At 44.7% G+C, this 57,247-nt stretch carries 62 protein-coding genes and 1 riboswitch (2 of these 63 only partly in view); of the genes, 11 read left to right on the top strand and 51 right to left on the bottom strand.

From position 1 onward, the window contains the following. The 13 genes from QWY16_RS08605 to QWY16_RS08545 all read right to left on the bottom strand — a co-directional run. Positions 1–708: the 5' portion of a polyprenyl synthetase family protein gene (locus QWY16_RS08605; protein ID WP_300992732.1), read on the bottom strand. It extends 171 nt beyond the left edge of the window; the window shows 708 of its 879 coding nt (coding positions 1–708); the start codon lies at positions 706–708; its stop codon lies off the left edge, out of view. After that, positions 705–941 (bottom strand): exodeoxyribonuclease VII small subunit, encoded by a 237-nt coding sequence (gene xseB, locus QWY16_RS08600; protein WP_300992730.1) that lies wholly within the window; start codon positions 939–941, stop codon positions 705–707. The genes QWY16_RS08605 and xseB overlap by 4 nt, the downstream gene beginning before the upstream one ends. A gap of 21 nt (positions 942–962) precedes the next feature. Further along, positions 963–2,300 (bottom strand): exodeoxyribonuclease VII large subunit, encoded by a 1,338-nt coding sequence (gene xseA / locus QWY16_RS08595; protein WP_300992728.1) that lies wholly within the window; start codon positions 2,298–2,300, stop codon positions 963–965. A 70-nt stretch (positions 2,301–2,370) separates the two neighbouring features. Beyond that, complete coding sequence (gene folD / locus QWY16_RS08590; RefSeq protein ID WP_300992726.1) at positions 2,371–3,246, bottom strand: bifunctional methylenetetrahydrofolate dehydrogenase/methenyltetrahydrofolate cyclohydrolase FolD; 876 nt, start codon at positions 3,244–3,246, stop codon at positions 2,371–2,373. Between the two features lie 15 nt (positions 3,247–3,261). After that, positions 3,262–3,651, bottom strand: coding sequence for a transcription antitermination factor NusB (nusB, locus tag QWY16_RS08585; protein ID WP_300992724.1), 390 nt, complete (start codon positions 3,649–3,651; stop codon positions 3,262–3,264). 199 nt (positions 3,652–3,850) lie between these two features. Continuing rightward, positions 3,851–4,249, bottom strand: a complete 399-nt coding sequence (locus tag QWY16_RS08580) for an Asp23/Gls24 family envelope stress response protein (RefSeq protein WP_300992721.1) — start codon at positions 4,247–4,249, stop codon at positions 3,851–3,853. 15 nt (positions 4,250–4,264) lie between these two features. Continuing rightward, the gene (accC, locus tag QWY16_RS08575; protein WP_300992718.1) at positions 4,265–5,614 is read right to left on the bottom strand and encodes an acetyl-CoA carboxylase biotin carboxylase subunit; all 1,350 of its coding nucleotides are present in this window, start codon (positions 5,612–5,614) and stop codon (positions 4,265–4,267) included. A 13-nt stretch (positions 5,615–5,627) separates the two neighbouring features. Then, positions 5,628–6,122, bottom strand: a complete 495-nt coding sequence (gene accB / locus QWY16_RS08570) for an acetyl-CoA carboxylase biotin carboxyl carrier protein (RefSeq protein WP_300992716.1) — start codon at positions 6,120–6,122, stop codon at positions 5,628–5,630. Between the two features lie 245 nt (positions 6,123–6,367). Continuing rightward, a complete protein-coding gene (gene efp / locus QWY16_RS08565) occupies positions 6,368–6,928 on the bottom strand; it encodes an elongation factor P (protein ID WP_300992714.1) in 561 nt (186 codons plus the stop codon). Between the two features lie 17 nt (positions 6,929–6,945). Next, positions 6,946–8,013 (bottom strand): M24 family metallopeptidase, encoded by a 1,068-nt coding sequence (locus QWY16_RS08560; RefSeq protein WP_300992712.1) that lies wholly within the window; start codon positions 8,011–8,013, stop codon positions 6,946–6,948. Next, positions 8,010–8,450: a type II 3-dehydroquinate dehydratase gene (gene aroQ / locus QWY16_RS08555; protein WP_300992710.1), complete on the bottom strand. Its 441-nt coding sequence runs from the start codon at positions 8,448–8,450 to the stop codon at positions 8,010–8,012. Before aroQ ends, QWY16_RS08560 begins: the two co-directional genes overlap by 4 nt. Before the next feature lie 407 nt (positions 8,451–8,857). After that, a complete protein-coding gene (locus tag QWY16_RS08550; protein WP_300992708.1) occupies positions 8,858–11,419 on the bottom strand; it encodes a vitamin B12-dependent ribonucleotide reductase in 2,562 nt (853 codons plus the stop codon). 188 nt (positions 11,420–11,607) lie between these two features. Beyond that, positions 11,608–12,387 (bottom strand): lipoate--protein ligase family protein, encoded by a 780-nt coding sequence (locus QWY16_RS08545; RefSeq protein WP_300993354.1) that lies wholly within the window; start codon positions 12,385–12,387, stop codon positions 11,608–11,610. A 159-nt stretch (positions 12,388–12,546) separates the two neighbouring features. Between QWY16_RS08545 and QWY16_RS08540 the strand changes: the two genes are divergently transcribed. Further along, positions 12,547–12,930, top strand: a complete 384-nt coding sequence (locus QWY16_RS08540) for a rhodanese-like domain-containing protein (RefSeq protein ID WP_300992707.1) — start codon at positions 12,547–12,549, stop codon at positions 12,928–12,930. 80 nt (positions 12,931–13,010) lie between these two features. Then, entirely contained in the window at positions 13,011–14,282 is a 1,272-nt protein-coding gene (locus tag QWY16_RS08535) for an AAA family ATPase (protein WP_300992705.1), read from the top strand. A gap of 68 nt (positions 14,283–14,350) precedes the next feature. Here QWY16_RS08535 and gcvPB read toward each other — a convergent pair whose 3' ends face one another. From gcvPB to comGA, 10 genes are all read right to left on the bottom strand, one after another. After that, complete coding sequence (gcvPB, locus tag QWY16_RS08530) at positions 14,351–15,814, bottom strand: aminomethyl-transferring glycine dehydrogenase subunit GcvPB (RefSeq protein WP_300992704.1); 1,464 nt, start codon at positions 15,812–15,814, stop codon at positions 14,351–14,353. Continuing rightward, entirely contained in the window at positions 15,807–17,174 is a 1,368-nt protein-coding gene (gcvPA, locus tag QWY16_RS08525; RefSeq protein ID WP_300992702.1) for an aminomethyl-transferring glycine dehydrogenase subunit GcvPA, read from the bottom strand. The genes gcvPB and gcvPA overlap by 8 nt, the downstream gene beginning before the upstream one ends. Positions 17,175–17,201: 27 nt before the next feature. After that, on the bottom strand, positions 17,202–18,314 hold the full coding sequence (gene gcvT / locus QWY16_RS08520; protein WP_300992699.1) for a glycine cleavage system aminomethyltransferase GcvT: 1,113 nt from the start codon (positions 18,312–18,314) through the stop codon (positions 17,202–17,204). A 144-nt stretch (positions 18,315–18,458) separates the two neighbouring features. Next, a riboswitch (glycine riboswitch) is annotated at positions 18,459–18,551 on the bottom strand. A 138-nt stretch (positions 18,552–18,689) separates the two neighbouring features. Next, entirely contained in the window at positions 18,690–19,205 is a 516-nt protein-coding gene (locus QWY16_RS08515) for a shikimate kinase (RefSeq protein ID WP_300992696.1), read from the bottom strand. Between the two features lie 206 nt (positions 19,206–19,411). Next, positions 19,412–19,849 carry a competence type IV pilus minor pilin ComGF gene (comGF, locus tag QWY16_RS08510; RefSeq protein ID WP_300992695.1) on the bottom strand — a complete coding sequence of 146 codons (438 nt, stop codon included), beginning with the start codon at positions 19,847–19,849 and terminating at the stop codon, positions 19,412–19,414. Continuing rightward, on the bottom strand, positions 19,837–20,085 hold the full coding sequence (locus tag QWY16_RS08505; RefSeq protein WP_300992692.1) for a hypothetical protein: 249 nt from the start codon (positions 20,083–20,085) through the stop codon (positions 19,837–19,839). The genes comGF and QWY16_RS08505 overlap by 13 nt, the downstream gene beginning before the upstream one ends. A gap of 40 nt (positions 20,086–20,125) precedes the next feature. Next, on the bottom strand, positions 20,126–20,566 hold the full coding sequence (gene comGD, locus QWY16_RS08500; protein ID WP_300993351.1) for a competence type IV pilus minor pilin ComGD: 441 nt from the start codon (positions 20,564–20,566) through the stop codon (positions 20,126–20,128). Then, a complete protein-coding gene (gene comGC, locus QWY16_RS08495; RefSeq protein WP_300992690.1) occupies positions 20,551–20,865 on the bottom strand; it encodes a competence type IV pilus major pilin ComGC in 315 nt (104 codons plus the stop codon). The genes comGD and comGC overlap by 16 nt, the downstream gene beginning before the upstream one ends. A gap of 11 nt (positions 20,866–20,876) precedes the next feature. Next, positions 20,877–21,920 carry a competence type IV pilus assembly protein ComGB gene (gene comGB, locus QWY16_RS08490; RefSeq protein WP_300992688.1) on the bottom strand — a complete coding sequence of 348 codons (1,044 nt, stop codon included), beginning with the start codon at positions 21,918–21,920 and terminating at the stop codon, positions 20,877–20,879. Beyond that, positions 21,874–22,917: a competence type IV pilus ATPase ComGA gene (gene comGA, locus QWY16_RS08485; protein ID WP_300992686.1), complete on the bottom strand. Its 1,044-nt coding sequence runs from the start codon at positions 22,915–22,917 to the stop codon at positions 21,874–21,876. Before comGA ends, comGB begins: the two co-directional genes overlap by 47 nt. Before the next feature lie 303 nt (positions 22,918–23,220). Here comGA and QWY16_RS08480 point away from each other — a divergent pair, with 303 nt between their 5' ends. Further along, positions 23,221–23,463, top strand: coding sequence for a DUF2626 domain-containing protein (locus tag QWY16_RS08480; protein ID WP_300992684.1), 243 nt, complete (start codon positions 23,221–23,223; stop codon positions 23,461–23,463). Positions 23,464–23,518: 55 nt separating this feature from the next. On the opposite strand, the gene QWY16_RS08475 is transcribed toward QWY16_RS08480, so the two are convergent. Then, positions 23,519–24,157: an MBL fold metallo-hydrolase gene (locus tag QWY16_RS08475; protein WP_300992682.1), complete on the bottom strand. Its 639-nt coding sequence runs from the start codon at positions 24,155–24,157 to the stop codon at positions 23,519–23,521. A gap of 140 nt (positions 24,158–24,297) precedes the next feature. On the opposite strand from QWY16_RS08475, the gene QWY16_RS08470 reads away from it, so the two are divergent. Beyond that, complete coding sequence (locus tag QWY16_RS08470) at positions 24,298–24,477, top strand: DUF2759 domain-containing protein (RefSeq protein ID WP_300992679.1); 180 nt, start codon at positions 24,298–24,300, stop codon at positions 24,475–24,477. 227 nt (positions 24,478–24,704) lie between these two features. On the opposite strand, the gene QWY16_RS08465 is transcribed toward QWY16_RS08470, so the two are convergent. From QWY16_RS08465 to QWY16_RS08405, 13 genes are all read right to left on the bottom strand, one after another. Continuing rightward, positions 24,705–26,657 carry an LTA synthase family protein gene (locus QWY16_RS08465; RefSeq protein ID WP_300992676.1) on the bottom strand — a complete coding sequence of 651 codons (1,953 nt, stop codon included), beginning with the start codon at positions 26,655–26,657 and terminating at the stop codon, positions 24,705–24,707. Between the two features lie 163 nt (positions 26,658–26,820). Continuing rightward, positions 26,821–27,006 (bottom strand): YqgQ family protein, encoded by a 186-nt coding sequence (locus QWY16_RS08460; protein WP_300992673.1) that lies wholly within the window; start codon positions 27,004–27,006, stop codon positions 26,821–26,823. Further along, positions 27,003–27,578 carry a 5-formyltetrahydrofolate cyclo-ligase gene (locus QWY16_RS08455; RefSeq protein WP_300992671.1) on the bottom strand — a complete coding sequence of 192 codons (576 nt, stop codon included), beginning with the start codon at positions 27,576–27,578 and terminating at the stop codon, positions 27,003–27,005. Before QWY16_RS08455 ends, QWY16_RS08460 begins: the two co-directional genes overlap by 4 nt. Positions 27,579–28,045: 467 nt before the next feature. Further along, entirely contained in the window at positions 28,046–28,195 is a 150-nt protein-coding gene (rpmG, locus tag QWY16_RS08450; RefSeq protein WP_036809376.1) for a 50S ribosomal protein L33, read from the bottom strand. Positions 28,196–28,358: 163 nt separating this feature from the next. Beyond that, the gene (gene phoU / locus QWY16_RS08445; RefSeq protein ID WP_300992669.1) at positions 28,359–29,018 is read right to left on the bottom strand and encodes a phosphate signaling complex protein PhoU; all 660 of its coding nucleotides are present in this window, start codon (positions 29,016–29,018) and stop codon (positions 28,359–28,361) included. A 17-nt stretch (positions 29,019–29,035) separates the two neighbouring features. Then, complete coding sequence (gene pstB / locus QWY16_RS08440) at positions 29,036–29,851, bottom strand: phosphate ABC transporter ATP-binding protein PstB (protein ID WP_300992667.1); 816 nt, start codon at positions 29,849–29,851, stop codon at positions 29,036–29,038. Positions 29,852–29,878: 27 nt separating this feature from the next. Next, a complete protein-coding gene (gene pstA / locus QWY16_RS08435; RefSeq protein WP_300992664.1) occupies positions 29,879–30,757 on the bottom strand; it encodes a phosphate ABC transporter permease PstA in 879 nt (292 codons plus the stop codon). Between the two features lies 1 nt (position 30,758). Then, complete coding sequence (pstC, locus tag QWY16_RS08430; protein ID WP_300992661.1) at positions 30,759–31,685, bottom strand: phosphate ABC transporter permease subunit PstC; 927 nt, start codon at positions 31,683–31,685, stop codon at positions 30,759–30,761. 67 nt (positions 31,686–31,752) lie between these two features. Then, positions 31,753–32,700 (bottom strand): PstS family phosphate ABC transporter substrate-binding protein, encoded by a 948-nt coding sequence (locus tag QWY16_RS08425; RefSeq protein WP_300992659.1) that lies wholly within the window; start codon positions 32,698–32,700, stop codon positions 31,753–31,755. Positions 32,701–32,996: 296 nt separating this feature from the next. Continuing rightward, complete coding sequence (locus QWY16_RS08420) at positions 32,997–35,180, bottom strand: peptidoglycan D,D-transpeptidase FtsI family protein (RefSeq protein WP_300992657.1); 2,184 nt, start codon at positions 35,178–35,180, stop codon at positions 32,997–32,999. Between the two features lie 111 nt (positions 35,181–35,291). Continuing rightward, positions 35,292–35,900, bottom strand: coding sequence for a superoxide dismutase (locus QWY16_RS08415; protein ID WP_300992655.1), 609 nt, complete (start codon positions 35,898–35,900; stop codon positions 35,292–35,294). A 110-nt stretch (positions 35,901–36,010) separates the two neighbouring features. Then, on the bottom strand, positions 36,011–36,490 hold the full coding sequence (locus QWY16_RS08410; RefSeq protein ID WP_300992653.1) for a DUF456 domain-containing protein: 480 nt from the start codon (positions 36,488–36,490) through the stop codon (positions 36,011–36,013). Between the two features lie 145 nt (positions 36,491–36,635). Further along, complete coding sequence (locus QWY16_RS08405; protein ID WP_300992651.1) at positions 36,636–38,267, bottom strand: Na/Pi cotransporter family protein; 1,632 nt, start codon at positions 38,265–38,267, stop codon at positions 36,636–36,638. Positions 38,268–38,436: 169 nt separating this feature from the next. Here QWY16_RS08405 and QWY16_RS08400 point away from each other — a divergent pair, with 169 nt between their 5' ends. The 3 genes from QWY16_RS08400 to QWY16_RS08390 all read left to right on the top strand — a co-directional run bounded on the left by QWY16_RS08400 (position 38,437) and on the right by QWY16_RS08390 (position 40,820). Further along, on the top strand, positions 38,437–38,955 hold the full coding sequence (locus QWY16_RS08400; RefSeq protein WP_300992648.1) for a DUF1189 family protein: 519 nt from the start codon (positions 38,437–38,439) through the stop codon (positions 38,953–38,955). 134 nt (positions 38,956–39,089) lie between these two features. Continuing rightward, complete coding sequence (gene ispG / locus QWY16_RS08395; RefSeq protein ID WP_300992646.1) at positions 39,090–40,217, top strand: flavodoxin-dependent (E)-4-hydroxy-3-methylbut-2-enyl-diphosphate synthase; 1,128 nt, start codon at positions 39,090–39,092, stop codon at positions 40,215–40,217. Positions 40,218–40,229: 12 nt separating this feature from the next. Beyond that, positions 40,230–40,820 (top strand): hypothetical protein, encoded by a 591-nt coding sequence (locus QWY16_RS08390; protein ID WP_300992644.1) that lies wholly within the window; start codon positions 40,230–40,232, stop codon positions 40,818–40,820. A 550-nt stretch (positions 40,821–41,370) separates the two neighbouring features. On the opposite strand, the gene QWY16_RS08385 is transcribed toward QWY16_RS08390, so the two are convergent. From QWY16_RS08385 to QWY16_RS08360, 6 genes are all read right to left on the bottom strand, one after another. Continuing rightward, positions 41,371–41,517 carry a hypothetical protein gene (locus QWY16_RS08385; protein WP_300992642.1) on the bottom strand — a complete coding sequence of 49 codons (147 nt, stop codon included), beginning with the start codon at positions 41,515–41,517 and terminating at the stop codon, positions 41,371–41,373. Between the two features lie 53 nt (positions 41,518–41,570). Further along, positions 41,571–41,981, bottom strand: coding sequence for a Fur family transcriptional regulator (locus tag QWY16_RS08380; protein WP_300992640.1), 411 nt, complete (start codon positions 41,979–41,981; stop codon positions 41,571–41,573). Continuing rightward, positions 41,978–42,832 carry a metal ABC transporter permease gene (locus tag QWY16_RS08375; RefSeq protein ID WP_300992638.1) on the bottom strand — a complete coding sequence of 285 codons (855 nt, stop codon included), beginning with the start codon at positions 42,830–42,832 and terminating at the stop codon, positions 41,978–41,980. Before QWY16_RS08375 ends, QWY16_RS08380 begins: the two co-directional genes overlap by 4 nt. Beyond that, the gene (locus QWY16_RS08370) at positions 42,825–43,598 is read right to left on the bottom strand and encodes a metal ABC transporter ATP-binding protein (RefSeq protein WP_300992636.1); all 774 of its coding nucleotides are present in this window, start codon (positions 43,596–43,598) and stop codon (positions 42,825–42,827) included. The genes QWY16_RS08375 and QWY16_RS08370 overlap by 8 nt, the downstream gene beginning before the upstream one ends. Before the next feature lie 240 nt (positions 43,599–43,838). Then, complete coding sequence (locus QWY16_RS08365; RefSeq protein WP_300992634.1) at positions 43,839–44,732, bottom strand: deoxyribonuclease IV; 894 nt, start codon at positions 44,730–44,732, stop codon at positions 43,839–43,841. 12 nt (positions 44,733–44,744) lie between these two features. After that, positions 44,745–46,040 carry a DEAD/DEAH box helicase gene (locus QWY16_RS08360; protein ID WP_300992632.1) on the bottom strand — a complete coding sequence of 432 codons (1,296 nt, stop codon included), beginning with the start codon at positions 46,038–46,040 and terminating at the stop codon, positions 44,745–44,747. Positions 46,041–46,164: 124 nt separating this feature from the next. Here QWY16_RS08360 and QWY16_RS08355 point away from each other — a divergent pair, with 124 nt between their 5' ends. Both QWY16_RS08355 and QWY16_RS08350 read left to right on the top strand, forming a co-directional pair. Then, entirely contained in the window at positions 46,165–47,145 is a 981-nt protein-coding gene (locus tag QWY16_RS08355) for a 4-hydroxy-3-methylbut-2-enyl diphosphate reductase (protein ID WP_300992629.1), read from the top strand. A 151-nt stretch (positions 47,146–47,296) separates the two neighbouring features. Next, entirely contained in the window at positions 47,297–47,827 is a 531-nt protein-coding gene (locus QWY16_RS08350; protein WP_300992626.1) for a DNA topology modulation protein, read from the top strand. 22 nt (positions 47,828–47,849) lie between these two features. Here the strand turns inward: QWY16_RS08350 and QWY16_RS08345 are convergent, their stop codons facing one another. Both QWY16_RS08345 and QWY16_RS08340 read right to left on the bottom strand, forming a co-directional pair. Beyond that, entirely contained in the window at positions 47,850–48,959 is a 1,110-nt protein-coding gene (locus tag QWY16_RS08345) for a Nif3-like dinuclear metal center hexameric protein (protein ID WP_300992624.1), read from the bottom strand. Next, positions 48,946–49,659, bottom strand: a complete 714-nt coding sequence (locus QWY16_RS08340; protein WP_300992623.1) for a tRNA (adenine(22)-N(1))-methyltransferase — start codon at positions 49,657–49,659, stop codon at positions 48,946–48,948. Before QWY16_RS08340 ends, QWY16_RS08345 begins: the two co-directional genes overlap by 14 nt. Before the next feature lie 34 nt (positions 49,660–49,693). Between QWY16_RS08340 and QWY16_RS08335 the strand changes: the two genes are divergently transcribed. Then, positions 49,694–49,840, top strand: coding sequence for a hypothetical protein (locus QWY16_RS08335; protein ID WP_300992621.1), 147 nt, complete (start codon positions 49,694–49,696; stop codon positions 49,838–49,840). Positions 49,841–49,881: 41 nt separating this feature from the next. Here QWY16_RS08335 and cccA read toward each other — a convergent pair whose 3' ends face one another. The 6 genes from cccA to ccpN form a co-directional block, all read right to left on the bottom strand. Further along, positions 49,882–50,271, bottom strand: coding sequence for a cytochrome c550 (gene cccA / locus QWY16_RS08330; RefSeq protein ID WP_300992619.1), 390 nt, complete (start codon positions 50,269–50,271; stop codon positions 49,882–49,884). Positions 50,272–50,399: 128 nt separating this feature from the next. Further along, the gene (locus QWY16_RS08325; protein WP_300992618.1) at positions 50,400–51,539 is read right to left on the bottom strand and encodes an acyl-CoA dehydrogenase; all 1,140 of its coding nucleotides are present in this window, start codon (positions 51,537–51,539) and stop codon (positions 50,400–50,402) included. Between the two features lie 138 nt (positions 51,540–51,677). Continuing rightward, entirely contained in the window at positions 51,678–52,832 is a 1,155-nt protein-coding gene (gene rpoD, locus QWY16_RS08320) for an RNA polymerase sigma factor RpoD (protein WP_300992616.1), read from the bottom strand. Positions 52,833–52,863: 31 nt separating this feature from the next. Further along, on the bottom strand, positions 52,864–54,666 hold the full coding sequence (gene dnaG / locus QWY16_RS08315; protein ID WP_300992613.1) for a DNA primase: 1,803 nt from the start codon (positions 54,664–54,666) through the stop codon (positions 52,864–52,866). 199 nt (positions 54,667–54,865) lie between these two features. After that, complete coding sequence (locus QWY16_RS08310) at positions 54,866–55,669, bottom strand: pyruvate, water dikinase regulatory protein (protein ID WP_300992610.1); 804 nt, start codon at positions 55,667–55,669, stop codon at positions 54,866–54,868. 11 nt (positions 55,670–55,680) lie between these two features. Beyond that, positions 55,681–56,319 (bottom strand): transcriptional regulator CcpN, encoded by a 639-nt coding sequence (gene ccpN / locus QWY16_RS08305; RefSeq protein ID WP_300992609.1) that lies wholly within the window; start codon positions 56,317–56,319, stop codon positions 55,681–55,683. 310 nt (positions 56,320–56,629) lie between these two features. On the opposite strand from ccpN, the gene QWY16_RS08300 reads away from it, so the two are divergent. Next, on the top strand, positions 56,630–57,247 hold the 5' end (the start) of the coding sequence (locus tag QWY16_RS08300) for a glycine--tRNA ligase (protein WP_300992607.1). The gene runs 759 nt beyond the window's last position; only the first 618 of its 1,377 coding nucleotides appear in the window; it begins with the start codon at positions 56,630–56,632; its stop codon lies off the right edge, out of view.

The following is a 57,247-nucleotide window of genomic DNA, read 5'->3' as shown; positions in this document are numbered from 1 at the left end:
GCCTGCTGTTTTCCCCAGCTCTTGGGAGGTTCCCGTGACATCGAGAATATCGTCTTGAATCTGAAACGCGAGGCCAAGATGTTCCCCAAATTTGCTGAGTGCCAGCATTTCTTCAGGCGTCGCTTTTCCTAAAATTGCTCCTGCCAAAATGCTGTAAGTCAATAAGGCGCCCGTTTTCAAACGGTGGACTTGTTCCAGTTCTTCCAGTGACAATCTCTTCTCTTCACCTTCAATGTCCAGTACTTGGCCGCCGACCATGCCTTCCGCGCCTGAGGCCACACTCATCAAGTCAATAAGACGGACTTTGTCATCGCTTGATACATGCTGCAGCCTTGCCACGATGCCGAAGCTATAAGTCAATAGCGCATCTCCTGCCAGAATGGCCACTGCTTCGCCGAAAACTTTATGGTTTGTTGGCATGCCGCGCCGCAAATCGTCATTGTCCATGCTCGGCAAATCGTCATGGATCAGTGAATACGTATGGATCATTTCAATCGCCGCAGCCACTTTTAATGCTTCCGGATGGTCGCCGTCCAGTTCATGAAGAACGGCCAGCATTAAAACAGGGCGGATTCTTTTTCCGCCTGCTTGAAGGGAATAATCCATCGATTCTTTTAATGAAACTGGAATAGCCAGGGACTGGATCAAATCGGATAACTCTTTTTGGATTAATGGTTCATAATGTGCTTGGAATTGGGTTAAGTTCATTTCGCTGTACCATCCGTTTCTATGTCCACTGACACTTCTTTTCCATCTTTCATCATCGTTACCAATTGTTTTTCCGCATTTTGCAGTTTGTCATGGCAGACTTTCGAAAGTTCCATTCCTTTTTGATATAAAGTCAGCGCTTCTTCGAGCGGCACATCGCCTTGCTCTAATTGACGCACGATCTCTTCCAGTTGTTCCATCGCTTGATTGAACATGATCTCTTTTTCAGCCATTTCAATTGTCTCCTTTGTTTGTTAAAATGCGTTCCGTTCCGTTACGGTTGCTGACAAACTCCCGTCTTTCATCGCAATCGTCAGCTTTTCGCCTTCTTCAATTTGTGCCACACTTTTTACAACTTGGCTGCCTTTATACGCAATTGTATAGCCGCGGTCCATGATTTTCAACGGGCTTAAGGCATCGAGTGTCCGCATCGCCGAGGATAACTGCTGGGACCGGTTTTTCAAGGACTGGCTAATCAGGCCATCAAGGCGCTTTTGCAGATGCTCAAGGTCAACTGAAGATTGTTTGATTGAATTAATCGGACTCCGGCTGGCCAGCTGCTTTTCGATATTGGCATGCCGTTCTCTGGAGCGCCTGTAATTCTGAATCACTTCGCGCTGCAAAGAATCCGTTGCCCGTTCGACCCGTTCGATAAACGGCCGGTAAAGCCGATCAGGATAAGCAAACGGCATAGAAGAGGTCACCCGGTTTAAAGCCGTCTTATCTTTAGTAATCGTATTTGAAGCCATGCGGTACATGGCTGTTTGGTAACTCAGCAAACGTTCCAGCAATTCCGCCTTGCTCGGTACAGCGAGTTCCGCTGCCGCCGTCGGTGTTGCTGCCCGCAAATCCGCTACAAAATCAGCGATGGTCGTATCGGTTTCATGGCCGACGGCAGAAATGACCGGAATACGCGACTGGAAAATCGCCCGTGCGACCGCTTCTTCGTTGAAAGCCCATAAATCTTCGATAGAGCCGCCTCCGCGTCCGACAATCATGACATCATAATCAGACTTGTTGGCGGCTTGGATTGACTGAACAATTGATTGGACTGCCTGCGCCCCTTGCACAAGCGTCGGGTAAATAACGATTTTCGCCAGAGGATAACGGCGATGGAGTGTAATGCAAATATCGCGTACAGCCGCTCCTGTTGGCGCTGTCACCACCGCGATTTTACGCGGAAAACGCGGAAAGGGCTTTTTATGGACAGCATTAAACAGGCCTTCTGCCGCCAGCTTTTCTTTCAGCTGTTCAAAAGCCAGGTAATAGTCGCCGATGCCGTCAGCCTGCATCGACTGCGCATACAGCTGGTATTGGCCGGATGCTTCGTAAACGGTGACGTCACCGCGGATCAGCACGGTCATTCCGCTTTCCGGTTTGAATTTCACAGTCCGCGCATTAGCCGAGAACATCACCGCTGGTAATCGGGCCGAATTGTCTTTCAGTGTGAAATAAATATGCCCGCTCGTATGGATTTTGACATTCGATAATTCCCCTTTGACGTAGACGTCCCGTAAATGTGGATCAGCATCGAATTTCTTTTTTATGTATTTGGTTAACGCTTTAACGGATAAATACGGGTCGGTAGCCAAAATTTCAACCCCAATCTTGAAAATTAAAAAGCTGTCTTTCTTTCGAAAAACAGCCTCTTTTCTACTTATTTTACATGGTTTCTATGTTTTTGTCTTTCAACAACCCATTTTCAGCCGACTGCACGGTATTCTCCATCAGCATGGCAATCGTCATAGGGCCAACGCCCCCAGGCACCGGTGTCAGGAAAGAAGCCGTTTCCTGGACATCCGCAAGATCCACATCACCGCATAATTTGCCGTTTTCGTCACGGTTCATGCCGACATCTATCACTACAGCTCCTGGCTTAACAAAGCTATGGTCAATTAATTTGGCTTTGCCGATTGCAGAAACCAAAATATCCGCTTGTCTTGTAAAAGAGGCCAAATCGGCTGTTTTGGAATGGCAATACGTAACGGTCGCATCTTGCTGCAGCATCAATTGGCCAATCGGTTTTCCGACAATATTGCTGCGTCCGATGACCACCGTATGTTTTCCTGCTGGATTGATGCCATAATGCTCCAGCAATTTCATGATGCCATGAGGCGTACAAGGCAAAAAGGCTTCTTTGCCGATCACCATATTGCCTACGGAAACCGGATGGAAGCCATCCACGTCTTTGGACGGATCGATCGCTTGGATCACTTTAAACTCGTCGATTTGTTTTGGCAAAGGGAGCTGCACCAAAATGCCGTGGATATCCGGGTCTTTGTTCAAATCATCGATGACGGAAAGCAGTTCTGCTTCCTCCAGCGTATCGGGAAATTGATGCAAATCCGAACGCATTCCCAGAGCCTCACATGTTTTTTTCTTGTTTTTGACATATGTATGGGAAGCTGAATCTTCACCGACCAGCACAACGGCCAATCCCGGAACGATTCCTTGTTCTTTCAGTTTTTCCACTCGCGTCTTTACTTGCTCTTTAATTTTAAGGCTTACTGCTTTTCCATCAATAGTTTTCGCAGTCATTAAAATTCCCCCAATTTAGTTTGCTAGTTCGTCAGTGAATTTAGACAATACGCCGTTCACAAATCGGCTTGACTTGTCATCTCCAAAAGTTTTGCTGAGTTCAATCGCTTCATTCATTATAACGCTGGCGGGTGCGTCTTCCATAAAGGCCAGTTCAAAAACGGCCATACGCAGAATCGTCCGCTCCACTTTCGGCAAACGTTCAAGTGACCAGTTTTCCAGATGCCCTTTCAACTTTTCATCAATTGCCGCCAAATTGGCATGAGTTCCTTCCACCAGCAATTCATAGAAATTATCCCGCTCTAGCCCCATCACATGTTCACTGGCTTCTGTAATGGTCAGCTCCGTTCCATCCACCTGAAATAAGGTCTGGAGCGCCTTTTCGCGTGCTTCATGTCGTTTCATATAATATCCGGTCTCCTTTTCGTACTAATTATCACTCATTATACAGGTAATACACGCGAACTTCCATGTTTGAAATGTTTAGATAATTTATGCAACCGAAGTGGTTCTTGCTCTTTTCGGCTTTGCTTAAGCGGATTTAAGCCGAAAAGAAAAAGCCGCCTGTTAAGCCGAAAAGGCTTAACAGACGGCTTCTCTATTCTTACTCTTCTGAATGCTGAGTTTCAAAATGAATCCCTGTAATATGGACATTTACTTCCTGTGTCTGAAGAGAAGTCATATTTTCCAGTGTTTGCCGTACCTGTTCCTGGACTTTCAATGCTGTTTGCGGAATAGAGACGCCATAATCCATCACACAATAAACGTCAATCATCAATCCTTCTTCTGAAAGATCGGTTTTGACGCCTTTGCCATGAACCGTTTTTCCAAGGCGTTCTGCAACGCCGGAAGCAAAATTCCCTCGCATGCTGGCAACACCTTCAATATCGGTTGCGGCGATGCTTGCAATAATTTCCAGAACTTCAGGCGCCACTTCAATATTGCCTAAATTCTGCTTGCCGCTTGGTTTCATTTGTACATAGGGTGCTGTTTTTTCTGCCATGGTGCCATTACCCCCTTAGGATTCTAAAACATCGTACTTTTCAAGGAATTTCGTATTAAAATCCCCAGCTTTAAATACTTCATGATCCATCAATTTCAAATGGAACGGAATGGTTGTATGGACACCTTCCACAACAAATTCATCTAAGGCACGTTTCATCTTAGCTATCGCTTGTTCACGCGTATCCGCAAAAGTGATCAATTTCGCTACCATGGAATCATAATAGGGAGGAATGCTGTACCCTGGATACATTGCCGAATCGACACGCACTCCCATTCCGCCCGGCGGCAAATACATCGTCACTTTACCGGCGGAAGGCATGAAATTCTTGGCAGGGTTTTCCGCATTGATGCGGCATTCAATCGACCAGCCTTTAAACGTAACGTCTTCTTGCTTATGGGCCAGGACTTCTCCTGAAGCCACTTTTAATTGCTGTTGAATCAAATCGATTCCGGTAATCATTTCCGTTACAGGATGTTCAACTTGGATCCGTGTATTCATTTCCATGAAATAAAACTTCTGGTTAACAGCATCAAAAATGAATTCGACTGTCCCAGCGCCGCGATACGCTACTGCCAAAGCCGCTTTTACAGCTGCCTCTCCCATTTCTGCACGAAGTTCCGGCGAAAGGGCTGGAGATGGCGCTTCTTCCACTAATTTTTGCATACGGCGTTGAATGGTGCAATCACGCTCGCCCAAATGGATGGCATTGCCGTGCGAATCAGCCAGAACCTGAATTTCAATGTGGCGGAAATCTTCAATGAATTTCTCAATATAAACACCGGGATTGCCAAAAGCTGCTGCAGCTTCTTTCTGGGTCATCCGGAGGCCGGTGATGAAATCTTCACGGTCGCGGGCAACGCGGATGCCTTTTCCGCCGCCGCCGGCTGTGGCTTTGATGATAACTGGAAAACCGATATCTTCCGCGATTTCAAGGCCTTCTTTTTCACTTCCGACAATTCCAGTGGATCCTGGAACCACAGGAACACCTGCTTGGCGCATGGTTTCACGCGCTACATCTTTAGTTCCCATCTTGGAAATCGCATCCGATGTCGGACCGATAAACATGATATCGCAGGCTTCGCAGAGTTCCGCAAAACTTGCATTTTCAGCTAAAAAACCATATCCCGGATGGATGCCATCACAGTTCGTCAGTTTGGCCACTGAAATGATATTGGAGAAATTCAAATAGCTGTCTTTAGAAAGTTTCGGCCCGATGCAATAGGCTTCGTCAGCCAATTCAACATGAAGCGCTTCTTTATCCGCTTCAGAATAAACAGCCACGGTTTCAATATCCATTTCTTTGCAGGCGCGGATAATACGGACTGCTATTTCACCACGGTTTGCGATTAATACTTTTTTCATCGGTTTCCCCTCCTCAGTTAGTTTTTACGAGGAATAGAGGCTGACCATATTCGACAAGCTGACCGTCTTTAACGAGAATCTCAGCAATTTCCCCATCCACTTCCGCTTCGATTTCATTGAACAACTTCATCGCTTCAACGATGCAGACCACTTGATCGGCAGAAACTTTTGATCCCGGCTGAACGTATGCCGCTTCATCGGGAGACGGTGATTGGTAGAATGTGCCAACCATCGGCGACAGGATCTTATGTAGATTTTCGTCTTGCACAGCAGGAATTTCAGGAGTTTCTTCTGAAATCAGTTCTTCCGCCTTTGCAGCCGGTGTCGGTACTGGAGCAGGTGCTGGCTGTGCGGCCGGTGCCGGTTGTGCTGGAGCTTCAACTGCTGCGTTTGCTGATACACTGTTTTTCTTCAATTTTACTTTAACTCCATCAGCTTCATAGCTGAATTCGTCAATCGATGAGTTATCCACCAGTTTAATAATTTCTCGGATTTCTTGGATTTTCAATTCGCTCTACTCCCCTTTATGTATATCGTAGTTATTACTTCATTTTAGACTTTTTTAAATCAATTTGAAATAGCCAGTTGACATTTAAAAAAATAGGCCTCTGCGAAAGAGGCCGCTTTCTTTATCACGCTTTGGCTGCTTTGATGCTTCAGCCTGTCAAGCGAGTGGTCAACTAACCGTTTGAGTCCGATTTCTGGAACTTCCTGGCAGCAGGATAAAACCCTCCGCTTAAATGGCCGTTCTTTTTATTGTGCCCGTGAAACGTATGAAGAATCTGTTGTGTTGATGATCAGCTTGTCGCCTTCATTGATGAAAAATGGAACCTGCACAGTCAATCCAGTTGATAGCGTAGCCGGTTTTGAACCCCCGCTGGCAGTATCGCCTTTGATGCCCGGGTCAGTTGCAGTAACCTCAAGCACTACAGTATTCGGCAATTCTACTCCCAAGACTTCTCCCTGGTATTGAATTACTTGAACTTCCATGTTTTCTTGAAGGAATTTCAATTCATATTCAATGCTTTTCTCCTGGAGTTCGATTTGGTCATAAGTTTCTGTATCCATAAACGCATGTGTATCGCCGTTTGCATACAAATACTGCATTTTACGGTTGTCAATTTGTGCTTTCGCCACTTTCTCGCCAGCGCGGAACGTTTTTTCGTTGACGTTTCCTGAACGCAGATTGCGAAGTTTCGTACGGACGAATGCAGCGCCTTTGCCCGGCTTTACGTGCTGGAATTCCATGACGCGCCAAATATCGCCATCCACTTCAATTGTTACACCTGTTTTAAAATCGTTTACTGAAATCATGTTAGTTCCTCCGTTTGTTATAAAATGCGAAGCTCTTTTGTGGAGTGAGTTAAACGTTCATTTCCTGACTCAGTTATCAGTATATCATCTTCAATGCGTACTCCGCCAATTCCCGGAAGATATATCCCCGGCTCCACTGTAACGGCCATTCCCGCCTCAAGAACGGTCTGCGATTTAAATGATAACCCAGGAGCTTCATGCACTTCAAGTCCAATGCCGTGGCCTGTAGAATGTCCAAATGCTTCCCCGTAGCCTTTTGATTTAATGTAATCACGGGCAATGGCATCCGCTTCAATGCCGGTCATGCCCGGCCCGATTTTTTCAACGGCCATCACTTGGGCATCCAAAACAATCTGGTAGATTTCCTTCAGCTTGCCGGAAGGTTCACCCACTGCTACAGTACGGGTGATATCTGAAATATAGCCGTTGTACAAAGCTCCGTAATCGAGCGTGATGAAATCGCCATTTTCGATTTTTTTATCCGTCGCCACCCCGTGCGGCAGAGCTGAACGCAAGCCCGATGCGACAATCGTATCAAACGAAGAAGAAGTCGCCCCTTGTTTTCTCATGAAGAATTCCAGCTCATTGGAAATCTCCAGTTCTGTCTGGCCTGCTTTGATGAATTTACAGATATGTTCATAGGCATCATCGGCGATTTTAGCGGCTGCTTTTAAGATGCTGACTTCTTCCGGAGTCTTTATCATCCGGATTTTTTCAATCAAGCCGCTGATTGGTTTTAAGTCAGCTTCGATTTTCGCTTGGTATTCGAGGAATGATGCATAAGTTACGTAGTCTTTTTCAAAAGCCAATGATTTCACAGCAAGATTCCTTGCGATTTCTGCAGCTTCTTCCAGCAAATTCGTTTTTGCCTGGACGACTTCGAATTCCTTCACTTGGCTTCCCGCTTGCTCGGTATAGCGGAAATCGGTAATGAAGTAAGCTTTGTTCTGCGTCACAAGCGCCAGCCCAGCCGTGCCGGTAAATCCGGTTATGTAGTGCAGATTATACTGGCTAGTAATCAGCAAAGCCTCGAGTTGCTGCTGTTCCATTTCGGTGCGCAATTTTTGAAGTTTCAATGGGGTCATCCTCTCGCTTGTTTGAATAGCAATGCATGCAATGCCAATTTATAGACGTCTTGGCCAAAACCCGTTATTTGTCCGGCTGCTACCGGAGCGATATGGGAGTGATGGCGGAATTCCTCTCGCTTATAAACATTGGAGATATGTACTTCAATGACAGGAACCTGGATCGAAGCGATGGCATCCCTGATGGCTACGCTTGTATGGGTAAATGCTCCGGCATTTAAAACAATGCCTTCTGTGCCGTCATCAGCAGCAAGATGAATCCAGTCGATCAATTCACCTTCATGGTTGGACTGCATGCACATTAAATTGATGCCGTTGCCCTGGGAAAACTCCATCAAGTCCGCTTCCAATTCATCAAGTGTAAAAGTACCGTATGCTTCTTTTTCGCGCTTTCCAAGGCGATTTAAGTTTGGTCCATTCAGGCACAATATCTTCATTTTCCCACTCCTCTCCATCACAGTCTTCACTATTTTATCATACGGCAAAAAACGAGCAACCATTAAAAGAAAAACTGGAAATTCTTCAATTGATTTGCTGATTTATTTGTTAATCCCTTTTCTTTTTAACTGAACCGGTTTTTCTCTGTCTTTTTCATTTTTTATTTCTTGTTTTAGGTTTTGAATTTTTCAAATTGGCCTTATGTAGTATTTTACATGTATTATCTTTTTACTGTCTTACAGTTTTTTCGATTGCCAAACTCGTTTCTGAATTGATAAAGGTTTGTGTTAGTGCTTTTTTATATTTTTCCTCTTGTAGTTTTCTACATTTATTGCCTTTTCTCTTCACGAAATTATGAAACGGCAAAAAAACGCGGCGGCCGGAGCCGTCGCGTTTCTGGTTCTTCTTATAGTCCGCATTTTAATTGAGCGTTGCAGTTGGTGCATGTATTGCAGCCGCCCATTTCTTCAACGGTCCCTTTTCGGCAGACCGGGCAAGTGTCGCCCACTTCTGATCCGATTGTTACATTGGTTGATCGCAAATCCTGGATCGTATCAATAAGGACGATTGGGCGTTTCCCTTTGACTTCTTCTTTGTGGTCTTCTTCTTCGAAAGTGTTTTCTTCCGCTTTCAGCGTCAGCACTTGCGAATCACGGCTGCCGTCAACATAAACCGTGCCGCCTTTTGCTCCGCCTTTGTACAAGCGCTCGTACACGCCTTCTACTTGTTCGACCGTATAGCCGCGCGGCGCGTTGACCGTTTTGGAAATCGAAGAGTCAATCCAGCGCTGAATGATGCATTGCACGTCAGCATGAGCTTCCGGAGCTAAGTCCATTGAAGTCACAAATGCTTTTGGCAGGTTTTCTTCATCTGCATCCGGATTGCTTTTCAGATACTCGCGCACGATGTCGGCTTTAACTTCGATAAATTTGCCAAGACGGCCGCTGCGGTAGTAGGTGAATGAATAGTATGGCTCAAGGCCGGTTGAAACGCCAACCATCGTTCCAGTAGATCCTGTCGGCGCTACTGTCAGCAAGTGAGAATTTCGGATGCCGTTTTCCAAAATGCCTTCGCGCACTTCTTCTGGCATGCCTTGCATAAAGCCGGTTTCGGTAAAGGCTTTACGGAGAGCCGCTGTTTCTTCATCGGTATTTCCAACAAGGAACGGGAAGCTTCCACGTTCCACTGCTAAATCCGTTGATTGCTCGTATGCAGCAATCGCGATCGTCTTGAAGATTTCATCGACCAGCTCATTGCCTTCCGGTGAACCGTATTCTTTGTCGCAATAGATGAGAAGATCAGCAAGGCCCATTACTCCAAGGCCGACACGCCGTTCCCCAAGAGCCTGGACGCGGTTTTCTTCAAGGAAATAAGGAGTCGCGTCAATAACATTATCCTGCATCCGGACACCGACGCGCACCGTTTCTTTTAAAGCTTGGAAATCGACTTGTTTCGTCACCGGGTCTGCAAATCTTGCCAAGTTGACTGCCGCCAAGTTACAGACAGAATAAGGAGCAAGCGGCTGCTCACCGCAAGGATTCGTCGCAACAACTTTTTGTCCGTACGCTGTAGCATTGGTTTTTTCATTGGCGTTGTCAATGAAGAAAATGCCGGGTTCAGCGGAATAAGTGGCACAGACATTTATCAAATTCCACAATTCACGGGCTTTCATCGTCCGGTAAGTGCGCACTTTATGGCCCATTTTTTCCCATTCGCGCACATCGCCGATTTGATGCCATTGTTCGTTGTAGATCGCCATCTCTTCTTTTGAATAGGATTCCACTGCCGGGAAGCGCAATTCGAAATCAGCGTCTTGTTCTACAGCTTGCATGAAATCGTCCGTCAACGTAACCGAGATATTGGCGCCAGTCAGGAATTCTTCGTTATGGACAGAATAGGTTCCGCCGTCGCGCAGCTTTGTTTCCGCGTCACGCATGATTTTTTCGTTAAAGCCGCCCATTCCAGGAATTGCCCGGTAGTTCAGGATGCCTTGATACATCGCTTCTTCCTGTTCAGTCAACGGTTTGAATTTCAATTTATTATGCGCCAGTTTTTTGATCGTTTCATCTTGTGAGTTTTCGATCAAATAACGCAGGATGCGCGGGTTCTGCATCTTGGAAATGATGAATTCCGCAATATCCGGATGCCAGTCGGCAAGCATGATCATTTGTGCACCGCGGCGCGAGCCGCCTTGTTCCACCAGATGCGTCAGTTTTGCGATGTCATCAAGCCAGGATACCGACCCCGATGATTTGCCGTTGACTCCCCGTGCCAGCGTATTGCGCGGGCGGAGCGTTGAACCGTTTGTTCCGACCCCTCCGCCTCTTGACATGATTTCCATCACTTGTTTGCGGTGATCCGAAATTCCTTCGCGTGAATCCGCGACAAACGGCATGACATAACAGTTGAAATACGTTACATCTGTATCTGCTCCCGCTCCGTACAAAACACGGCCTGCTGGAATGAATTTCAAACCGACAAGCTGTTCGTAGAATTTTTCGAACCAGTGCTGGCGTTTCTCTGGAGTCGTTTCCACCGATGCCAGACCGGTCGCATTGCGTTTTGCGATTTGTTCGTAATAAACTTCAAGCGGTTTTTCAATAACATCTAAAGTACGGTTGACGATTCCGCTTTCTTGTTCGCTTTCCTTGTCGATGGCACTGCGATAATCTTCTTCAATCCAGATTTTCGCTGTGTTTGCCTCTTTATCGATTGAAACGATAAATCCAAGGCCGCGAGCCGGGAATTTCGGATCTTCTTTAACGGTTAAAACGACGAAATCGCCGGCTTTAAGCGTCTTTTTTTCCGTATCTTTAAAAGAATACCGGTCAATCATTACGAGACGGGATACCCCTTTATGCGTAATTTTCATCTCAGGAGTAATCGCATGAACTTGCGGGAATGCCTGAATATCTTTGTTTAAAGAATTTGGATCAAGTGTGTATTGAGTTTGTGTGACAGAAACCATTTGACAATTCCTCCTTTGTATTATATGGAGTTAAACACTATATATAGTATTACTACAATTCCCATGATACTAGATATTGAAACTTTTTTAAATAACAAAATTTTGCTCAGAATTTTTTTCCAATTGGAAAACCGATAGAATCAAGCTTTTCAAATGAACCCGGTTTTGAAAATGAGCCAAAAGGCTCCTTAAGTCCGAAAATTCCAATCATCGTTGCCGTACTTTTTTTCTTCAACGGCTTTAATGTAATCCAGCTGTTCTTCGTTCAATATGTATGGCTCTAAACTGATGCCTAAAGCATCCTGAAACCCTGTCTTAAAAGCTTCGATGCATTCTTCAATCGATGCGGGCTGTTCCCTCAGGGAATTGATTGCTACCGCTTTTCCAGGAATTTTCTCGCGCATAATTTCTTTTATTTCAGGCTTCCGGTACTTGAAGACGGACAGCAGTTTTTCGATATCCAAATCCAGAAGAATGGCGCCGTGCTGAAGGATAACGCCTTTTTGGCGGGTTTGCGCACTGCCGGCCACTTTCTTCCCTTCAACGACCATTTCGTACCAGCTTGGAGAGTCAAAACAAACAGCACTTTTCGGCTGCTTCAAATCCGCTCTCTTCTCCGCGGTATCCGGCACTGAAAAATATGCATCAAGCCCCAGATTATGAAATCCTTTCAACAAGCCTTCACTAAGCACACGATAGGCTTGCGTAACCGTCTCCGGCATATCCGGGTAATCTTCGCTGACGATGATGCTGTACGTCAGTTCATGCTCATGGAGCACCCCCCTGCCGCCGGTTGGACGCCGGACAAATCCGAGTCCGAGCTCTTCGACTTTCTCCATGTCGATTTCTTTTTCCACTTTTTGAAAATAGCCGATCGACAAAGTGGCTGGATTCCAGCCATAGAACCGGATTACCGGCGGGATAAGGCCTTCGCTATGCCAATCCAGTAAAGCTTCATCCATTGCCATGTTGAATGAAGGGCTGTTGCGCCCAGAATTTATAAAGTACCATTCCGAAATTTTCACAAGATCGCCCCCTAAATCCATTAAATAGTGTAACATTGCCATTGAACAAACGTCACTCCTTCTTTTATAATAAAGAGAGAATAGAAAGGGGCAAGAAGAACATTGGATTATCTGTATATCATCATAGGCGTACTGCTAGTCGTCATCATATTCGGTTTGATTTCTTATTTCCGGATTAAAAAAGCTGTCACAAACCTTACACAGGAACAATTTATCGAAGGCTATCGCAAAGCTCAGCTTATCGATGTCCGTGAGCCAAAAGAATTTGCCGGCGGCCACATTTTAGGGGCACGCAATATACCTCAGTCTCAATTGCGCCAGCGCTACAAGGAAATCCGTTCCGACAAGCCGGTTTATTTATATGACCAAAACGGCGCACGCAGCGGCCGTGTTGCATTGTTTTTGAAGAAAAAAGGCTATACTCAGCTGTATCAGCTGCAAGGCGGATTCAAACAATGGACCGGCAAAATTAAATCAAAAGGATAATTTATAAAAGTCTTTCCAAACAGGAAAGACTTTTTTTCTACCTAATGCCCATTCCATTAAAATGAAACGAGGGGAACTATATGAAACCGACAATTTTATTTCCGCACCATCATTCAATCCGTGAAACGTTGCCGCATTATGCCGACGTCGCCGCTGTCTCGGCACGCATTTTTACTCAGCTTGACGAGCGGTCACCGGGTTCTTGGATGCATATCGACATAACGGAAACCATCACTCAACTTTATACATACTTGCTTGATATGATGGAAAATGGCCAGCTGGCATATGAAACACTGTCGTTCATTTACGAAGCGCGTCCGATGGGCAAAATCGGCAATACATCGGATGATTTGCATAGCGGAAACTTAAAGATCCAAGAGACATTTGAGAATCGGCTGATTTATTTTCCAAAGCATGAAGTGGCGCTGACTCAATTGCCTTTTTACACCACTTCGGACAATAGCTGGCCTGAGTTTCAATGCTTTGCAAAATCCATTGAAGGTGCATTCCAATTTCTCGAAGATACGAATGAAATGCTGCGCCAGACGCTGATGAACAATATCACATTCCTGGTGGACGCTGAAGAAGGCGTGAAACGCCGCAATTACGGTGAGATGGCAATCGTCTCCCGGCAAGACGTCATGCTCGAAGAAGGCGTGAAACAAGACATATTCCGTTCCATCGATGAGTTTTTCAGAAAAGGCGGCCAGTTCTTCAAAGACTATGGCGTTCCTTTTAAACGGGGCATCCTGCTTTACGGCTCACCGGGCAACGGCAAAACAACATTGGTCAAGTCCATCACCGGCTCCACTGAAGCTCCAGTTGTTTACTGGCAGATTACCGAACACACAAATAGCTATACTGTCCAGGAAGTGTTCGGCATCGTTTCCCGGCTGGCCCCGGCAATCCTTGTCATAGAAGATATCGATTCGATGCCGGAGTTCATGCGCTCTGTTTTTCTCAATACGCTCGACGGCACACAATCGCGTGAAGGCCTGTTCATCATCGGCACGACGAATTACCCCGAACGGATCGATCCGGCGCTGATCAACCGCGCAGGGCGCTTTGACAGGGCTTACGAAATTCCTTCCCCGGATAAAAAACTGCGCAAGCAATATTTGCGGAAACTGGACGTCAAATCCATTTTTACTGAAGAAGAAATTGACGATATGGCGAAATTGACCAAAGGCTTGTCTATTTCGCAGCTTAACGAGCTTTATATGTCGTCTGCACTGAACTGGCATTATGAAGGCAATTCCGAATACGAGAAACGCATCCGTGAGCTTCAGAAGCAAAATAAACGGACCGAGCAGAACAATTGGGAAGAATCCGATTCGCCCATAGGATTTTAAATTTAGTAGGAAATCAGAAAAAAGCCCGTTTGAAAGGTTGTATACCTTCAAACGGGCTTTTCTTTGTTCTATTCAGCTTTCGTGTAGCGGAGCACTGGCTTACGGGCTGCCTGCGCTTCATCAAGCCGTTTGATAACCGTCGTATGCGGGGCATTCTGGACGATTTCCGGATTGTCTTCCACTTCTTTAGCGATTTGGATCATCGCGTCGATAAATGAATCCAAGGTTTCTTTTGATTCGGTTTCTGTCGGTTCGATCATCATGCCTTCTTCCACATTTAACGGGAAGTAGATCGTTGGCGGATGGTAGCCGAAGTCAAGCAGGCGTTTTGCCATATCCAAAGTACGCACGCCCAGTTTCTTCTGGCGTCGGCCGCTTAATACGAATTCGTGTTTGCAATGGCGGTCATACGGCAAATCGAAATGAGGCGCCAGTCTGCGCATCATGTAATTGGCGTTTAATACCGCGTATTCTGTTACCGCTTTTAAGCCGTCCGGCCCCATTGAGCGGATATACGTATAAGCACGGACGTTGATGCCAAAGTTGCCGTAGAACGGCTTGACGCGTCCGATAGAATCCGGGCGGTTGTAGTCGAATGTCAAACCTTCTGCTGTTTTCACCAAAACCGGTTTCGGCAAGTAAGGAATCAAATCCTTTTTCACGCCTACAGGGCCTGAACCTGGGCCGCCGCCGCCGTGTGGGCCAGTGAATGTCTTGTGCAAGTTTAAATGCACCACGTCAAAGCCCATGTCTCCAGGGCGTGCTTTTGACATAACTGCGTTCAAGTTGGCACCATCATAATACAATTTGCCGCCTACTTCATGGATAATGGCAGCCATTTCAAGAATCTGTTCTTCAAATAAGCCAAGCGTATTCGGGTTGGTCAACATCAATGCAGCTGTATCTTCTCCAACTACGCGCTTTAAATCTTCAAGGTCCACTAAGCCGTGTTCGTTCGATTTTACTGTCACCGTCTCAAAGCCGGCAACTGTAGCAGATGCAGGGTTCGTGCCGTGTGCAGAATCGGGAACGATGACTTTTGTGCGATTCATGTCGCCTCTTGACTCGTGGTAAGCACGGATCATCATCAAGCCTGTCCACTCGCCTTGCGCACCAGCAGCTGGTTGAAGTGTCACTTCATCCATGCCAGTGATTTCTTTCAGATGTTCCTGCAAATCGAATAACAGTTCCATTGCGCCTTGGACAGTGGATTCGTCCTGCAACGGATGGATATTCGCGAATCCAGGGAAACGGGCAACTGATTCGTTGATTTTTGGGTTGTATTTCATCGTGCAAGAACCAAGCGGATAAAATCCGGAATCGACGCCGTGGTTGCGCTTTGATAAAGCCGTGTAATGGCGCATGATGTCCAGTTCCGATACTTCCGGCAGCTCAGCTGCTTTTTCACGGATCAAGCCTTGCGGCAAGACGTCATTCAAATCAATTTCCGGAACATCAAGATCCGGCAGGCTATAGCCGATGCGGCCTTCTTTCGTCATTTCAAAAATGAGCGGTTGATTATCTTTATGCATGAGTAGCCCCCATTTCCTGCACTGATGCAGCAACTTCCTGCACGAATGCATCGATTTCTTCTTTTGTGCGCTGCTCAGTTACAGCAACAAGCATATGTCCTTCTAACTCTTCGTAGCTGCGGCCAAGATCATAGCCGCCGATAATTCCTTTTTCCAGCAATCCGGTATTAACTTCTTTGACCGGAGCTTTTGTTTTCACGACGATTTCGTTGAAATGAGCGCCTTCAAATGCAATATCAAATCCTGCTTTTTTCAGTTGCTGTTTCATGTAATAAGTTTTAGTGATGTTCTGTACAGCGATATGTTTCGTGCCGACTTTTCCGAGCGCTGTCATGGCAACAGATGCTGCCAATGCGTTCAACGCTTGGTTCGAACAGATATTAGAAGTCGCTTTATCGCGGCGGATATGCTGTTCGCGTGCTTGCAATGTCAACACAAAGCCACGGCGCCCGTCTTCATCAACCGTTTCCCCAACCAGACGGCCTGGAACTTTTCTCATCAATTTTTTAGTGACAGCAAAATACCCGCAATGAGGTCCACCGAAAGCTTCTGGAATTCCGAATGGCTGCGCATCGCCTACAGTGATGTCGGCCCCAAGTTCACCAGGCGAAGTCAATGCACCCAGTGCCAAAGGATTGGCAGATACCGCAAACAGCGCACCTGCCCCGTGGATAACCGATTCGAAAGAAGCCAAGTCTTCCACTTGCCCAAAGAAGTTCGGATATTGGATCATCACAGCCGCTACATCATCATTGATCATGTTTTTCAATGCTTCAAGATCTGTATGGCCATCTTTCAATGGGATTTCTTCCACTTCAATCGATTGCCCTAGTGCATAGCTGCGGACAACATCACGCGACTCCGGATGAACCGCACGTGACACCAGGATTTTTTTGCGGCGAGTATGCGCCGCAGCAAGCATTCCAGCTTCTGCCAATGCCGTTCCGCCGTCATACATCGAAGAGTTGGCAAGATCCATTCCAGTCAATTCACTGATCATCGTCTGGAATTCAAAAATCGCCTGCAATTCGCCTTGGGAAATTTCCGGCTGATAAGGTGTATAAGCTGTATAGAACTCAGAACGCGAAATTACATGGTCGACAATAATCGGCTTGTAATGGTCGTAAACTCCTGCTCCCAAAAACGAAGCATAACGGTTTGAATCAGCATTTTTCGCTGCTAATTGCGCCAATTCTTTTATCAATGAAGATTCGGATTTGGCCGCTTTGATATTGTATTCGCCTTTAAAACGGACTTTTTCAGGAATGTCTGCAAATAATTCATCAATCGACTCGATGCCGATTACGTCCAGCATGTCTTTTTCGTCTTGAGACGTCATGGGTAAATAGCGATGTTTCATAGAATGCGGTCTCCTTTTCAAATAAGATTATTTAACGCGTTTATAAAACGGCGTTTCAACTGTCTTCGCTTTCAGGCGTTTATTGCGGATTTCAATTTCGACTTCAGTTCCGAGTTCAGCAAAATCAGTTGAAACCAGAACCAATCCGATATTTTTCTTAAGTGTCGGTGACTGTGTGCCTGAAGTAACTTCCCCGATCAGTTTGCCATCTGCATAAACCGGATAGCCGTGGCGTGGAATGCCTTTGTCAATCATTTCAATGCCGACAAGCTTGCGGGGCACTCCATTTTCTTTTTGGGCAGCCAATGCTTCTTTCCCGGTAAAGTCGGACTCTTTTTTCAGTTTTACAACAAAATTCAATCCGGCTTCAAGCGGCGTTATATCTTTAGACAATTCTTGCCCGTATAATGCCAAACATGCTTCAAAACGCAAGGTATCGCGTGCTCCGAGACCGCATGGCAAAACGCCGTCTTTTTCGCCTTCAGATAAAATTTTATCCCAAAGAGCGACTGTCGCTTCCAGATTTGCATAAATTTCAAAACCGTCTTCTCCTGTATAGCCGGTCCGTGAAACGATTACTGGATATCCGCCGACTGAAACATCCGTTTTAAAGCGGAAAGCTTTGATCTCAGAAAGGTCTTCTTCAGTCAAACGCTGCAATACCGTTTCTGCCAGAGGTCCTTGAAGAGCTAATAAACCGAATTGATCGGACTGGTTGTCAAGTTGGACATCACCGAATGCGGCATCTTGCATCCATTGAAAATCCTTTTCGATATTAGAGGCGTTAACAACCAGCATATACCGGTCATCACTGATTTTATAGACCAGCAAGTCATCAACAACACCACCATTTTCATAGCACATCGCTGAGTATTGCGCTTGGCCGTCTTTAATTTTGGAAACGTCGTTAGTCACAAGATGCTGCAAAAACTCCAGGCTTCCAGAACCCGTCACCATGATTTCGCCCATATGGGAAACATCAAATAGTCCAGCCTTTGTCCGAACTGCTTCGTGTTCTCCTTTAATGCTTGAAAATTGCACCGGAAGTTCCCATCCGCCGAAGTCGATTGTCTTCCCGCCATACTTCGAGTATGCCTCAAAAAGAGGTGTACGCTGTAATTGCCCTGTCACTTCACTCATTCATTTTCCTCCTCCAATAATCAAATTCCACAAAAAAAAGGACAGAGATTCCCCCTTGAAAGGGAAATCTCTGTCCTGGAACCTGAAAGTTTACCTTTACGGCTTTCCTCTTTGGTAGCTGCACAGCAGCGTTCTCCAGAGATGCGTCCTGCACGAGTCTTTTTGCCTGAGAGATTCATAACATTTCGTTACTTGCTCCTTCGGCGACGCTTTCGCGTTCTCTCCCCGTACAATCATCCGCCCAAATCGAATCATTTGGTCCAAACCGTTATACAGAATAGTATAACTTTGTCTATATCCTAACATTGTTAGGAGGCAAGCGCAATCAATTTTGTTTTGCGTTTGAAGAAGCGAATGTTTTACCTTAAATCGCATTCATCGTTCGCCTTTTAAGCGATTTACTTGGAAAGCGGCATATTGTGTAATTTGCCGCAATGTACGAAATTCCGTACGGATTGTAATGTGGGCAGCAGCTTTATAGTGGCGGTAGCGCGATTTGAACAAAGCTTCAATTTCTTCTCTTGTCGAATTTCTGACAATCGGCCGATTTGCATCTTTGTGGATCCGGCGCCAAATTTCCCTGAAAGGAGCATCCAAAAACAGCACTAGCCCTGTTTCACGCATGATTTTGCAGTTCACTTCACGCAAAGGCACACCGCCGCCTGTAGAAATAATGCAATTATCATGGCCATGGCTTTTCAAAAACTCTGTTTCCAGGTCCCTAAAATAAGCTTCTCCGCATTGCTCAAAAATCTCCGGTATCGTTTTACCGGTCTGCCGGACTATTTCCTTATCCATATCATAGAAGGGCAGTTTCAATAAAAAACTAAGCCTTCTGCCTACTGCACTTTTGCCGCAGCCCATAAATCCGACTAAATATATTCTTTTCATCTTACCACCCAATACTCCCCTACTGCTCAGGCATTTTATTTTGCTCAATTACCATTAGTAGTTGTATCGTAGCATGTCTATGCATATTTTCCAATCCATCGTATGTTTTGTATTGGATCGAATAGACAGCCAATCCATGGGAAAGCAAGAGCAGCGCAGACAAGAAAAAGACGGCGGAACAGGGATACAACGCGCCTTTATTGGACTTAAGGAGGAGTAACCACATACTCCGCCTCCTCTACAATGCCATTTGTGAATTCTGCGCGGACAGACAGCTTCGTCCCCACCAATTCAAAACGGCATTTTTTTAAATTGGTCAGCATGATTTCATGACCTTGCCTGAATTTCTGTTTTCGCACGTAGTATTCAAACGATTCAATATCATATTCCACGCTTTGTTGAAGAATGCGGATCCCTCCTCCGTTATTAATGATTTGAACTGAATCACTGCCTGCCAGATAAGCCTGTAAATCAACGCTGAACAATTGCCATTCCAGAAGTTTGGGGTTTGTTTCTTTTGCAAATGTCAGCATAAAACTGAAAAACAGCACAATAAGCGGCAATAAAATCATCAGCAGCATTAGTTCGAACAGCGAATTCAAAAATGCGAAACCTTTCTCATCGGGCTTTTTTATTCGATGCATATCGTTTCACTTGTTTGTTTGTAATTTTGATAGCTGACACAAAGTTCATCCTTCATTTCCCAGCTGTAAGTGACGCCGTTCACGCGCCGTTCCCCCTGTAAAATATTCAGCGAGTGGATTTCCTTGGCTCCTTCATGCAGCGTTTCATAGGCAATCAGCCGCTCTTTCTTCAAATGGATGGATTGCTGCAATTGCTGCATCACCGGCAGCAAGGTACCGAACAGTATAAATAACATAAACAGGCTCAGCATCGTTTCTGCCCAGGAAAATCCTTGTTCATTCAGAGAAAACCACCCTTCCTTTTCCCAAATGGACAACCATCGACTTGTCTCCTGTACTTGTTGAAAAGTAAATGGTGCCTGAACTTGATACAGAACCGTTGGCCGTAAAATACACGCCATTGATATTGCTCGTTTTTTTGACTTTTACAGACAACGGAATTTTACGGGGAGGCAGCCCCTTCTTGAGATTCCAAATCACTTCATAAGTATGGTCAGCCTCGCGGAAAACGACCATGACCGGAGCTTTGGTGCGGTAGCTTTCACTTTGGGCGAAATAAATATCGCGGAGCAGCAAATCGAAAAAACGGTCTTCTTCCTTATCGATTTCAAATGTCCGGTAAGAAGGGATGGCAATGCCGACAACCGTCATCAGCACTGCCAGTACCAGCAGCATTTCAATTAATGTAAAGCCTGTTTCCTTTAAGAGGCTTTTGATGTGACAACTCCGTCAACCGAAATCTCCACCGTGTCGCCGTTCGGGCAAGTGGTTTCATTTGCTTTTAGATACCCGCCTGTCACCAGATTTGCTATGGTCGGAACCGACTTCTCATCCATGCGGTATGACTCTACTTGGCCTTGGACCATATGCACAAACGCTTTACAGCCTTTTTCATCAACAGAAGAAGTTTGTTTCGTAACGTTCGGGATCGCGATGGCAATCAATACCGTGATGATAAGCATGACAATCAGCATTTCGATCAAAGTAAATCCTTTTTGGCTTTTTAAAATACGCATAGTTTTCCTCCTCAGATTGTGTGGACTAAATTGTACATAGGCAATAAAATCGCCAAGTAGGCACCGACGATGCAAATAGCGATCATGACAAAAAAGGATGGCTGGATGATGCGCAGCAGCCTGGCAGTCTGTTGTTCCATACGCTCCATCAGCACTTCACTGTAAAGAATCAACTCTTTGCCCAGATAGCCCGTCATTTCGCCATGCTGGACAAATGACGCCATATCATCTGCGAAAAACGGATGGTGCGACAAAGCCGCAGACAGCGGATTGCCTGTTACCACTTCTTCATGGCAGGATCTTGCCATAAATTGAATGATGGAATGATAAGTTTGATGCTGCAGTAAATGAAGAGACTCTTGCAGCGAAATGCCGCTGTGCAAAAGCGTACCAAGTTCCCTCGCCAGTAAATGGGACCAATACAGCTTCATAAATTTCCGGAGCACCGGAAAATTCAGCAGCCAGCTGATTTGCCGGCGCACTTCCTGCCTTTTCAGCAATGTCCAGAAAGCAGCCGAAAAGGCACCGATAGCAGCGAATATCCCGATAAATACATCGGGCAAATTCAATAAATAGGTGGGAACGCCTCCTGATTTTTCACCGGTTTGGAGCGAATCCATCAGTTCCATTAAATTCGGCACATAAGACGTGCGGAAAAATAAAAACAGAGCTGATGTGAAAAGCAGCAGTGAAACAGGATAAATCAAGATATTCTTCAGCTTTTTCTGGACTTGCTCGGTGCGTGCAAAGCTTTTCGCGATGCTTTCGATGGATTCTGCCAGCCGCCCATGGTGTTCTGCAATTTCAACCGGAAACAGCACCGGATCTTTAAAGCCCAGAAACTTCAGAATTTCAGCGGCATTGCCTCCACTTTTCAGTATGGAAGTAATGCCCGACAACGCTTCGTCCAATTTGCTGGTATGCATCGGCAGCAGCAGCGTCAAGGCAGTCGGCAGCAAATACCCTTCCTTCATCAAGACAGCCAGCCGGGTGAGGAAATGCTCGCGGTCACGAATGGGGATCCGTGTTGACTTCATACGAAGATTCAATGGCACCGATTTTCACTCCTTCGCGTATTTGCCCGCCGAACGATAAATGTTCCGGCAACGAATAGCTCTTATGCTCTTTGGCGGATTGAAGAGCATCATCTAAGCGGTCGCCGTACAGGATTTCATAAAGTGCCCGGTAAGCCGTTTCCGGCTTTTCCAAATCGGGATAAACCGGGATGATACGCTGGGCAGAAACAGCAATCAAGGTCTGCGCCATGTCTTCAAAAGAAATGCCTAAATCCCGCAGCCGGTGAAGACAGCCCACAGAATGCCTCGCGTGGATCGTTGAAAATACAAGATGCCCTGTTAATGCAGCCCGCACCGCTATTTGGGCTGTATCCGCGTCGCGGATTTCCCCGATCATAATAATGTCGGGATCATGCCGGAGAATCGCCTTTAAACCTGCCGCATAGCTGAGGCCCGCTTTCTCGTTGACCTGGATTTGCAGAATCGATTGGTTTTTGCGTTCAACCGGGTCTTCTAATGTAATGATGTTGCGATTCAGTTTTTCGCTGCAATGCTTCAACAGTGAATACAAAGTGGTCGATTTCCCGCAGCCGGTCGGGCCTGTCAGCAATATCAATCCTTGAGGCGCTTCAGCCAATTTCTCCAGCAGCCGGGCAGAATCCCTGAAGGCGGCTAATTGATGGATCGACTCCGCAACTTCATCAGCCATAACACGGATAACGATGCTTTCCTTAGTCAAAACAGAAGGAAGTGTTGATATTCTAAAATAATAAGGGTGGTCTTGAATTGGAAGATGAAAGGAACCAGTTTGGGGTTTTCGTTTCTCGCTCATGTCTAATAGGGAAAGGTATTTGAAATAGGCAATCATGCGATCACCAAGATCAAGGGGGATTTTTGTCACTTGCCGCAGCGATTGGAACGAGCGGTAAGAAACCGTGTAGCAGGAAGGTTCGGGTTTGATATGGATATCTGTAGTGCCATTTTCCACTGCGTCCTGCAGCAGGCTGGCACATCGGCGTTCAATTATTTCTTGCATAGCCACCTCCTGTTTTGGATTGAACAAAGCCGCCTCTTTGTTCCCCCATAGTATAACCAGCTGTTTTTAGAATTGGAATACTTTCCCTCAAAATAATTATTTGACCCCCGGTTTTTCGGGTAAATCTCATTTTTGAATCGGCTTTCTTAGAACACCTTGTAGGACAATGAAATATTTGTTAAGCTTGAAGGAACAATACACGTGTTTGTCACAAAGATGGACCAACTCGTAGTTTACACAATCGCTTAATCTCCTATATAATGAACAGGAGATTATTGTTTTGTGGCAAAGGAGGGATTACCCATGGACAAGATGTTTAAATTAATGGGATGGTGGACTGGGATTTTTGCAGTTCTTTTTTATGTAGGCGATATGGTAGAAGTAGCATTGCTAATGGTTGCTAATACCGGATTTTTTGTACTTCTTGGATTCTTAAATATTTCTGAGCGCATGTACATGTACATTTTTGGTGCGTACTTGACAGTATTTTTCGTCGGCTTTACTTATTACACTACGTTCATCCATATTCCTGGTGCTGGACATTAATCAACAACTTTGCAGAACAAAAAAAGGCGGCCGCTATGGCCGCCTTTTTACTTGCTTAAAACCTGTTCAAAAATGGATTGCTCATCTTTTCACGTTCAGGCGTAGTTTCCGGTCCGTGCCCGGGATAAAGGATCATATGCTCCGGCAATGTCAGCAGGGAATCCTGAATTGATTGCAACAGCTTTTTCTCGGAGCCATCGATCAGATCGGTGCGCCCGATACTGCCCCGGAATAACGTGTCCCCTACAATCGCAAACCCTTCTTCACCGAAAGAATACGTCACACTGCCAGGAGAATGCCCCGGTGTATAGAGAACATCCATTTTAAAAGTACTGATTTCCAGCATCTTTTCTTGGTCAAGCAGCACATCCGCATCTTTCATCCGGTAATCCGGCAGCATGCCGTACTTTCCGGACCCATTCAAATTGGGTTTTCCAAGCCAGTCTTTTTCCAAGCGATGCAAATACACTGGAATCGGATAAGCTTCCCTTAAATCATCGATGGCACCGATATGGTCGAAATGGGCATGTGTCAATAAAATTGCTATTGGCTCCAGCTCTTTCTTTTTCAGAAAGCCGATGATTTTTTTGCTTTCTTCCCCCGGATCAAAAATCAGGCATTCTTTTTGGCTATTTGAAATGATATAGCAATTGGTCTGGACAGGACCCAATTCCATTTGATTAATTTTCAGCATTCTGTTCACCTCCCTTAAATTATATCATTTCAACTGTTCAACGGAATGACATTTTTAGCGCTCGACAAACATAGACAAATTCTTTACAATAAAAGAGAACGCAACGGCACTGGCTGTTAATGGTGAAGGGAGTGTCATAGATGAACTTACTTATGGTTATTTTTGGGCTGATTGCTATTTTAGCAGCAGTAGGCACTGTGCAAACCTTGAAAAACAAACAATTTTTAGGATTGATCTTTAATTTTGGTACGTTTTTGATTTTCGGTGCTTTCACAGTAGCGACCATCATTACGCAAGGTTATCCGCCAAGCCTACACTAATTCCTAAAAAAGCTGGTGCATTCGTGCACCAGCTTTTTTATATGAAGGGCGCCTTCCGCTTATTAAGCGTATTCCGCACCTGCACGCCTTTTGCCGCGGCGGCGCTGCAAAGAATGACTCATGGTCAACACAGCGCTTAAAGCATCTAAAACTAGGTGTAATGAAAGATTCTTCCGTTCAAATCGCCGAAAACAAAAAGGGCTCCGGAATTTTTCCGGAACCCTTTTTTAGTTCTGAATTTCTAGTTCAAGTTCTTGTTGCTGCTGACGCTCTTTTTCGAGTTTTTCCAATTCTTCTTCAGAAAGGATCAACTGGCCATTGTTCTCGTCGTAGAACCTTAAAAGGTCGCCATTGATGATTGACTCGGAAAACTCAAGTTCCGTCAATGCTGGCTCGATATAAGGCTCGCAGCTGGCCATATCCGTTTCAATGCCGGTTTCAATGTCATAGCAGACGTTGCCTGCAAAGACATGCTGATTGGTAATAAAACGGCCGTCACGGAACACAACGAATTCTTCATGTTCTTCAGAGAACAAGTCGCCGCCGAACTGAATATCTTTTTCGGTTTCCAAGCCCATCAAATGCATGATTGTCGGGCGGATATCAATTTGCCCACCGATTTCTTTATTTATCTGGCCTTCGCCGTATCCAGGAATATGGACGAAGAATGGAACTTTCTGCAATTGCGCAGATTCAAAAGGCGTAATTTCTTTTCCAAGATACTGTGCCATGGCTTCATTATGGTTTTCAGAGATGCCATAATGGTCGCCGTACATCACAATAATGGAATTTTCATACAGCCCTTTTTCTTTTAACTCGTCAAACATGACTTCAATAGATTCATCCAAATAACGTGCTGTCTGGAAATAGCGGTTTAGCGTGCCTGAACTGGAATTGAATTCTTCAATCATCTTATCTTCTTCATCCAAATAGAATGGATGGTGATTAGTCAATGTAAGAAGGCGGGTATAAAATGGCTGCGGCATTTCCGTCATCTGCTCCACGGATTGTTCCATGAACGGAATATCTTTCATGCCCCAGTTGACAGCGTCTCCTTCACCGATCGTGTAGCTCTCCACATCAAGGAATTGATCAATATTCAAGGATTCATACATCATATCGCGGTTCCAAAAGCTCTTCGTATTGGCATGCTGGACGGCCGTGTGATAGCCACTATTGCCCAGACTTTCCGCCATCGAGTTGAACGTATTTCCGCTATGGGTAAAGAAAACAGCTCCACCGCTCAGCGGATAAAGAGAATTTTCAAGGATAAATTCTGAATCGGATGTTTTGCCAAGTCCGGTCTGATGATAGAAATTCGGAAAATAAATCGTATCTTCGTCTTTTGTCAGTTCACTTAAGAAAGGTGTAATAGGTTTGCCATTCATTTCACCATTGATTGTAAACGACTGCAATGATTCAAGCGTAACGACAATCAAATTCCGGCCTTCTGCTGCCCCGAACATTTCATCCGACGGTTCCGGCTGGTTGGCGCGGATGTAGTTGTTTACTTCAACCAATTCCGAGCCGTTTGCCAGAGTACGCTGGGCTTGGGATTTCGATTGGATGTAAATGTCGTATAAATGGTAATTGTACATGCCGATGTTCTTGACCAGCATTTCACGGTCAAAGCTTCGCGTCAAAAGCTGAGGGCGTTCTGCTTCAGAAAGGCCCAAGTTAAAGAACAGCACCGCTGCTGAGATGATGAAATAAGCTTTTCTCTGCGCAGCTACACTCAATTCTGATGAAGGCATAACACGGACAAATTTAATAGCAAGCAAAATCAGGATGACATCAGTAAAATAGACGATATCTGTCAGGAATATACTTTCAGAAGCACTGGAACCCAAATCTCCAAAATTGTCTGTTTGGAACAAGATCGGCAATGTAATGAAGTCACTAAAGAATCGATAAAATGCTACATTGGAGTAAAGTATGATAGAAGAAATAATTGCTACTGCCACAATATAACGGTTTTTTGCTTTTTCACTTTTAAAGAACAATGAAATACCATAGGCGAACAACAGCATGCTTAACGGGTTTATAAATAAGATAAACTCTTGCAATGCATTATCAATTGTTATGGAAAAACTAGTTTTGTAAGTGATATAAGTTTTTAGCCAAGTAGCTATGATGGCGATTGCAAGGATAGAATGTTTTGGCCATTCTTTTTTCAACATCCTTTACATCCTCCTTTTTCGAAATCATAATTTACCATATCGTAAATTACCCTTTATGTCCACTACACAAATTTGTAACAATTTTATTGTTTACTCAACATAAAGTGTACCCATTATAAGACGCATGAAACTTTTCCAGGTTCCTTTTTACTATTTTTTTTGATTATTGGCTTTTCTTTTGGCGCAGAATCAGCATGGCCGTTGAGAATTCCTTTGCACTGATAAACTGGAGCCGGTAAAGTTCCCGGATTTCTTCTTCCATCAGTTCAAGATCTGCTTTGGGGTCTCCCGTATAAATAATGGTGCCATAGCGCTTAAGCAGCTGCATTACATCATATAATGTCTTCATCCGCTCACCTTTCCCGCCACTACCAATCGGCTTTCTGTATATATGGCATCCACTGGAATGTCATGAGGTTCTACAGGCACAGATTCTGCAAGCTGCAGATCAAAAGCCAACGATCTGGTCGTTCCTGCATAATCCGCTAAATAGCGGTCATAATAACCGCCTCCGAAACCGATGCGGTAGCCTGATTTCGAAAACACCACTCCCGGCACAATCAGCAAATCAATTTCTTCCGGCTTCACGTACTGGGTCTCTCCCACTTTCGGCTCTTTCAAATGCATATAAACAACTTCCAATTGGCCAAAATCCGTTATGACATGAAAATCCATTTGACGGCTTTTCCGCAGGCATTTCGGAACAGCCACGTTTTTCCCAGCCTTCCAGCACTCTCTGATCAGTTCATGAGTATCCACTTCCGGAAATGCAGAAACTGTCACTCCGACAGTTCTTGCCTGAATGAAAGCGGGATCTTCCATTAATCTGCCTGCAATAATCCGGGACTTTTCCCGATGCTCTTCATAATCCATTTTATTCATTTCATCTAAAACATATTTTCGCTGAATTGATTTATCCATCTATTGTTCTCCTCTCATCTGCTGTAATGCTTTTTATACACCTGCCTAAAAGAATGAACTCTCTTTTAATTATATAGAACGTTTTGCATTTTTTAGAAGTGTACAAGCTGATCTAAAGTATAATCTTTTTGCATGCCACTTTGGAGAAGGCGAAGACACCTATTTCTGCCTTGCACTTGCATCGATATTCGTGGCATGAAAATGCGTTGCAGTTTATGAAGTTATTATATGTATTTCGAAGGCGTAAGTTAAGGTATTGGAGCTGTTTTGCATAATAGCAGCCGAATAAATGATTTTCAGGGAATGCGGGTTTTGAAACGATGGGTTATGTATTGATCTGGACTTATCCATCAGGCATCCAGAAAAAAATCGGAAGCTGCGCAAGTACCAATTTATGTAAAACCAAAAAATTTATCGAACCATAAAGAAAAAAGCCAAAACCCGTAAAGGTTTTGGCAGTCAATGAATTACTTTGTTTCACGGTGTAGAGTCATTTTCTTTTCACGTGAGCAATATTTTTTCATTTCAAGACGCTCAGGGTTGTTGCGCTTATTTTTAACAGTGCTGTAGTTACGTTCGCTACATTCTGTACAAGCTAAAGTGATGTTAACACGCATCGGTATCCCTCCTAATTCTTTCAAAGATCATTTGTAAATAAGCGGTTGATCTATACGACTTAATTATTATAGCACATTCTGCTGTAAAGTCTACTGCTTCTATCCAACTTTTCTTGGCCACGAACAAAAAATTTCCGGCGCCGTTTGGCCGCCGGAAACAGGGTTACTTGTTCAAATCAAAATGCTGTCCGCGCACCAGGTAAAATAATTCTTCTGCAATGTTGGTGGCGTGGTCTGCGGAGCGTTCCATATAGCGGGAAATAAATGCAAGCTGTGTGATCTGGCTGAGATTTTCAGGATGCTCAACACTTGCTTTCATTAATTTTGTAATGACTTCCCCGTATAAAAGATCCACTTGATCATCCAGTTCAGCAACTTCTTTTGCTTTGACTACATCTTCTTCTACAAAAGCCTCAATAACTTGCAGCAGCATCGCCGTAGATAAATCATGCATTTGCTTGATCTGCTGGATATGCGGCAGCAATTCAGCATCGCCTATCCGAATGGTTTCTTTTGCGATATTGACCGCGTAGTCGCCTACTCGTTCCATATCGGTTGCCACTTTGATAGAGACGATCAATCTTCTTAAATCTGTAGCGACCGGTGACTGCCTAGCAATCGTCAAAATGACATGATCATTGAGGTCTTCTTCCAGATCATTAATCTTTTGATCATCTTCGATCACTTCGTTAGCTGCCTTTGTATCGTGATTCATCAAGGACTCTATGGATTTCGTTAAGGCAGTGACTGCCATCGTGCTGAGCAAAATCAGTTGTTCTTCGACATTCTGCAATTCAGAATCGAATCTTTCGCGTACAGCCATTTAAAACCCTCACTTTCTTAGCCAAATCGGCCAGAGATATAGTCTTCCGTGCGTTTATCTGCTGGATTAGAGAAAATAGAATCAGTTTTATCGTATTCAATAACTTCGCCATTTAAAAAGAATGCTGTTTTATCTGAGATACGTGCTGCCTGCTGCATATTGTGGGTAACGATAATGATGCTATAGTCCTGCTTCAATTCTTGCACCAATTCCTCGATTTTCAACGTAGAGATCGGGTCAAGTGCTGAAGTCGGTTCATCCATCAAAATTACATCCGGTTCAATCGCCAAAGCCCGAGCAATACAAATCCGCTGCTGCTGGCCGCCTGAAATGCTATAAGCATTTTCAGTCAAACGGTCTTTTACTTCATCCCAAATAGCTGCGCCGCGCAAACTTTTTTCAACAATTTCATCAAGAATTTTTTTATTTTTAATGCCATGGATGCGAGGCCCATAAGCGATATTGTCATAAATTGATTTCGGGAACGGATTCGGCTTCTGGAAAACCATGCCGACTCTTGTCCGCAATTCCTCTACCCCGTAGTCTGAATCGAAAATGTTGCGGTCGCGGTACAGGATTTCTCCAGACGTCTTCACTGTTGGCACAAGTTCCACCATACGGTTCAAGGTTTTGATATAGGTAGATTTCCCACAGCCTGATGGCCCGATAATCGCTGTAACTTCATTTTCTTTAATATCCAGGTCAATGTTTTTCAACGCATGCTTTTCACCATACCATAAATTCAATTGTTTAGTCAGATATACGGATTTTTTATTGTCTACCTCTTTAGAGCTTAACCCATTCCGCGCTTTCTGTATACTTACTGTTGTCATTGTGAATCCCCTTCCGCATAAATAAAATTAATAACGTTTCTGGAATTTATTTCTGATCAAAGCTGCTACTGTATTCATTAACAGAAGGACAACCATCAATACGATGATTCCCGCGGCCGCTACAACTTGGAATTCTTGCTGCGGTCGGCTTGACCAGTCATAGATCTGCATTGGCAAGGCGGTGAACGTATCCATAACTCCTGACGGCAGGAACTGAATAATGACCGGGATCCCTATAACGATTAGCGGAGCTGTTTCCCCAATTGCACGGGACAAAGCAAGGATACTCCCTGTTAGTATACCCGGAATTGCTGCCGGTAAAATCACTTTTACGATTGTCTGCCATTTTGTTGCTCCCATGCCGTAAGATGCATCACGCAATTCCCCTGGAATCGAACGAATGGATTCCTGGGCCGCTACGATGATAACCGGCAAAATCAATAAACTCATTGTAAATCCGGCAGCTAGAACGCTGTTGCCCAGAGATAGGGCACGGACAAAAATCGTTAATCCAAGCAAACCGAATACTACTGAAGGAACACCCGCTAAATTTGAAATGTTCATACGGATAAAATCGGTCATTCGGTTTTTCTTAGCATACTCTTCCAAATAAATCGCAGATCCAACACCCAGAATGATCGATGTCGGTGCGACAACAGCCATGAGCCATAAAGAACCGACCAGCGCTGCTTTAATGCCGGCTTTTTCCGGGAAACGGGAAGCAAAGTTGGTTAGGAATTCCAGCGACAAATGGCTGGCTCCTTGTGTGACGATCCGGTAAAGAAGTATCGCCAGAACCAATAAGGATACTAAAGTCGCCAACATGAAAATGCCTTTGAAAATTGTGTTGACTGCATTTCTTCCGTTCATTCGTTTAAGGACTAGTTTTTGATCAATATATCTCATATTAATACTCCTCTCTGAAACGTTTCGAAACGTATCCCGCGAGGATATTCATAGCCATCGTAAAGACGAAAAGTGTAAATCCTACTGCGTAAATGGAATAGTAAATGGTCGTGCCATACCCGGCATCCCCTTTTGATACTTGGACAATATACGATGTCATTGTCTGGATGGAACCGGTAAAGTCTCCGTCCATACGAGGCGTAGATCCTGCTGCTAATGAAACAATCATCGTTTCTCCAATTGCGCGGGAAATGGCAAGTACGACTGAAGCCATGATTCCGGATAACGCGGCAGGCATTGTCACTTTCATCGCCACTTCAAACTTAGTAGAGCCCATAGCTAATGCACCTTCACGAATTTGTTTCGGTACAGAACTCATGGCGTCTTCTGATAAAGAAGCAATCATAGGAATGATCATAATCCCAACCACAATCCCCGGTGATATGGCATTGAAGATCTTAATTTCTGGGAAAAAGCTTTGCAAAACAGGTGTTACAAATGTTAAAGCGAAAAAGCCATAAACGATTGTTGGAATGCCGGCAAGAATTTCCAATACCGGTTTTACGATGCGGCGAACATTTTCGCTGGCATATTCACTCAAGTAAACTGCAGCTCCGATACCGATTGGCACTGCAACGATAATCGCGATCAATGTGACTTTCAACGTACCGATGATTAATGGCCAAATGCCAAACTGAGCATCTTTATTGGAAAATGGCAGCCATGTTGTGCCAAATAAGAAATCGGTAATTGGCACTCGTGTAAAGAAAGTGATGGTTTCGATAATCAATGTTAAAACAATACCAATTGTTGTCAGTACGGATACTGATGCAATCAAAAATAAAATAATAGGAATGATTTTTTCAATTATTTTCTTGTTCTTTTTACCTTTCGACTGCGCGATCATTTCTTGCACCGATTGACGCATATAGAATCCCCTTTCAACCGCAAAAGGCGAGCAGCGGCTGCTCACCCTTAGATTTGAACTTCAAATATTATTTTTTCAATGCCTCTAAATCTGCCAAGCCTTTTTCATAATCTGCTTCAGGAAGAGCTACATAGCCGACTGCTTCTGCCATTTCCCCTGCATTTTCCATTGTGTATTTCATGAAATCATAAACTGCTGGATCTTCAGCAACTGCTTTATTGCTTACATATGTGAAGAGCGGGCGTGACAATGGAGCGTATTCTCCAGATTCAATTGTTTCGTCCGTCGGTTCAACTCCACCGATTTTCACAGCTTTTAATGTATCTTGGTTAGCTACGTAATAAGCATAACCAAAGAATCCGATGGCATTTGGATCAGCTTGGATTCCTTGCACCAAGACGTTGTCATCTTCCGATAGTGTTGCAGAGCTTACTAGGTCTTCATCTTCAAGAATAACTTCATTGAAATAATCGAATGTTCCTGAGTCAGTTCCCGGTGAGTAGAAGATTACTTCTTCATCTGGCCATTCAGGGTTGATGTCCGACCATTTTTTAGTTGTTCCGTCTTCAACCCATAGTTTTTTCAGGTCTTCGACTGTTAAATCTTCCACCCAGTCATTTTCCTTGCTGACTACTACTGTCAACCCGTCAAATGCCAGTTGGAGTTCTGTATAGTCAATGCCCGCTTCTTTAAGCTTGGCTGCTTCTTCTTCTTTAATAGGACGTGATGCATTTGAGAAAGCTGTCTCTCCTTGGATGAACTTTTCAAATCCTCCACCAGTACCAGAAACGCCTACTGTTACTTGAACATTTGGCTGAGCTCCTGCATATTCTTCCACAATGCCTTCCATGATTGGAGCTACTGTAGATGAACCATCGCCTGAGACAGATCCTTCTATTTGTGCAGTTTCTTCTCCTGCAGTTTGTGATGACGTTTCTTCGCCGTTACCACAAGCTCCAAGAACTAAAGCCGTACCCAGGATAGTTGATGCCAATGCATATTTCCAGATTCTCATTTTGCAGTTCCTCCTAATGTATGTTTGCTTTACACTCTTTACTATAAAGCGGAATTATTGAGGACATATAAAGCAATTGTTAAGAGATTGTAAAGAGATGGTTTTTTTCAAAGATTATTATTAAATATTCCATAACACTTGCTGAATTACTGCAAGAAGCCAGAAAAATAGCCTAAATTTGAACGCTTTAGGCCTAAGAAAAAATTTTCTCCGGTACTAAACTCACAAATACGTGGCTGTACGCGTCCTGCCAAATAAAAAAACGGAAACCAGTCATAAGCTGGCGTCCGTTTCTCTTACTGTGCTTTCTCTTCTTCCACTTCCGTGGCATTAAAAGGCGGCAGTATTTCACTCGTTGAATCATTCGTCTTCGAGTTGGTTATTTCAAAATATTTATCAGCTGCAGCCCGTGCAATTTCATTATTCGCTTTTGGCACTCCACGTGCACTGGTGGTGACATAAGGGATAACAACAGCATACGCAATTTCAGGATTTTCAAACGGGGCAAATCCGACATGGGCAATATTGATCGAATATTTCCCATGGAACGGGTGCCCTTTATCATAATAGGTCACTTCTGCTGTTCCGGTTTTTCCAGCTGCTTCATACTTAGCATCACTGAAATAAGCTCTTGCTGATCCATATGCGCCCGAGTAAACACGTCTCATGCCTTCTTTGACTTGGTTAATTTCTTCTTGGGTATTGTTGATCCGATTTAGCACTTGCGGCTCGACAGTCGTTTCAATCGGCCCCAAAGTCATTCCGTCTTCAGAAGCCTGGCGGATTTCTTTTACAAGATGCGGTTTTACCCGGTATCCATCATTGGCGATAGTGGCGATGTATTGTGCCAATTGCAGCGGCGTATAGGTGTCGTACTGCCCTATCGATAAATCCAGCAAAGAGCCGCCGTTTGAAGACCCGCCGGCATAGCCGGTTGCTTCATTGGGCAAATCAATGCCTGTTTTTACGCCTAAACCAAATTGGGCATATGAATTTCGCATCGCCGTGAAGCTTTCTTCCGGAATTTTAATGCCTCTATTATATTCGTAAGTGGCTCCGGCAATGCGAAGCGCAATTTTAAACATATAGACGTTTGATGAACGCTCGATCGCCTGCAGATCGCTCATTGGAATGCGATTGAATAAAGTCGTATTGAAAACCGAATTTTTTTGTGCGGTACCCGCAATTTTTAACGGTTCATCAATCATTACTTCGTTCAGCTCAACGGCATCATGTTCATAACCGGCCAGTAAAGTGGCCCCTTTAACAGTAGAACCCATTTCATGGCTGGCTGTAAATGCGCCGAATGCATTATCGTTGACCACCGTTTTGCCGTTTCGGTCAGTCCCCAATCTTTTGCCCACCAGTGAAATAATATCCCCGTTTTTTGGATCCATCATGACTAGATAAGCATCTTTCACTAATTGGGAATTCGGGCCTTTTTTCAATTCAAGCAATTTATCAGCAACAATTTTTTCCATAGCACTTTGAATTTCACTGTCAATCGTCAAAATCAAATCTTTTCCCGGTTTCCCTTCATCGACAGGGACCGTGTCAATGACCCGGCCGCGGCCGTCGGTGATGTTTTTAACCATCGATTTTTGTCCCTGCAGGACTTCTTCGTATTCCTGCTCCAGGAAACTGGTGCCGACCCGGTCATTGCGGGAATAATCCCTTGCCAGATAATAGTCCAGCTTGCTTGCGGGAATTCCTTGTTCCGGTGTGGTCGTGCTTCCGAGAATCGTCAAGTCACTGGATTTGACGCGTTTCCAGTCTGTGACGGTATTGACGCCTTTTAGTTTCGGATCCGTCAGGCGTTCCGAAACACGGGCAAATTCTTCATCGGTGACGTTCTCGTTTTTGATGATCTGAGGCGACAAAGCATAACCCGAAGTCATTTCCCGGTAGATGGCCAAAATTTCAAGTTCTTCCGGAGTTAAACTGTTCAACTCTTCATCCGTGATTTTTTCCCGGATCAAGGCGTCGAGTTTTCGCTGCTTTTCTTTTTCATCGATGTCTTCATTTTCTATCGCTTGTCTTTCTTCATCTGTCACTTTTGCGGTTGCTTCTTCATTATGCAGCATTATATAGAAATCCTGCTTGTCCCTCAATGTCACTTTATCCAATTCTTTTTCAATCAATTTTGCTAGTTCAGAAGCTACTTCCAGCATCTCTTCCTGCTTGGTTGTCTGCATCTTAGTATATGTAATGGCATTGACTGGATTATTATCAACCTGGACACGGCCTTCACTGTCGAAAATGCGGCCTCTTGGCACACTCGTATTTACCGGAACTTCTTCTGTTCTCGCTAATGCACGAGTGAAATCCTCGCCTTTTACAATTTGCAAATAGCCGAGGCGAAGGATCAATACCGAGAATAATAGGAAGATGGAGAAAAAGAGGATATTCATCCGAAAGACGGTATGTGACTTTAATTTCGCTTTTGCCAGAGAAACACGTCTTTTCTGGGGGGTATTCATTGTTCGCGCACTCCTTCCACCAAATAACCATTTGTAAGTATATCATCGAACATAAAAAAACACACACTTTTTCAGACGAAAAAGTGTGTGTAAGGTTTCATATGGTTTTAATTATTTTGCTGCTTCGAAGCGTTTAGAAACTTCTTCCCAGTTGACTACATTCCAGAATGCCGCAAGATAGTCAGGGCGTTTGTTTTGATATTTCAAGTAGTAAGCATGCTCCCATACGTCTACTCCCAGAATTGGCGTTTGCCCTTCCATAAGAGGAGAATCCTGGTTAGCAGTGGAAGTCACTTCCAGCTCGCCGTTGTTGACAACCAGCCAAGCCCAGCCAGAACCGAAACGTGTTTTGCCAGCGTTTTCGAATTTGGTCTTGAACTCATCAAAGCTGCCGAATTTGCTGTTGATTGCTTCAGCAAGTGCGCCAGATGGAGCACCCGTGCCATTTGGCGTTAGCAATTGCCAGAACAATGAGTGGTTAGCATGTCCGCCGCCGTTGTTGCGCACTGCTGTGCGGATGTCTTCAGGGACAGCTTGTAGATCAGAAATCAACTCTTCAACTGATTTTGAAGCAAGGTCTTGGTGGCCTTCTAATGCCGCGTTCACGTTCGTTACATACGTGTTATGGTGTTTCGTGTGGTGAATGTTCATCGTTTCTTTGTCGATGTGTGGTTCAAGTGCGTCATACGCGTAAGGTAATTCTGGTAATTCATATGCCATGGTCAAATTCCTCCTTGAGTCTATTGTTCTACTGTCTTAGCGTAACAAAGTTTTCAAAACCTTACAATTAATATGCACGGTTTGACGACTTAATCAGACTTTCGGCTGATTTAAACCAGGAAAAAGAATAAAGCGACCATAATAATTTGGATAATCCCTTTTGTAAAAACAGAAGTGATAAACCCGACTACCGATCCAATCCCTGATCTGATTGATTGTTTGATGGTCGAACGATTGAAAATCAGTTCCGCGATAATTGCTCCTAAAAATGGCCCAACCAAAATGCCTACAATCGGAATAACAAACGGTCCTATGATCAAACCGATCGTGCTGCCCCATAATCCCGCTTTTGATCCGCCAAACTTTTTCACTCCAAAAGCATTCGCCAATGCGTCTGCTCCAAACAACAAAATAACAAACAGTGATTGAATCACCCAGAACCACCACGGCAAGTCGCTGAAATCAAAAAATAAACCATACATCAGAAATCCGCCAAATATAAACAGCACCGCCGGTATGATCGGATACACAAGCCCGATAAAGCCGATGACAAAAAACAGGATAATGACAATCCAGCCGATTACTTCCATCTTTCAGCCTCCTAAATAAAAACTCCCTTTCATCGTGCCTTACATTTTAAAAAATGTAAAGCACGATGAAACGGAGAGGTGTTTATCCCGCTAGAAAACGGTAAACGGGAGATGAATTTTTATCTGCTACTATGGAAAGACTTCGTTATGAACGGTTGCCGAGGATCGCTTCAGCAATATTCACTGAATGGTCCCCGATGCGTTCCAAGTTACTGATCATATCAACATAGACAATTCCTGCCTGTGCTGAACAAAGGCCTTCATTCAAACGCATAATGTGCTTTTTGCGGAATTTGCGTTCCATTTTGTCGATCAAATCTTCTTGTGCCGCTACTTCTTTAGCCAGTTCATGGCTATTGTTGTCCAGAGCATCAATTGCTTTTTGCACCGTAGCAATCGTTAACGTGAACATCTCAGCTAAATCGTCCATCGCATCTTCAGTGATTTTCACTCGATTATTTTCCTGGTAATCAACCAACTCGATAATATTCTCAAAATGATCACCGATCCGTTCAATATCGCGGACCGTTTCCATGAGCATCGTATGGCGTGTAGAATCGATTGCTGATAAAGGTTCTGCTGAAATCAACACCAGGTAATCTGTAATTTTCTGGTCCAGGTTATTAATGGCATCTTCTATCTGATATCCTGTTTCCGCATTCTTTTTGTTCTTTGTTTTTAAGTATTCGTAAGTTTCCTGGAGCCCTTGGACAGAAAATGCTCCCATCCGCAATACTTCCTCTTTAGCCTGGCCAAGCGCAATCGAAGGAGATTGTTCGATAAAATGAACATCCAAATGCTTCGGCTTAAATTCGATTGTCACGTCCTGGCCCGGAATCGCTTTAGTAACGAGGTAAGCCCAAGCCCCGATCAATGGGAATTGAATGATGGTATTCACAACGTTAAAAGTTCCGTGGGCAAATGCAATCTGCATTTTCGGTTCCAGGCTAAGCGCTTGCGCGATCCATGCCACATAAGCCGTAAAGGGCGTCAGCAGAATCATGAAAATAATGGTTCCCAGCACATTGAATAATACATGGACAGCTGCAGCACGGCGTGCCGCAATTGATGCTCCGAGTGAAGCCAGCACCGCAGTAATAGTGGTTCCAATATTATCTCCAAATAATACGGGCAATGAGGCTCCTAAAGACAGGATATTCTCAGCGTATAGCCCTTGCAGAATCGCAACAGTTGCACTGGAACTTTGGACAATCAACGTGAATACCGTTCCCACTACTACACCGAGAATCGGCATATCACTTAAACTGACAGTTAAGTCGATAAATGTGGCTGACTCCCGGAGCGGCTTCATCCCGTCACTCATTAGTTCAAGCCCGAAGAATAATCCACCGAATCCAAAAACGACTTGTCCAAAGTTTTGAATCTGATTTTTCTTAAAGAAGAAAATCAAAAACGCCCCTACTGCCATAATCGGCAGAGCATATGCACCGACATCCAAACCGATAATGAATGCTGTAATGGTTGTCCCGATATTGGCTCCCATAATAACACCGATTGCTTGGCGAAGTGTCATAAATCCTGCGCTTACAAGACCCACAACAATAACGGTTGTCCCCGAACTTGACTGGATCAAAACAGTAACGGCGATGCCGACGAGTACTCCCATGAACGGATTGGTCGTAAAGCGGTCTAAAATGCCGCGCAGTTTATCGCCTGCAGCTTTTTGCAATGCATCTCCCATATATTTGATTGAAAACAGGAAGATTCCCAGCCCTCCAAAAAAGGTGAAGAGCATTTCTTGCCAATTCGTTTCCACGATATTCATTCAACTCCTAGATATGCGATTTCACGCTTAACCTATTATGAATACTTTGATAAGAAGTTGTAAACACCTTCAAGAAATATTTACAATCTCGTAACAAAGCGTTCTTTTTTAGCCGCTTTGGCATGTTACGATACTCTTATAGCTTGAAAGGAAGATCGCTGTGAATTTATTTCAATTATTTAAAGCAAGTTTGATGGAACCTAAAAAACAGGCAGCCGTCCGTATTATGACCATCGGAAAAATTTTACGCTATGTTTTTGCACTGATTTTACTGATGACCCTCGTTTCTTTTATCGAATTGGCAACGGGCCTTGGTGATACAGCTGGCAATATGGAAGGACTTTTGGACTTTGTGGAGGAAATTCAGTTTCTGTTGTACCCTTTTGCTTTTGTTTTCTTGTTCGTCTCAACGACACTTTACCACTTTGTCAAAATCAGCCTTTTCGCAATGATCGGCGTTGCTTTTGTCCGTCTGAAAAAACGCAAAGGCGAGTATCGCCATCTTTGGAGGACAGCAGCATTGGCGGTCACAGTTCCGACACTTCTCTCGTTCGCTTTCAGCTTTTTCGGCGTTTCGTTTTGGGTGACAATGGCACTCAGCCTTCTGACCGTCCTGTATTTGCATTTGGCAACCAATTATTATCCGAAGCAGCCACCTGTCAAAAATACGCCGGCTTGACCGTTATTCTTGTCTTTTCCAATAGGAGACTGCTAAAATGGCTATAGGTAAGGGAATATACTATTATTTGAACTAGTTATAGAAATGGGAACTGGCTGCGAAGCAGCAACCATCCCAAAAAGGAGAGAATTTTAATGAGTGAAAGTATTCACCGTACGAAAACACGCCCCGTTAAAGTCGGAGACCTGACAGTTGGCGGAAGCAATGAATTATTCATTCAAAGTATGGCGACAACAAAAACCCATGATGTGGAAGCGACAGTGGCGGAAATCCTGCGCCTTGAAGAAGCGGGCTGCCAAATCGTCCGTGTAGCTTGCCCGGATGAGCGCGCTGCTTATTCAATCGGTGAGATCAAAAAACGCATCAATATCCCGCTTGTTGTTGATATCCATTTTGACTATAAATTGGCCTTGATCGCCATCGAGCAAGGAGCGGACAAAATCCGCATCAACCCAGGCAATATCGGACGCCGCGAAAAAGTGGAAGCGGTCGTCAATGCAGCGAAAGCAAAAGGCATTCCGATCCGCATCGGCGTTAACGCCGGTTCTCTTGAACGCAAAATCCTTGAAAAATACGGATACCCAACTGCAGACGGCATGGTTGAAAGTGCCCTTCATCACATCAAAATCCTTGAAGACCTAGACTTCCACGACATCATCGTTTCAATGAAAGCATCGGATGTCAGTCTGGCAATCGAAGCATACGAAAAAGCTTCCAAAGCTTTCGATTACCCTCTGCATTTAGGAATCACTGAATCGGGTACTCTATTTACTGGTACGGTAAAAAGTTCTGCTGGCCTAGGTGCCCTTCTTGCAAAAGGACTTGGCAACACATTACGTATTTCTTTAAGCGCTGACCCTGTTGAAGAAATAAAAGTCGCGCGCGAATTGTTGAAAGTGTTCGGACTGTCTTCTAACGCAGCTACTTTGATTTCTTGCCCGACTTGCGGACGCATCGAAATCGATTTAATCAGTATCGCCAACGAAGTGGAAGAATACATCTCCCATATCAAAGCACCAATCAAAGTGGCAGTACTCGGCTGTGCGGTAAACGGACCTGGTGAAGCACGCGAAGCAGATATCGGCATCGCAGGTGCCCGCGGCGAAGGTTTACTGTTTATGCACGGAAAAACAGTACGTAAAGTGCCTGAAGAAACAATGGTAGATGAACTGAAAGTGGAAATTGATAAACTTGCACAAGAATACTTCGACAAACAAGCTGCTGAAAAAGCAGAACAAGAAGCTCTTGAACAACAAGCATAAGGTTGTGAAGCTATGAGATACCGCTTTGGCATCGATATCGATGGAACAGTGACGTCCCCGACGTCGCTGATCCCTCATATCAATGAAGCATTCAACAGTACATTAACGCTCGACGATATAAAAGAATACGATTTGACTGCAGCTCTTCCCCATTTGCCGCGAGGTGAGTTTTACAATTGGTTCCGCGACTCGGAAGCGAAGATCTACGCCGCTTCCCCAGTTTCGGAAAACGCTAAAAACATATTGGATAAATGGAAAGACCAGTACGAACTGTATTTCATATCGGCACGCGGTGAAAACGTCCGGGACATCACAATCGATTGGTTTGCGGAACATGCTATTGCTTACGACCATATCGAATTGATCGGCACACATAAAAAAATCGAAACGGCCAAAAGACATAATGTGCATCTATTTTTTGAAGATAAGCACGACAACGCCGTTGAAATTTCAGAAGAACTTGATATACCGGTATTGTTATTTGATACACCTTATAACCGTCAGCCCATTCCAAAAAATGTGATCCGCGTTTACAATTGGCTCGAAGCGGAACATTGGGTGAAAAATGAATTTGCACTTCAAAACAGCTTGAATATGAAATAATAAAAAAGCCAACAGCAATCTTTGCTGTTGGCTTTTTTTGCGGCTAACCTCTCTCTTTTTCTGATACGGTTTCATGGAAATGCCGATTTATTTGCGCTTAAAATGGTTTATTTGCGTTCAATCTAAGTTTATTTGCGTTTAAATGACTTTATTTGCGTTCAATCCAGGTTTATTTGCGTTCACCATTTTTCGACAAAAAGAAAAACGCGAGCAGAAGAAATTCTGCTTGCGTTTCCAGGCTGTCAAGAAACTCTAGGCAGCCTTTTCCATTTCGCTCCAGGGCGGACGCTTTTCGCGGACATGGCTTCAGTCTCCTCGTCGCTTCGCTCCTGCGGGGCCCTTCAGCTCATGTTATTTCCGCAGAAGTCGCCGCCTTCCGCTGCATTCAGCTCTCTTTTATCACTTTTAGAGACTCTCTAAAATCATAGTTGTTTAAGTAAGCTCTCTTCTGTTGCTTCCAGCTATTAAGATATGGAGCCAACCAGCGGAGGAAAACATACTGCTCCTGCAGTGCTGCGCGCTTCGTCGCAAAGACATGGCCTCACAATCCTCAGCCAATGTCTTCGCAGCTGGTTGGCGGAATATCGGTTAAGGGAGGATCACTAGCTGAACCGCTGTTTCCGCTTTTCTGTCCAGTTACGGTGCCTAGTCCCTCGAGGTCGCTTCGGCCTTGCAGCAAATGGCTAAAATCTGCCATTTACTGCAATCCCTCCAGCGCTTGTCGGGACTACATAGGCACCTTCATTTTCCTCACTTACACGCCGGGCATTTCCCGTAGATCTCAAATTTATGATTAGCGATTTCGTATGCAGGCAATGCTGCACCCAACATATCCATTGGGCATACCGGAATTTCTTTAATTTTACCGCAATCCATGCAAATGAAATGATGGTGGTGATGGTCACTTTCGCATTGCATGCGGAAATGGCGTTCACCGGACAACTCGGTTTCTTCCAGAATGCCGAGTGAAACAAAAGTTGCAAGATTGCGATAGACCGTATCAAAACTCATGCTCGGATAATCTTTTTGCATTACGTCCAATAGGTCGCGGGCCGTCAAATAGCGTTCATCATTTGAAAAAAGCTCCAAAATCTGCGTACGTTTAGATGTTTCCTTATAGCCGTTTTCCTTTAATATCTCCCATGCTTTTGAGATGTTCACGCAACTGCCCCCTTTTTCATTGAAACAGAGATCTTTTTATAGCCAATGACGATTAACAGCAATAAAATCGATGTCACAACAATGGTGCCTCCAGGTGCCAAATTAAAATAGAAAGCCGTTACAAGTCCGGTAATCACCGAGATTTCCCCGAAAAGAATCGATAGCCAAATCGTCTGCTTGAAGCTTTTTGAAACGCGCATCGCTGCAGCTACCGGAATGGTCATCAGCGATGAGACCAATAAAATCCCTACAATCCGCATCGATCCGGAGATGACTAGTGCCGTCACGATCATAAAGAGAAAATGGATCCATTTAGCCGGCAAGCCGGAAGCTTTTGCGTACTCATCATCAAACGACAAGACAAACAGCTCTTTGAAAAACAACAAGATGAACATCAGCACGACGACGGCGATGCCGGAAACGATCATCAAATCTTCCCTGCTGACTGCGGATACCGAACCAAAAAGGTAACCGAACAAATCATTCGAAAAGCCTTGTGCCAATGAAATAAAAATGGCGCCGAAGCCGATTCCGGCGGAAAGAATGATCGGAATCGCAAGTTCTTCATAATGTTTGTACAAACTTCTCAGCCGCTCAATTAAAATAGAACCGCCGACCGACGCTGCAATTCCGAGAAACAGCGGATTCAATAAAGCAAACGCAGCGACACTTTGACTTAAGTACAAACTTCCCGCGATTCCGGCTAACGTTACATGACTTAGAGCATCGGCAATCAGGGATAAACGGCGCACCACGATGAAAACGCCGAGGAGCGGTGCAATCACCCCGATAATAATTCCGGATGCAAAAGCATTTTGCAGAAACTCATACGTAAAAATAGCATTAATCATGGGTATGAACTCCTCCGATATGGTGAATTTTCCGGACAGAATGGCCATACCAGGCTTCGCGCTGTGCATCACTCATCGTATGGAGCTGGTCTTTAAATCCATGGAAGTGGATGGTCTGGTTCAAACACGCCACATGTGTAATTTTATCCGTCACTGTATCAACATCATGTGTCACCAGAACAAGTGTAATTCCTTTGTCACGGTTCAGCGACGCCAGCATATTGTAAAATGACTGGACGTTCTGGTGGTCAATGCCGACAGTCGGCTCATCCAGAATCAGCACTTTCGGTTTGGCCACTAAAGCGCGGGCGATAAAAATCCGCTGCTGCTGCCCGCCGGACAACTCGCTGACGCTCCGGCCAGTGAAAGATTCCATGCCGACCGCTACCAAAGCATGATGAACTTCTTCTTTGTAGTTTCTCGGCAGCCGATGAAATAATCCGGTCTTTTTCGCAAGGCCGCCTGCCACGATTTCTTCAACGGTCGCTGGAAATCCCGAATTGAAGGAATTCGACTTTTGCGAGACATACCCGACCCATTCCCGATTTTTAAAGTTTTTCGAGTCCTCACCGAACAGCTCGATGGTGCCCTTTGTCGGCTTGATCAAACCGAGCATAATTTTCAACAACGTTGATTTTCCGGAGCCATTCGGTCCAAGAATCGCCAAAAAATCCCCTTTTTCCACTTTAAGTGAAATATTCTCCAGAGCTTTCGTTTGTTCATATTCAAAACTGATATCTTTAATGTTGATTAATGGCGCGTCCATAAAGCCGCCTCTTTCCTAATTAATAATGATTACGATTTACAACCATTAGAAAAGTATAGATGACTTCGGACTCGTTGTAAACAGAAAAATCTCGAATTCTTTCAATCTCAATGATGCGTACAGCAAACCCCTTCAAGCTTCTCGTGAATTCTGGAGCAGGATCATACCGCAAATAAAACTCCCCAGAAAAGAGAAGGCTGCAGGCGCCCCCGGGCACCTGCAGCCTAAACTCCCTCTTTATTAAAGCGGAGCTTTCAATTCTTCTATTACGCCTGGAGTGAATATCCCTCTTTTGAACATTTCGATTTCAAAAGCGTAAGGCGGTTTTTTGCTTTTTGCATCGGCGCCGACATAAGGCGTTTCCAGGATTTTAGGCACATGCATTAAATCGGGATGGTGGACAATCCCATTCAACGCTTCAAAGCCAATTTCCCCGAACCCGATATTTTCATGGCGGTCTTTTCCAGCCCCGCGGATGTTCTTGCTGTCGTTGATATGCAGCACTTGCAGGCGCTCGATGCCGACAAGGCGGTCAAACTCTTCCAGCACTCCGTCAAAATCTTCTTTAATATTGTAGCCTGCATCATGCGTATGGCAAGTATCGAAACAAACAGACAGGCGCTCATTATGGGTGACGCCGTTGATGATGGCAGCGATCTCCTCAAAGCTCCTGCCGCATTCAGTGCCTTTTCCAGCCATTGTTTCCAATGCAATATTAACCGGGAAATCCTGCGTCAGCACTTCGTTCAAGCCTTCGATGATTTTCGCAATGCCAGCTTCAGTTCCTGCTCCTACATGTGCACCGGGATGCAAGACAATCTGTTTGGCCCCCAATGCCGCTGTGCGTTCAATTTCTTTTTGCAGAAATTCCACTCCAAGCCCAAAAGTTTCAGGTTTTAAGGAATTGCCGATATTGATAATATAAGGGGCATGGACAATGATATTCGACAGATTATTCGCAGCCATATGCGCTTGCCCCGCTTCAATATTCAGCTCTTCGATCGGTTTGCGGCGCGTGTTCTGCGGCGCACCGGTATAAATCATGAAAGTGCTGGCTCCATAAGAGGTGGCTTCTTCACTGGCTGCCAGCAGCATTTTCTTGCCGCTCATTGATACATGTGATCCTAATAACATGAAAAAAACTCCTTACTTTTTGCGGTTTTTGCGTCGTTCCACTTTTTTGATTTCATCCATTTTCCACTTCATTTTCTTTTTATATCCCGGTTTAACCGCTTTCGGCTTATGAACCATTGTCTTAGCTTTAGCATCGGCTTCGTTTTGAGTTCTTACACGTGTTTTTCGGCTGTGGCGCTCTTTCAAATCGACAAATTCGCCTTTGACGATGTCTTTTTGCTGGAATGGAATGCCCATTTTTTCAACGCGGACGACCGCATCTTCTTCTTCCGGGTTGAAAATCGTAATGGCCAAGCCTTTCATGCCTGCACGGGCCGTACGGCCAACACGGTGGACAAAGAATTCCAGGTCTTCCGGAAATTCGTAGTTGATGACGTGACTGACTCCTTGGATATCAATGCCGCGAGCCGCTAAATCCGTTGCAACGATATATTGGTATTCCAAATCGCGGATTTGTTTCATCATTTTCACACGTTCCCGCGGCGCAAGATCGCCGTGCACGCGTCCAACGCGGATGCCTGCTTTCCCCAGTTCTCCTGCTACATAATCGGCGTTGGTCTTCGTATTGACAAAGATAATGGCCAAATACGGATTGATGATGCCCATAATTTCTTTCAAGCGTTCCACTTTGCGTTTGCTTCGTGCCGGCACCAGATAGAAATCCAGCCCTTCTGCAGTCGGCCGTTTATCACCAATTTTAATATGGATAGGAGATTCCATGTATTTTTTCAGGAATGGTTTCAATTTCTCAGGAATCGTGGCGGAGAAAACGTACATCTCAAGCTTGTCCTGCATTTTGCCTGCTACTTGGTCGATTTCTTCGATAAATCCGAGGTCGAAAGCCAGATCTGCTTCATCTACAACGAGGATTTTGCCTGTGTGGACCAAAAGCGCGTTTTCTTTTACTAAATCTCTCAAACGCCCTGGCGTGCCGATGACGATATGCGGCTGTGTCTTCAGTTTATTGATCGAACGCTGTTTGTCCGTACCGCCGATAAAGCTTTTCACTTCGATGTCTGATCCTTCGACAAGCTTCATCATTTCTGCGTAGATCTGAGTTCCCAGTTCGCGAGTCGGTGCGCAGATCACAGCCTGTACTTCCTGTTTGCTCGTATCGATGCGCTCTGCGATCGGGATGATGAAACTATGTGTCTTCCCTGTACCTGTATGGGATTGCCCGATTGCAGAGCTGCCTTTCAATATATGAGGCATGATTTCTCTTTGAATCGGTGTCGGTTCTGTAAATCCTAGTTTTTCTACCGCTTCAAGTATAAACGGCTTTAAGTTAAAATCACTAAATTTTGTCATGGGATTGAATCCCCTCCTTATGCTCTTGACATTATAGCATGAAATTGGCTTTTCCGTTTGCAACTTTTGTAAAGCTGGGCCGTCTCCGTTATAATGAAAGTATGTTTTTGAAAGGAGTGCGGTTATGAAAGTAATGAAAATATCTCCAAGAGGGTATTGCTATGGAGTGGTTGACGCAATGGTTATTGCAAAAAATGCGGCAATGGACGAAACTTTGCCCCGCCCTATTTATATACTAGGCATGATTGTACACAACAAGCACGTAACAGATGCATTTGAAGCGGATGGCATCATTACATTGGATGGCAAAAACCGGCTTGAAATTCTGGAGAAAGTCGAATCAGGAACCGTCATTTTTACAGCGCATGGTGTATCTCCTCAAGTGCGTGAATTGGCAAAACGGAAAGGCCTTGTATCCATTGATGCCACTTGCCCGGATGTTACGGTTACCCATGACTTGATCCGCGAAAAGACCGCCGAAGGCTACCAAATTGTCTATATCGGCAAAAGCGGCCACCCGGAACCGGAAGGCGCAATCGGCGTAGCTCCAGATATGGTCCATTTAGTGGAAACGGTTGAAGACGTCAATAAGCTGGAGCTGGACTCCGAAAAAATAATTGTCACCAATCAGACAACAATGAGTCAATGGGACGTTGTGGATATGATGAAGCGGCTGAAAGAAAAATTCCCGCATTCAGAAGTCCATAAAGAAATTTGCCTTGCTACGCAAGTGCGGCAAGAAGCGGTTGCCACTCAAGCACCAGAGGCTGACTTGCTGATTGTCATCGGAGACCCGATGAGCAATAACTCGAACCGCCTCGCTCAAGTTTCCCAGGATATCGCGGGCACTCCTGCCTACCGGATTTCCGACTTGTCCGAGTTGAAACTGGAATGGCTGGATGGCATTGAAACTGTGGCGATCACCGCTGGCGCATCAACTCCGACGCCGATCGTCAAAGAAGTGATGGCATTCCTTGATAAATACGATCCGGAAGACCCAGCGACGCATGATTTGGCTCGCAGTGTACCACTCAATAAAATACTGCCAAAAATTAAGCACCCTAAACCTTCTGATCGTATTGAACCGTATCCGGTCAATGAGTAATTAGACTCTAGTATATTGCCGGATCGGGCATATAATTAAATACAAAACCATACACCATTTGTCCCTGCCTCCGACGACAAGTAAACCGTGAGCTTTCTAAAAAGTCTCGCGGTTTTTTTGTACATTACATCTTTACTATGGAGTGGATAAGATGAAGAAAATCGCGGTGATCGGTTCCGGAGGCTCCGGCAAATCGACTTTTTCAAGAAAATTGGGTAAAAAACTATCCATCGAAGTATTCCATCTCGATGCGGTGTTATGGAAACCCGATTGGGAAGCTGTTACAAAAGAACAGCAAAAGATCATCCAGCATCAATTGATCGCCAAATCCCAATGGATTATCGACGGCAACTATAATGGAACTCTCGATATTCGCCTTCGGGCGGCTGATTGTATCATTTTCATGGATCTCCCCCGTTCGCTTTGCCTGTACCGTGTGCTTTTGCGCATGGTGCGCTACCGCAACAAGCAACGGCCAGATATGGCTACCGGCTGTGAAGAACATTTTAATTTCAGTTTTTTAAAGTGGGTGTGGATGTATCCGATTGACAAACGGCCGGGTGTTTTGAAAAAACTTGAACAGTATCATGGGAAAAAAGAAATTATTATTTTAAAATCCCCTAAAGAAGCTCAGCAATTCTTAGAGAATATAAAAAGCGAGAGCACCGTTACAATTCCGTAGCCGGTGCACTCGCTTTTTTATTTTATTTGAACCGAAAAGGCTCTGTATGCACTTCCGAAGGCAAGAATTCACATTGCCAGTTCTGCTGGTTCGACATATGATTGACGACGCCTTTGATCATGACTTTTTCAACATGATGACCAGGATCAACGACTGCCAGATCCATCGCTTCCGCGTCTTGTGCTACATGGAAATACAAATCGCCTGTTACATAGACATCTGCACCAGAACGTTTGGCTGCCTGAATGTATTTATTGCCATCGCCTCCAAGGACTGCCACTTTCCGGACCTTTTTGGAAAGATCCCCGACAACGCGTGCAGCCGGGACATCGAGCCGTTCTTTTACGAACTCCGTAAACTCTTCCAAGCTCATTTCTTCCGGCAACGTCCCGACGCGCCCGAGGCCCATCGCTTCTTCTTTGTTCTCTAGCGTAAACACATCATAAGCCACTTCTTCGTATGGATGAGCGGCAATCATCGCTTTAATGGCACGGTCTTTCTCGTATTTTCGGATGACCACTTCAATTTTCGATTCTGCCGTGACTTCCATCTTGCCTGCTTCGCCGATATACGGTTCGGCGGCATCGGTCGGACGGAATCTGCCGGTGCCAGACAATGTATAGCTGCAGAAATCATAGTCCCCGATGGCTCCTGCGCCAGCTTTTCCAAGCGCTTCGCGCACTTGTTCTTCATGGCTTTCCGGCACAAATACCGCGATTTTAACCAGTTCCGCTTCGTATGTAGGGACCAGCACTTTGGTTTCTGCAAGGCCGAGCGCCTCTGCCAATAAATCATTGACGCCGCCTTTCGCGACATCCAGATTGGTATGGGCAGCATATACCGCAATATCATGCTTGATCAGTTTTTCGATCATGCGCCCCTGCGGAAAATCCGTCTGCAGGTTTTTCATCGGACGGTAAATCGGCGGATGATGGGCAATGATCAACCCAGCGCCTTTTTCAATCGCCTCATCCACCACTTGTTCATTGACGTCCAGCGTGACGAGAACCCGTTCCACTTTTTTGTTCAGCGTCCCGACATGCAAGCCGATGGGGTCGCCTTCCATCGCCAGGAACTTCGGTGACCATTTTTCAAACTCTTCGATGATTTGCTGCCCATTAGGAATTTTCACGATTCAGCACCTCTTCAACCAGTTGGATTTTACTCACTAATTCATGTTTCTTTTCCACTATTTCAAGCGTCTGCTCGGTCGATTCTATCGACGCGATAATATTCTTCCATTGTGTACTTTCTCTTTGCCATTTTTCCCGGAAAGCTTCGGACCCTTCTTTCATGAGTACTGGCCCCATCAGCAGTTCAGCTGGCGTAAATGTTACGGGCTGATTGCTTGGCTCGAGCACGATAATTTCGTATATTTTATTATTCTCTTTGATGATTTCTTCTTCAATAACCGTCCATTGGTTGGCTGCTGCCCACTCCCGGATCGCCAAGGCATGCACATTAGGCTGGAGTATCAATCGCTCGATTCCCGCCAAGCGGTCTTTTCCCTGATCCAGAATGGAGACAATCAAAGGGCCGCCCATGCCGGCAATGGTTACTGCGGTTATTCCGTCTTCTTGATGGATCGCTTCTAAGCCGCTTGCCAGCCGGACGGCAATTTTATCTTCCAGCTGTTCCTGGATAACCTGTTTTTTTGCTGATTCATATGGGCCTTTTACGACTTCCCCGGCGACAGCCCTTTCAGCCAGGCCTTGCGAAACCAGGTAACATGGCAGATACGCATGATCACTGCCAATATCGGCAACCACCGAATTTTTGGGTACATGGCTTGCTACCCGTGCCAGCCGAATTGATAATTGTTGAGCATTCATTAAAATCCTCCTAACTTAAAAAGCACCAATGGCCATGAATGTTCGACAGCCCAAAGCGTTCGGCGAAGTGATTTCTGTGCCGCCTAGCTGGTTGACTGATTACACCGAAGAGCTGGGCGCTGTGAACGAACACGGAACGTCTTGCCGCCTGAAATCCTGGCCATTAGAGCCCGACATCTAAAGAAAAACCCTTAGCTCTTGGTGAACTAAGGGTTTTAAATACTATTCGAGCGAAAGTATCCACTCAGCCATTGCTGGGATGTTCTCGCCTTCAACAAGACCACCTGGCATTGCGCCTTTACCATTTGCAATAATATCTTCAAGTGCTGCTTGATCCATGTCTGTATCAACTAATGATGGACCTACTCCGCCTTCATAGCTTGAACCGTGGCATGATACACAGCTCTGCTGTGCTTGCGCTTCAGGATCGAACTCAGCTGATTCAGTGCTGCCACCGTCTTCGCCTTGTGCTTCTCCGCCTGCGCCTTCTTCTTCTGCATTCTCTTCAGCAATTTCAGCTTCGTTATTGACGCCTTCTAATGATAAGAAGAAAATCAGACCAATACCGAACGCCATGATTAAGATATAAGGTACAATTGCATTTTTTTGCATCCGTTACCCCTCCCTCTTTAAGTTCTGCTTTATGATATTGTTCGTATCATTCATTATTGTACTGTATTATTAGCAAAACGAAAAGCCATATCGGGCAACTTTTAATCGTTTGTGACAAATTCAGCAATTTAACAGCCGATTTGGCGAGCGATGACCATTCGCTGTATTTCTGACGTGCCTTCGCCAATTTCAAGCAGTTTCGCATCCCGCATATAGCGTTCCACTTCGTATTCTTTCATATAGCCATATCCGCCGTGGATCTGAATGGCCTCATCCGCCACTTCCATTGAAATCTCAGAAGCATACAGTTTTGCCATTGAGGCTTCTTTAGTGAACAGCCGGCCTTGGTCTTTCAGCCATGCCGCTTTGTATACCATATTGCGGGCCAATTCGATTTTCAAAGCCATATCAGCCAATTTGAACTGCGTCACCTGGAATTCAGATAACGGCTTGCCGAACTGCTTGCGTTCTTTAGAATAATTCAATGCTTTATTATATGCCGCCTGAGCGATTCCTACTGCCATTGCAGCGATGCCAATGCGCCCGCCATCCAATGTCACCAAGAACTGCTTGAAGCCTTCTCCACGCTTCCCTAGAAGGTTTTCTTTTGGCACGCGGACATTCTCAAGCACCAATTCAGTCGTATTGGATGCATGAAGGCCCATTTTCTCGTAATTATCAATAATGGTGAATCCTTCAGCATCTGTCGGAACGATAATGGCGCTGATTTCTTTTTTGCCGTTTTCGATTCCAGTGATAGCCGTGATGGCCAAATGCTTCGCATAGCTGGCATTCGTAATATATACTTTCGAGCCATTAATGACCCAGTCATCGCCGTCTTCAATTGCACGGGTTTCCGTGCCGCCGGCATCCGATCCTGCATTCGGTTCCGTCAATCCAAAAGCTCCAAACGATTCACCGGTACAAATCGGCTTTAAATATTTTTCTTTCTGTTCTTCTGTCCCGAATAAATTCAGCGGTGCTCCGCCAAGCGATATATGCGCTGAATACGTGATGCCTGTCGAAGCGCAAGCGCGGCTCAATTCTTCGGTGACGATGGCGAAACTGGTAGTATCCGCTCCGGCACCGCCATACTTTTCATCAAACGGCAATCCCATCATCCCCATGTCGGAAAGCTGCTTGAAAATTTCTTTCGGAAATTCATTTGTCCGATCGCGGTGGATCGCTCCAGGAGCAACAACCTTATCGGCGAATTCCTTAATCGTCTTTTTAATCATTTGCTGTTCTTGCGTCAAGTCAAAATTCATCTCATTACATCCCCTTTGCGTTGAATGCGCTTTCAATATTCATTATATAGGAAAAATTTAGATAAACTCAACTGAAAACCCCAAAAACATAAAAAACCGTTCCCTTAGCAATCAAGAGAACGGCTTAAGCAGTTTATTTTATTCTAAAAAGTCTTTCAAACGTTTGCTGCGTGAAGGATGGCGAAGCTTGCGCAGCGCTTTAGCTTCAATTTGGCGAATCCGTTCACGGGTCACTCCAAATACTTTCCCCACTTCTTCAAGCGTACGCGTCCGTCCGTCATCCAGGCCGAAACGCAGACGAAGCACGTTTTCTTCCCGGTCTGTCAGAGTATCCAGCACATCTTCAAGCTGTTCTTTCAATAATTCGTAGGCAGCATGGTCAGATGGTGATTGCGCATCCGAGTCTTCGATAAAATCTCCAAGATGTGAATCGTCTTCTTCCCCGATCGGAGTTTCCAAAGATACCGGTTCTTGGGCTATTTTCAAGATTTCACGAACTTTTTCAGGCAATAAATCCATTTCTTCGCCGATTTCTTCCGGAGAAGGTTCACGTCCTAAGTCCTGCAGTAATTGGCGCTGGACACGGATCAATTTGTTAATGGTTTCGACCATATGCACGGGAATACGGATTGTCCGTGCCTGGTCGGCAATGGCACGTGTAATCGCCTGGCGAATCCACCAAGTGGCATACGTACTGAATTTAAACCCTTTAGAGTAATCGAATTTCTCAACAGCTTTGATCAAGCCCATATTGCCTTCCTGGATCAAGTCAAGGAACAGCATGCCGCGCCCAACATAACGTTTCGCAATACTGACAACCAGACGCAAGTTAGCTTCTGCCAGGCGTTTTTTCGCTTCTTCATCGCCTTTTTCAATCAGCTTCGCCAAGCGGACTTCTTCTTCCGCTTTCAGAAGGTCCACGCGGCCAATTTCCTTCAAGTACATGCGGACCGGATCGTTGATTTTAACGCCCGGCGGAACACTCAAGTCATTTAAGTCAAACTTCTCTTCGGTAGGCTTCATCAGGCGTTCCAAATGCTCTTCGTCATCTGATTTTCTTTCAAGTTCAATGCCATGGCCTTCCAGTTGATCAATAAATTCCTCTACTTGATCAGATTCCATTTCAAAAACCGCTAATTTATCGGCTATCTGCTCATAGTTAAGTTCACCGGTTTTTTTACCTGCTTCTATCAATAGGCGCTTTGCTTCTTCAACCGTTACTTCTGGACCTTCTGAACTTAATGAAACATTGCTTGCTTCAACTTCGTTTTGGCGTTCTGATTTCTCAGCCATACGACTTCCTCCTTTTAAAACCGGAATTAACTTACAATGATTTCCGTAAAGCAATCACTTCTTGTGCAAGAAGTAAAGCACGTTTTATATCATGCTGTTTTTCCGCTTCTTTAGATTGCTGGATTTTCAAACTTATCTGCTGCTCAACCCGGTGCTTTTCAAGATGCTTGAGGCAGTCAGCAATTTCTTCATCGCCGTGCTCCGGATCGCGTTCGGACAGCGTAGTCTCCAAGACCAGTTTCCGGAGTTCGGCATCCTGGAGAGTCTCCAGGAATTTATGGAAGTCTGCTTTGTCCCATTCCTCATAGAAACCAAGCAGCTGAACATACAGAGCTTTAAACTCTTCACTGATAAAAGGCATTCCGGATGGTACTTCAGCCAATTTTCTCATGACTCCTCGGTCAGCCAAGGCATGCGAGAACAGCAGCCGTTCGGCCCTGTGCAGTGAAGTGACCCGTTTAGGTTCGCGTTTTACTGTTTTAGCCACTCTTTCCGGACGGCTGCGTTCAATTGATTTGTTTTCAAGCTTTCGGTACTGCTGGAGAATCGCTTCTTCTGACAAACCGGTTTCATTGGATAATTGCTTGATGTATAAATCGCGTTCAATCGGCGACGAACGGCCGGCCAGCAGCTGCAGCACTTCTTGAACGTATTGCAGAAGATCATTTTCGTATTGGAAATTCTTATGCCGGCGTGCATGCATCATAGCAAACGCGATAAACGCATGCGGTTTACCGATAATTTGATCCCGAAAAGCGTCATTGCCGTGTTCCCGGACGTAATCATCGGGGTCCATCTTTCCCGGAAGAACGGCAACTTCCACTTTGAAATTTTCTTCATTAAGCGCAATAGCGGCTCTTTTTGCCGCTTCCCAACCCGCATCATCGCCATCAAAACAAATGACGACGTCCTGGGCAAAACGCTTCATCGCTCTTATATGCTGGGAAGTCAATGATGTCCCCATCGTCGCCAGGGCATTGTCCACTCCTGCTTTGCCGGCTGCAATAACGTCCATAAAGCCTTCAAACAACACAATCTTCCGGTTTTTCCTGATGGCATTGCGGGCTTGATGGACATTGTACAGCACTTGGCTTTTTTGAAAAATCGGCGATTCGGGGCTATTCATATATTTGGCTTCTTGTTTTGTATTTTCAAGAATTCTTCCAGAAAACGCGATGACTTTGCCGTTTTCGTTTGTGATCGGGAATATGATCCGTCCACGGAAGCGGTCAAAATAGCCATTTCCCTGTTCCCGCTGAATCACCAATCCACTCGCGGCCAATTCTTCTTCGCTATATCCTTTTCTCTGAAGAGCCGTAGCCATGTAATTCCATTCAGGAAGCGCCCAGCCGATTCGGAATTTCTCGATCATTTCCCGAGTAAATCCTCTGTTCTCCAAATAATCCAGAGCGGCTTGGCCTTCTTCCGTATTCAATAAAATATGATGGTACATATCAGCTGCAAATTCATGCATCTTGATTAGCTGCTGATCGCTTTTTGAAAGCCCGGATGAAGCTTCCGATGAAGCGTTTGTATTTACTTCCACTTCTATGCCGGTCCGGCTTCCAAGCCTTGCTAAAGCATCCTGAAATGTAATATTTTCAATATCCATTAGAAATGTAATGACGTTTCCACCGGCGCCGCATCCGAAACAGTGAAAGATCTGTTTGTCGGACGTGACGGAAAATGACGGTGTGCTTTCACCGTGAAATGGGCAAAGGCCAAACCAATTGCGGCCTCTTTTGGTCAGTTGGACATACTCACCGACTATATCAACAATATCTGCCGTTGACCGGATTTGCTCAATCACTTCTTCTGGAACTCGATTCGACACTCTATCACCATCTTTTTCTGCTTAACATACTTAATTCGTGACATTCAGGCGAATTCCTTCATCTTTTCATAAAAAGATGAAGCCAAAAAATAGACCTTATTTTAATTTATCCACAATTCTTCATTATAAAACGTTTGTGTCAAAAAATCCACAATTAAAAATAGAAAAACCGCCTTTTCAGGTGGTTTTTCAAACGCCATCATTTTAATTTATTTAAAATAAGGTTGGCTGTTTCTTCGACTGCCCGGTTCGTCACATCGACGACTTCACAGCCGATTTTGCTGACCACTTTTTGAAAATGATCTATTTCTTCGTGTATTCGATTTATTTTAGCATAATTCGCGTCATCATTTAAGCCTAAAGCAATCAAACGCTCTTTTCGGATATAATTCAATTTTTCAGGCGAAATGACCAAACCGAAACATTTTGCAGGATCTACTTTGAATAGCTCTTCCGGCGGGTCTACTTCCGGAACCAGCGGCACGTTAGCCACTTTCAGCCGTTTATGCGCCAAATACTGGGACAACGGCGTTTTCGAAGTTCTCGAAATGCCAACGAGTACAATATCCGCCATTAATATGCCCCGAGGATCTCTGCCATCATCGTATTTCACTGCAAATTCGATCGCTTCCACTTTTTTAAAATAGTCATCATCCAATTTCCGGACCAGTCCAGCTTCTTCCAGAGGCACCGCATCCAGTTCTTTTTCCAGTGCATCCATCAAAGGTCCCATCAAATCGACAGCTGTCACTTTGTGCTTGACGGTTTCTGTTAAAAGAAAACTTCTCAGTTCCCGCGACACTAAGGTGAAAACGATAAACGCTTTTTGCTGTGCTGCCAGTTTGATGATTTCCTGCAAGTGTTCTACGGAATCAATATAAGGGAACCGCTTTAAAACGGCATTCTGATCCGCATATAAATACTGGCTCATTGCCGCTTTGGCGACAAGTTCACCGGTTTCTCCAACAGAATCGGAGACGATGAACAAGCGAAGCTGTTTCAATTCTATGCACCTCACAATTCATGGCTTTCCGACAAAGATAAAAATGCCCGGGTGATATTCGTTTTGGTTAATCGGCCGATTACTTTGAATCCCTCGGGTTGTTCATCGACCACTGGCAAAGCATCGATTTGCTGATTGATCAACCGATGCGCTGCTTGTATCAACGATTCATTTTTTACGCAGTACGTAATATTCGGCATCCGGGTCATAATGATATGTACAGGGATAGCGGTCAAATCCTGGTTCCCCAGGCTGGCCCGCAACAAGTCTTTGCGCGACAGCACCCCTGTCAAAAGGGATTTTTGATCTACGACAAATAACGTTCCGACATCATCCAAAAACATTTGGCTGATTGCGTCATAGACACTTACATCTTCCCTCACCACTACAGGAATCGATTGAAAGTCTTTCACTTTCATATTGTTCATCGTATCCGTAATATCCTGCCCTGGTTTTTTACCGGAATAAAAATAGCCAACACGGGGGCGGGCATCTAAAAAGCCGGCCATAGTCAGGATGGCTAAATCGGGTCTTAATGTTGCTCTTGTCAAATGCAGACGGTCCGCAATTTGTTCACCCGTAATCGGGCCATTGCCTTTAACTATCCGCAATATTTCTTCTTGCCGTTTATTGAGTTCGATCGGACTCACCGCCTCAAAATATGTTATACTCAATGATGATTATTATATACTAATTGGCGCTATATTGCTAAGAAAAGATTGCCATGGTACAATACTAACGAAATGAATATCAGACAATGATGGAGAAATAAGTACTGTTGCTTTAGCGAACGGGGATAGTGGAAGCCCGTATTGACAGGAAAAGGCACTCTGGAGTCAGTTTCTTTTAAGAGGGTTGCAAGCTGCAGCCAATCGGGGTGGAACCGCGGGTCATACGTACTCGTCCTCGGACTTTATGTCCGGGACGTGTACGATTTTTTATTTTATGGAGGTTTTTTATATGTCAATGGAAGAAGTAGTATCGTTAGCAAAACACAGAGGATTTGTTTTTCCGGGCTCTGAAATTTACGGGGGCTTGGCAAATACGTGGGATTACGGCCCACTCGGCGTCGAACTGAAAAACAATATTAAAAAAGCTTGGTGGAAAAAATTCGTCCAGGAATCGGTTCATAACGTGGGGCTTGATGCTGCCATTTTAATGAATCCGAAAACTTGGGTCGCTTCCGGCCATGTCGGCAACTTCAATGATCCAATGATTGACTGCAAAAGCTGCAAAACGCGTCACCGTGCCGATAAATTGATCGAAGATGCACTGGATGCAAAAGGCATCGAAATGATCGTCGATGGTTTGTCTTTTGACAAAATGGCTGAATTGATCCAAGAACATGAAGTCAAATGCCCAACTTGCGGCGCAAAAGACTTTACAGACATCCGCCAATTCAATTTGATGTTCAAAACTTTCCAAGGTGTCACTGAAGCTTCTACGAACGAAATCTATTTGCGTCCGGAAACAGCTCAAGGGATTTTCGTCAACTATAAAAACGTTCAGCGTTCGATGCGCAAAAAAATGCCGTTTGGCATCGCTCAAATCGGCAAAAGCTTCCGCAATGAAATCACA

Origin of the sequence: Planococcus shenhongbingii (assembly GCF_030413635.1) — a bacterium.
GTDB lineage: Bacteria > Bacillota > Bacilli > Bacillales_A > Planococcaceae > Planococcus > Planococcus shenhongbingii.
Note: the sequence above shows the minus strand (reverse complement) of the source record. Positions and strands in the feature narration are given on the sequence as shown.

Coding starts and splice junctions, on each gene's coding strand:
- QWY16_RS08535 (WP_300992705.1), top strand. CDS start 13,011: ATGAAACCGACAATTTTATTTCCGCACCATCATTCAATCCGTGAAACG.
- rpmG (WP_036809376.1), bottom strand. CDS start 28,195: ATGCGTGTTAACATCACTTTAGCTTGTACAGAATGTAGCGAACGTAAC.
- QWY16_RS08480 (WP_300992684.1), top strand. CDS start 23,221: ATGGACAAGATGTTTAAATTAATGGGATGGTGGACTGGGATTTTTGCA.
- QWY16_RS08505 (WP_300992692.1), bottom strand. CDS start 20,085: ATGTTATTTATACTGTTCGGTACCTTGCTGCCGGTGATGCAGCAATTG.
- phoU (WP_300992669.1), bottom strand. CDS start 29,018: ATGGCTGTACGCGAAAGATTCGATTCTGAATTGCAGAATGTCGAAGAA.
- QWY16_RS08470 (WP_300992679.1), top strand. CDS start 24,298: ATGAACTTACTTATGGTTATTTTTGGGCTGATTGCTATTTTAGCAGCA.
- QWY16_RS08355 (WP_300992629.1), top strand. CDS start 46,165: ATGAAAGTAATGAAAATATCTCCAAGAGGGTATTGCTATGGAGTGGTT.
- QWY16_RS08545 (WP_300993354.1), bottom strand. CDS start 12,387: ATGGCAATGGATGAAGCTTTACTGGATTGGCATAGCGAAGGCCTTATC.
- QWY16_RS08420 (WP_300992657.1), bottom strand. CDS start 35,180: ATGAATACCCCCCAGAAAAGACGTGTTTCTCTGGCAAAAGCGAAATTA.
- gcvT (WP_300992699.1), bottom strand. CDS start 18,314: ATGAGTGAAGTGACAGGGCAATTACAGCGTACACCTCTTTTTGAGGCA.
- pstC (WP_300992661.1), bottom strand. CDS start 31,685: ATGCGTCAATCGGTGCAAGAAATGATCGCGCAGTCGAAAGGTAAAAAG.
- QWY16_RS08415 (WP_300992655.1), bottom strand. CDS start 35,900: ATGGCATATGAATTACCAGAATTACCTTACGCGTATGACGCACTTGAA.
- QWY16_RS08390 (WP_300992644.1), top strand. CDS start 40,230: ATGAGATACCGCTTTGGCATCGATATCGATGGAACAGTGACGTCCCCG.
- QWY16_RS08335 (WP_300992621.1), top strand. CDS start 49,694: ATGAATGTTCGACAGCCCAAAGCGTTCGGCGAAGTGATTTCTGTGCCG.
- QWY16_RS08360 (WP_300992632.1), bottom strand. CDS start 46,040: ATGACAAAATTTAGTGATTTTAACTTAAAGCCGTTTATACTTGAAGCG.
- QWY16_RS08410 (WP_300992653.1), bottom strand. CDS start 36,490: ATGGAAGTAATCGGCTGGATTGTCATTATCCTGTTTTTTGTCATCGGC.
- QWY16_RS08455 (WP_300992671.1), bottom strand. CDS start 27,578: ATGGATAAATCAATTCAGCGAAAATATGTTTTAGATGAAATGAATAAA.
- comGA (WP_300992686.1), bottom strand. CDS start 22,917: ATGCAAGAAATAATTGAACGCCGATGTGCCAGCCTGCTGCAGGACGCA.
- QWY16_RS08350 (WP_300992626.1), top strand. CDS start 47,297: ATGAAGAAAATCGCGGTGATCGGTTCCGGAGGCTCCGGCAAATCGACT.
- gcvPB (WP_300992704.1), bottom strand. CDS start 15,814: ATGCATAAAGATAATCAACCGCTCATTTTTGAAATGACGAAAGAAGGC.
- xseB (WP_300992730.1), bottom strand. CDS start 941: ATGGCTGAAAAAGAGATCATGTTCAATCAAGCGATGGAACAACTGGAA.
- QWY16_RS08580 (WP_300992721.1), bottom strand. CDS start 4,249: ATGGCAGAAAAAACAGCACCCTATGTACAAATGAAACCAAGCGGCAAG.
- QWY16_RS08425 (WP_300992659.1), bottom strand. CDS start 32,700: ATGAGAATCTGGAAATATGCATTGGCATCAACTATCCTGGGTACGGCT.
- pstA (WP_300992664.1), bottom strand. CDS start 30,757: ATGAGATATATTGATCAAAAACTAGTCCTTAAACGAATGAACGGAAGA.
- QWY16_RS08340 (WP_300992623.1), bottom strand. CDS start 49,659: ATGAATGCTCAACAATTATCAATTCGGCTGGCACGGGTAGCAAGCCAT.
- QWY16_RS08375 (WP_300992638.1), bottom strand. CDS start 42,832: ATGATTAATGCTATTTTTACGTATGAGTTTCTGCAAAATGCTTTTGCA.
- QWY16_RS08475 (WP_300992682.1), bottom strand. CDS start 24,157: ATGCTGAAAATTAATCAAATGGAATTGGGTCCTGTCCAGACCAATTGC.
- QWY16_RS08385 (WP_300992642.1), bottom strand. CDS start 41,517: ATGGCAGATTTTAGCCATTTGCTGCAAGGCCGAAGCGACCTCGAGGGA.
- cccA (WP_300992619.1), bottom strand. CDS start 50,271: ATGCAAAAAAATGCAATTGTACCTTATATCTTAATCATGGCGTTCGGT.
- QWY16_RS08325 (WP_300992618.1), bottom strand. CDS start 51,539: ATGAATTTTGACTTGACGCAAGAACAGCAAATGATTAAAAAGACGATT.
- QWY16_RS08465 (WP_300992676.1), bottom strand. CDS start 26,657: ATGTTGAAAAAAGAATGGCCAAAACATTCTATCCTTGCAATCGCCATC.
- QWY16_RS08370 (WP_300992636.1), bottom strand. CDS start 43,598: ATGGACGCGCCATTAATCAACATTAAAGATATCAGTTTTGAATATGAA.
- QWY16_RS08460 (WP_300992673.1), bottom strand. CDS start 27,006: ATGAAGACATTATATGATGTAATGCAGCTGCTTAAGCGCTATGGCACC.
- QWY16_RS08560 (WP_300992712.1), bottom strand. CDS start 8,013: ATGACCCCATTGAAACTTCAAAAATTGCGCACCGAAATGGAACAGCAG.
- nusB (WP_300992724.1), bottom strand. CDS start 3,651: ATGAAACGACATGAAGCACGCGAAAAGGCGCTCCAGACCTTATTTCAG.
- rpoD (WP_300992616.1), bottom strand. CDS start 52,832: ATGGCTGAGAAATCAGAACGCCAAAACGAAGTTGAAGCAAGCAATGTT.
- comGF (WP_300992695.1), bottom strand. CDS start 19,849: ATGCATCGAATAAAAAAGCCCGATGAGAAAGGTTTCGCATTTTTGAAT.
- QWY16_RS08550 (WP_300992708.1), bottom strand. CDS start 11,419: ATGGTTTCTGTCACACAAACTCAATACACACTTGATCCAAATTCTTTA.
- QWY16_RS08515 (WP_300992696.1), bottom strand. CDS start 19,205: ATGAAAAGAATATATTTAGTCGGATTTATGGGCTGCGGCAAAAGTGCA.
- aroQ (WP_300992710.1), bottom strand. CDS start 8,450: ATGAAGATATTGTGCCTGAATGGACCAAACTTAAATCGCCTTGGAAAG.
- accC (WP_300992718.1), bottom strand. CDS start 5,614: ATGAAAAAAGTATTAATCGCAAACCGTGGTGAAATAGCAGTCCGTATT.
- comGC (WP_300992690.1), bottom strand. CDS start 20,865: ATGCGTATTTTAAAAAGCCAAAAAGGATTTACTTTGATCGAAATGCTG.
- efp (WP_300992714.1), bottom strand. CDS start 6,928: ATGATTTCAGTAAACGATTTTAAAACAGGTGTAACAATTGAAGTGGAT.
- pstB (WP_300992667.1), bottom strand. CDS start 29,851: ATGACAACAGTAAGTATACAGAAAGCGCGGAATGGGTTAAGCTCTAAA.
- folD (WP_300992726.1), bottom strand. CDS start 3,246: ATGACTGCGAAAACTATTGATGGAAAAGCAGTAAGCCTTAAAATTAAA.
- ispG (WP_300992646.1), top strand. CDS start 39,090: ATGAGTGAAAGTATTCACCGTACGAAAACACGCCCCGTTAAAGTCGGA.
- QWY16_RS08365 (WP_300992634.1), bottom strand. CDS start 44,732: ATGTTATTAGGATCACATGTATCAATGAGCGGCAAGAAAATGCTGCTG.
- gcvPA (WP_300992702.1), bottom strand. CDS start 17,174: ATGAAACATCGCTATTTACCCATGACGTCTCAAGACGAAAAAGACATG.